At 60.3% G+C, this 57,671-nt stretch carries 48 protein-coding genes and 1 tRNA gene (1 of these 49 running past the window's edge); 18 read left to right on the top strand and 31 right to left on the bottom strand.

The features are described from left to right. The 3 genes in view from ACX80D_RS05265 to crcB are tightly spaced (each overlapping or abutting the next) and all read left to right on the top strand, a layout consistent with a single transcriptional unit that may run on beyond the window. On the top strand, nucleotides 1-778 hold the 3' portion of the coding sequence (locus ACX80D_RS05265; protein WP_459321591.1) for a hypothetical protein. The gene continues 5 nt to the left of window position 1, outside the view; the window shows 778 of its 783 coding nt (coding positions 6-783); its start codon lies off the left edge, out of view; its stop codon occupies nucleotides 776-778. Further along, nucleotides 779-1,228 (top strand): fluoride efflux transporter FluC, encoded by a 450-nt coding sequence (locus ACX80D_RS05260; RefSeq protein ID WP_459321590.1) that lies wholly within the window; start codon nucleotides 779-781, stop codon nucleotides 1,226-1,228. Beyond that, complete coding sequence (gene crcB, locus ACX80D_RS05255; protein ID WP_459321589.1) at nucleotides 1,225-1,602, top strand: fluoride efflux transporter CrcB; 378 nt, start codon at nucleotides 1,225-1,227, stop codon at nucleotides 1,600-1,602. The genes ACX80D_RS05260 and crcB overlap by 4 nt, the downstream gene beginning before the upstream one ends. A 150-nt stretch (nucleotides 1,603-1,752) precedes the next feature. On the opposite strand, the gene ACX80D_RS05250 is transcribed toward crcB, so the two are convergent. Next, on the bottom strand, nucleotides 1,753-4,371 hold the full coding sequence (locus ACX80D_RS05250; protein ID WP_459321588.1) for a helix-turn-helix transcriptional regulator: 2,619 nt from the start codon (nucleotides 4,369-4,371) through the stop codon (nucleotides 1,753-1,755). A gap of 500 nt (nucleotides 4,372-4,871) precedes the next feature. Between ACX80D_RS05250 and ACX80D_RS05245 the strand changes: the two genes are divergently transcribed. Beyond that, on the top strand, nucleotides 4,872-6,677 hold the full coding sequence (locus ACX80D_RS05245) for an acyl-CoA dehydrogenase (protein WP_459321587.1): 1,806 nt from the start codon (nucleotides 4,872-4,874) through the stop codon (nucleotides 6,675-6,677). 19 nt (nucleotides 6,678-6,696) lie between these two features. On the opposite strand, the gene ACX80D_RS05240 is transcribed toward ACX80D_RS05245, so the two are convergent. After that, nucleotides 6,697-7,398, bottom strand: coding sequence for a GyrI-like domain-containing protein (locus tag ACX80D_RS05240; protein WP_459321586.1), 702 nt, complete (start codon nucleotides 7,396-7,398; stop codon nucleotides 6,697-6,699). Nucleotides 7,399-8,146: 748 nt separating this feature from the next. Between ACX80D_RS05240 and ACX80D_RS05235 the strand changes: the two genes are divergently transcribed. Continuing rightward, the gene (locus tag ACX80D_RS05235) at nucleotides 8,147-8,827 is read left to right on the top strand and encodes an HAD-IA family hydrolase (RefSeq protein WP_459321585.1); all 681 of its coding nucleotides are present in this window, start codon (nucleotides 8,147-8,149) and stop codon (nucleotides 8,825-8,827) included. 4 nt (nucleotides 8,828-8,831) lie between these two features. Here the strand turns inward: ACX80D_RS05235 and ACX80D_RS05230 are convergent, their stop codons facing one another. The 6 genes from ACX80D_RS05230 to ACX80D_RS05205 form a co-directional block, all read right to left on the bottom strand. Next, nucleotides 8,832-9,437, bottom strand: coding sequence for a class I SAM-dependent methyltransferase (locus ACX80D_RS05230; RefSeq protein WP_459321584.1), 606 nt, complete (start codon nucleotides 9,435-9,437; stop codon nucleotides 8,832-8,834). A gap of 206 nt (nucleotides 9,438-9,643) precedes the next feature. Next, nucleotides 9,644-10,366, bottom strand: coding sequence for an acetoacetate decarboxylase family protein (locus ACX80D_RS05225; protein ID WP_459321583.1), 723 nt, complete (start codon nucleotides 10,364-10,366; stop codon nucleotides 9,644-9,646). Between the two features lie 42 nt (nucleotides 10,367-10,408). Further along, the gene (locus tag ACX80D_RS05220) at nucleotides 10,409-12,214 is read right to left on the bottom strand and encodes an AMP-dependent synthetase/ligase (RefSeq protein ID WP_459321582.1); all 1,806 of its coding nucleotides are present in this window, start codon (nucleotides 12,212-12,214) and stop codon (nucleotides 10,409-10,411) included. A gap of 29 nt (nucleotides 12,215-12,243) precedes the next feature. Then, the gene (locus tag ACX80D_RS05215; protein WP_459321581.1) at nucleotides 12,244-13,407 is read right to left on the bottom strand and encodes an acyl-CoA dehydrogenase family protein; all 1,164 of its coding nucleotides are present in this window, start codon (nucleotides 13,405-13,407) and stop codon (nucleotides 12,244-12,246) included. Further along, nucleotides 13,404-14,228 (bottom strand): alpha/beta fold hydrolase, encoded by an 825-nt coding sequence (locus ACX80D_RS05210; RefSeq protein ID WP_459321580.1) that lies wholly within the window; start codon nucleotides 14,226-14,228, stop codon nucleotides 13,404-13,406. Before ACX80D_RS05210 ends, ACX80D_RS05215 begins: the two co-directional genes overlap by 4 nt. Next, a complete protein-coding gene (locus ACX80D_RS05205) occupies nucleotides 14,225-15,937 on the bottom strand; it encodes an FAD-dependent oxidoreductase (RefSeq protein ID WP_459321579.1) in 1,713 nt (570 codons plus the stop codon). The genes ACX80D_RS05210 and ACX80D_RS05205 overlap by 4 nt, the downstream gene beginning before the upstream one ends. A gap of 55 nt (nucleotides 15,938-15,992) precedes the next feature. Between ACX80D_RS05205 and ACX80D_RS05200 the strand changes: the two genes are divergently transcribed. Beyond that, nucleotides 15,993-16,607 carry a TetR/AcrR family transcriptional regulator gene (locus ACX80D_RS05200; protein WP_459321578.1) on the top strand — a complete coding sequence of 205 codons (615 nt, stop codon included), beginning with the start codon at nucleotides 15,993-15,995 and terminating at the stop codon, nucleotides 16,605-16,607. Then, nucleotides 16,607-18,046: a flavin-containing monooxygenase gene (locus ACX80D_RS05195; protein ID WP_459321577.1), complete on the top strand. Its 1,440-nt coding sequence runs from the start codon at nucleotides 16,607-16,609 to the stop codon at nucleotides 18,044-18,046. Before ACX80D_RS05200 ends, ACX80D_RS05195 begins: the two co-directional genes overlap by 1 nt. A gap of 222 nt (nucleotides 18,047-18,268) precedes the next feature. On the opposite strand, the gene ACX80D_RS05190 is transcribed toward ACX80D_RS05195, so the two are convergent. The 9 genes from ACX80D_RS05190 to ACX80D_RS05150 form a co-directional block, all read right to left on the bottom strand. Next, a tRNA-Pro gene (locus ACX80D_RS05190) sits at nucleotides 18,269-18,342 on the bottom strand. A 159-nt stretch (nucleotides 18,343-18,501) separates the two neighbouring features. Further along, a complete protein-coding gene (gene der / locus ACX80D_RS05185) occupies nucleotides 18,502-20,058 on the bottom strand; it encodes a ribosome biogenesis GTPase Der (RefSeq protein WP_459321576.1) in 1,557 nt (518 codons plus the stop codon). Further along, a complete protein-coding gene (locus ACX80D_RS05180) occupies nucleotides 20,055-20,777 on the bottom strand; it encodes a lysophospholipid acyltransferase family protein (protein WP_459321575.1) in 723 nt (240 codons plus the stop codon). Before ACX80D_RS05180 ends, der begins: the two co-directional genes overlap by 4 nt. Beyond that, the gene (gene cmk, locus ACX80D_RS05175; protein WP_459321574.1) at nucleotides 20,774-21,493 is read right to left on the bottom strand and encodes a (d)CMP kinase; all 720 of its coding nucleotides are present in this window, start codon (nucleotides 21,491-21,493) and stop codon (nucleotides 20,774-20,776) included. Before cmk ends, ACX80D_RS05180 begins: the two co-directional genes overlap by 4 nt. After that, nucleotides 21,490-22,593, bottom strand: a complete 1,104-nt coding sequence (locus ACX80D_RS05170; protein ID WP_459321573.1) for a prephenate dehydrogenase — start codon at nucleotides 22,591-22,593, stop codon at nucleotides 21,490-21,492. The genes cmk and ACX80D_RS05170 overlap by 4 nt, the downstream gene beginning before the upstream one ends. A 7-nt stretch (nucleotides 22,594-22,600) precedes the next feature. Continuing rightward, nucleotides 22,601-23,788 carry a pseudouridine synthase gene (locus ACX80D_RS05165; protein WP_459321572.1) on the bottom strand — a complete coding sequence of 396 codons (1,188 nt, stop codon included), beginning with the start codon at nucleotides 23,786-23,788 and terminating at the stop codon, nucleotides 22,601-22,603. 36 nt (nucleotides 23,789-23,824) lie between these two features. Further along, a complete protein-coding gene (gene scpB / locus ACX80D_RS05160) occupies nucleotides 23,825-24,475 on the bottom strand; it encodes an SMC-Scp complex subunit ScpB (protein ID WP_459321571.1) in 651 nt (216 codons plus the stop codon). After that, nucleotides 24,468-25,436: a segregation and condensation protein A gene (locus ACX80D_RS05155; protein ID WP_459321570.1), complete on the bottom strand. Its 969-nt coding sequence runs from the start codon at nucleotides 25,434-25,436 to the stop codon at nucleotides 24,468-24,470. Before ACX80D_RS05155 ends, scpB begins: the two co-directional genes overlap by 8 nt. A gap of 1 nt (nucleotide 25,437) precedes the next feature. Then, nucleotides 25,438-26,319 carry a ParA family protein gene (locus ACX80D_RS05150; protein WP_459321569.1) on the bottom strand — a complete coding sequence of 294 codons (882 nt, stop codon included), beginning with the start codon at nucleotides 26,317-26,319 and terminating at the stop codon, nucleotides 25,438-25,440. Between the two features lie 159 nt (nucleotides 26,320-26,478). On the opposite strand from ACX80D_RS05150, the gene ACX80D_RS05145 reads away from it, so the two are divergent. The 3 genes from ACX80D_RS05145 to ACX80D_RS05135 all read left to right on the top strand — a co-directional run bounded on the left by ACX80D_RS05145 (nucleotide 26,479) and on the right by ACX80D_RS05135 (nucleotide 30,360). Continuing rightward, nucleotides 26,479-27,240: an ABC transporter ATP-binding protein gene (locus ACX80D_RS05145; protein ID WP_459321568.1), complete on the top strand. Its 762-nt coding sequence runs from the start codon at nucleotides 26,479-26,481 to the stop codon at nucleotides 27,238-27,240. A 3-nt stretch (nucleotides 27,241-27,243) separates the two neighbouring features. Beyond that, nucleotides 27,244-28,947 carry a DUF6297 family protein gene (locus tag ACX80D_RS05140; RefSeq protein WP_459321567.1) on the top strand — a complete coding sequence of 568 codons (1,704 nt, stop codon included), beginning with the start codon at nucleotides 27,244-27,246 and terminating at the stop codon, nucleotides 28,945-28,947. Nucleotides 28,948-29,076: 129 nt separating this feature from the next. Continuing rightward, nucleotides 29,077-30,360, top strand: coding sequence for a dicarboxylate/amino acid:cation symporter (locus ACX80D_RS05135; RefSeq protein ID WP_459321566.1), 1,284 nt, complete (start codon nucleotides 29,077-29,079; stop codon nucleotides 30,358-30,360). 86 nt (nucleotides 30,361-30,446) lie between these two features. Here ACX80D_RS05135 and ACX80D_RS05130 read toward each other — a convergent pair whose 3' ends face one another. Both ACX80D_RS05130 and ACX80D_RS05125 read right to left on the bottom strand, forming a co-directional pair. Beyond that, nucleotides 30,447-32,684, bottom strand: a complete 2,238-nt coding sequence (locus tag ACX80D_RS05130; RefSeq protein WP_459321565.1) for an HNH endonuclease signature motif containing protein — start codon at nucleotides 32,682-32,684, stop codon at nucleotides 30,447-30,449. A 186-nt stretch (nucleotides 32,685-32,870) separates the two neighbouring features. Continuing rightward, entirely contained in the window at nucleotides 32,871-34,769 is a 1,899-nt protein-coding gene (locus ACX80D_RS05125; RefSeq protein WP_459321564.1) for a propionyl-CoA synthetase, read from the bottom strand. Between the two features lie 263 nt (nucleotides 34,770-35,032). On the opposite strand from ACX80D_RS05125, the gene ACX80D_RS05120 reads away from it, so the two are divergent. The 5 genes from ACX80D_RS05120 to ACX80D_RS05100 all read left to right on the top strand — a co-directional run bounded on the left by ACX80D_RS05120 (nucleotide 35,033) and on the right by ACX80D_RS05100 (nucleotide 39,848). Continuing rightward, the gene (locus ACX80D_RS05120) at nucleotides 35,033-35,668 is read left to right on the top strand and encodes a GntR family transcriptional regulator (RefSeq protein WP_459321563.1); all 636 of its coding nucleotides are present in this window, start codon (nucleotides 35,033-35,035) and stop codon (nucleotides 35,666-35,668) included. 43 nt (nucleotides 35,669-35,711) lie between these two features. Then, nucleotides 35,712-37,232 carry an MmgE/PrpD family protein gene (locus ACX80D_RS05115; protein WP_459321562.1) on the top strand — a complete coding sequence of 507 codons (1,521 nt, stop codon included), beginning with the start codon at nucleotides 35,712-35,714 and terminating at the stop codon, nucleotides 37,230-37,232. A 1-nt stretch (nucleotide 37,233) separates the two neighbouring features. Beyond that, entirely contained in the window at nucleotides 37,234-38,163 is a 930-nt protein-coding gene (prpB, locus tag ACX80D_RS05110; protein ID WP_459321561.1) for a methylisocitrate lyase, read from the top strand. Nucleotides 38,164-38,182: 19 nt separating this feature from the next. Further along, nucleotides 38,183-39,322 carry a bifunctional 2-methylcitrate synthase/citrate synthase gene (locus tag ACX80D_RS05105; RefSeq protein WP_459321691.1) on the top strand — a complete coding sequence of 380 codons (1,140 nt, stop codon included), beginning with the start codon at nucleotides 38,183-38,185 and terminating at the stop codon, nucleotides 39,320-39,322. Nucleotides 39,323-39,518: 196 nt separating this feature from the next. Beyond that, entirely contained in the window at nucleotides 39,519-39,848 is a 330-nt protein-coding gene (locus ACX80D_RS05100; protein ID WP_459321560.1) for a cupin domain-containing protein, read from the top strand. Here ACX80D_RS05100 and ACX80D_RS05095 read toward each other — a convergent pair. Together ACX80D_RS05095 and ACX80D_RS05090 are read right to left on the bottom strand one after the other, a co-directional pair. Beyond that, on the bottom strand, nucleotides 39,845-40,417 hold the full coding sequence (locus tag ACX80D_RS05095) for an 8-oxo-dGTP diphosphatase (protein ID WP_459321559.1): 573 nt from the start codon (nucleotides 40,415-40,417) through the stop codon (nucleotides 39,845-39,847). The two genes, ACX80D_RS05100 and ACX80D_RS05095, sit on opposite strands and share 4 nt — an antisense overlap. Before the next feature lie 16 nt (nucleotides 40,418-40,433). Then, nucleotides 40,434-40,919 carry a nucleoside deaminase gene (locus ACX80D_RS05090; RefSeq protein ID WP_459321558.1) on the bottom strand — a complete coding sequence of 162 codons (486 nt, stop codon included), beginning with the start codon at nucleotides 40,917-40,919 and terminating at the stop codon, nucleotides 40,434-40,436. Between the two features lie 291 nt (nucleotides 40,920-41,210). On the opposite strand from ACX80D_RS05090, the gene ACX80D_RS05085 reads away from it, so the two are divergent. From ACX80D_RS05085 to xdhC, 3 genes are read left to right on the top strand one after another with little or no spacing between them, the layout of a single operon-like run. Beyond that, on the top strand, nucleotides 41,211-42,713 hold the full coding sequence (locus tag ACX80D_RS05085) for a xanthine dehydrogenase small subunit (RefSeq protein WP_459321557.1): 1,503 nt from the start codon (nucleotides 41,211-41,213) through the stop codon (nucleotides 42,711-42,713). Beyond that, nucleotides 42,710-45,130, top strand: a complete 2,421-nt coding sequence (gene xdhB, locus ACX80D_RS05080) for a xanthine dehydrogenase molybdopterin binding subunit (RefSeq protein WP_459321556.1) — start codon at nucleotides 42,710-42,712, stop codon at nucleotides 45,128-45,130. Before ACX80D_RS05085 ends, xdhB begins: the two co-directional genes overlap by 4 nt. 8 nt (nucleotides 45,131-45,138) lie before the next feature. Beyond that, nucleotides 45,139-45,939: a xanthine dehydrogenase accessory protein XdhC gene (gene xdhC, locus ACX80D_RS05075; protein ID WP_459321555.1), complete on the top strand. Its 801-nt coding sequence runs from the start codon at nucleotides 45,139-45,141 to the stop codon at nucleotides 45,937-45,939. A 30-nt stretch (nucleotides 45,940-45,969) separates the two neighbouring features. Here the strand turns inward: xdhC and xerD are convergent, their stop codons facing one another. From xerD to ACX80D_RS05025, 10 genes are all read right to left on the bottom strand, one after another. Further along, nucleotides 45,970-46,950, bottom strand: a complete 981-nt coding sequence (gene xerD / locus ACX80D_RS05070) for a site-specific tyrosine recombinase XerD (protein ID WP_459321554.1) — start codon at nucleotides 46,948-46,950, stop codon at nucleotides 45,970-45,972. Then, a complete protein-coding gene (locus ACX80D_RS05065) occupies nucleotides 46,947-47,612 on the bottom strand; it encodes an NUDIX domain-containing protein (protein WP_459321553.1) in 666 nt (221 codons plus the stop codon). The genes xerD and ACX80D_RS05065 overlap by 4 nt, the downstream gene beginning before the upstream one ends. Next, a complete protein-coding gene (locus ACX80D_RS05060; RefSeq protein ID WP_459321552.1) occupies nucleotides 47,613-49,319 on the bottom strand; it encodes a CTP synthase in 1,707 nt (568 codons plus the stop codon). A 60-nt stretch (nucleotides 49,320-49,379) separates the two neighbouring features. Further along, entirely contained in the window at nucleotides 49,380-51,107 is a 1,728-nt protein-coding gene (gene recN, locus ACX80D_RS05055) for a DNA repair protein RecN (protein WP_459321551.1), read from the bottom strand. Between the two features lie 3 nt (nucleotides 51,108-51,110). Beyond that, on the bottom strand, nucleotides 51,111-52,181 hold the full coding sequence (locus ACX80D_RS05050; protein ID WP_459321550.1) for an NAD kinase: 1,071 nt from the start codon (nucleotides 52,179-52,181) through the stop codon (nucleotides 51,111-51,113). A gap of 45 nt (nucleotides 52,182-52,226) precedes the next feature. Beyond that, complete coding sequence (locus ACX80D_RS05045) at nucleotides 52,227-53,057, bottom strand: TlyA family RNA methyltransferase (protein ID WP_459321549.1); 831 nt, start codon at nucleotides 53,055-53,057, stop codon at nucleotides 52,227-52,229. Next, entirely contained in the window at nucleotides 53,054-53,245 is a 192-nt protein-coding gene (locus ACX80D_RS05040) for a hypothetical protein (protein ID WP_459321548.1), read from the bottom strand. The genes ACX80D_RS05045 and ACX80D_RS05040 overlap by 4 nt, the downstream gene beginning before the upstream one ends. Further along, nucleotides 53,242-54,252: an HAD-IIA family hydrolase gene (locus ACX80D_RS05035; RefSeq protein WP_459321547.1), complete on the bottom strand. Its 1,011-nt coding sequence runs from the start codon at nucleotides 54,250-54,252 to the stop codon at nucleotides 53,242-53,244. The genes ACX80D_RS05040 and ACX80D_RS05035 overlap by 4 nt, the downstream gene beginning before the upstream one ends. Then, complete coding sequence (locus ACX80D_RS05030) at nucleotides 54,242-56,659, bottom strand: tetratricopeptide repeat protein (protein ID WP_459321546.1); 2,418 nt, start codon at nucleotides 56,657-56,659, stop codon at nucleotides 54,242-54,244. Before ACX80D_RS05030 ends, ACX80D_RS05035 begins: the two co-directional genes overlap by 11 nt. 105 nt (nucleotides 56,660-56,764) lie before the next feature. Beyond that, nucleotides 56,765-57,253 carry an SRPBCC domain-containing protein gene (locus tag ACX80D_RS05025; protein WP_459321545.1) on the bottom strand — a complete coding sequence of 163 codons (489 nt, stop codon included), beginning with the start codon at nucleotides 57,251-57,253 and terminating at the stop codon, nucleotides 56,765-56,767. Between the last annotated feature and the right edge of the window lie 418 nt (nucleotides 57,254-57,671).

Here is a 57,671-nt window from a genome sequence, read left to right as displayed (position 1 = left end):
TGAATCTGTGACGCCCCCTGCAAACGGCGGCCCCGAGACCACCAGAACTGTGGCAGGAGCCAAAACGAAAATGCCAACCTGGCTTTCACGAACCGTCGTAGGCGCCGTGACCGCCGTCGTTCTTATTGTTGGTTATTTGATTGCCTCGGTGACGGTGCCCCTGATGTGGGCCACCTCCATCCGGGACCAGATTGGCGGCCAGCTGGGCAACAGCATCCCGCTGGGCATGTTCTACGGTTTCGTCTTCTCCTTTGTCCCGGTCTTGATCGCCTGGCAAGCGCACCGCAGAAAGCTGAACAAGTGGGTTCGGATTTTCCTGCTGGCTCTGGGCGTGGTGCTGCTCATCCCGAACCTGCTGACTTTGGGTGTCATTTATGGCAATTCTGGCTCGGCCGCCGACGCCCGCAATATCTGGGCCAACAGTGCCAACTGGTTTGGTACGTGGAGCCAGGTCTTCATGTTGGTGGGCGTGGTGTGCGCCGTGGCCTTGATCGTCTTGGTGCGGATGTGGATGCGCCGCAGCAAGAAACTCCGTGAACTCAACGCCGCCGAAAAGCTCGTCAAAAAGGATCAGCAGGCCCGTGAACGGGTAGCTGCCGAAGAAATCAAGGAAGCTGAGAAGGCTGCTGCCCGGGCCCGCCGGAAGGCCCCCAAAACACCCATCGCCGCGGAAAGTGCTGAGCCGGCACCGTCGAGTCCCCCGCAGCCCCATCCCGCGGTTCCTTCAGCTGCTAATCCCGCGGCGTCAACCCAAGATCCTACCCACCCGCAGGCCTAGATGAGTCATCCCCGGAGCCTGGTCCTCGTGGCCCTGGGCGGTACCTGTGGTGTGGCCAGCCGTGAGGCGCTGGGGCTAGCCATGGCCCCGTTGGCCGGACCGTCCGACGGCGCATCGCTCCCCTGGGCCGTTATTCTCGCCAACATTGTGGGCGCGTTCCTGCTGGGGGTGCTGTATGGAGCCTTGGCCCACCGACGCTTGGTGCACCACACAACCCGGCTAGGACAGACGATGAGGCTGCTGCTGGGCATTGGCTTCTGCGGCGGTTTCACCACGTACAGCACTTTTGCGGTGGGCCTGGGACTCATGGCAGAAACTGCAGATCCGGGGGTGGCTGTGCTGTGGGGGCTGGGCATCGTCACCGCAGGTGCCGTGGCCTCGTGGCTGGGCTTGGTAGTGGGCGGGGGCCGCGCGAGTGAACCTCAGTTGAAGAGCGGGAGCCTGCCATGAACGCCCTCCTCTTTTGGTCCGTAGCCGCGTGTGGAGGGCTGGGAGCGGCCACCCGCTTCGCTATTGACAGCGCCATCCTGAACCGGATGCGCATGAGCTTCCCTTGGGTAACGTTCGCCATCAATATCAGCGGATCCTTCGCCTTGGGCCTACTGACGGCATGGCTGAGCGGCGCCCTGGAGGCACCTGCCTGGGTGCTGCTGCTGGGCGCCGGATTCCTCGGTGGCTACACCACTTTCAGCACCACCAGTTATGACACGGTCAGGCTTCTCAAGGAACGCCGTTTTGTTGCTTCATTTTTGAATTTGTTCGGGACACTGATGGCGGGTGTGGGCGCCGCCGCGTTTGGGCTCTATTGCGGTTCACTCCTCTAAAAGGACCGTCCGCCACTTCAGTTTCGCAGCCTAGCGGTTTCGGAGCCTTCGGTTTCGCAGCCCAGCGAAGCCCCCTACGCAGACCGACACTCCCAGGCGGCGCGCCTGCGAGCGATAGCCGTCACGGAGCACTTAACTGGTGATGACTTCTCACTCGATGGTTACCGTGAGCACCCGCGTCAGCTCTGCGCGGGTGTTGACGCCCACACGAGTAAAGATGTGCCCCACATGCGTGTCCACTGTGCGCACCGAAATGTTCAGCTTCTCGCCGATAGATTTGCTGGACATACCCGCCGCCACCATGGCCGCGATCTCCTGCTGGCGGGGCGTCAGGGACAATACTTTCGCGGGTGCGGGCAACCAGATACCTACCTGAGCTAATCCGGCGGCAGCGGCACTTACCGCACCGGCATCGCCGTCGTTCAATGCCTGCGCATGGGCCAGCAGGGCCCCGGGAAGCCGCCCCTGTACCTGTTCCGCCGTCGCTGCCAGGGCAGGCAGCAACGCTCCGCGCCGGCTTGATGCCGCCGTCACCACCTGCAGGTGCCGGCCCAGCAGGACGCCGAGCAGCAGCCCCTGACCCTGGGCAAACGTAACGTACGAGCTGATCTCTTGCTCGAGTCCCTCCAGACCCAGGGCCAGCTTCGCCAGGAGGACCCGGTACCGGCTATCTACTTCCACGCTGCGGTCCATAGCAGGGAGCAAGGACTCAAACTGCTGACAAGCATGAAGAGCCTCTGCCCGCTCCCCACGCATGGCATGAGCTTGCGCCAGCCCTGCCCAGACCATTGCTTCCAGCCCTGTCGGAGCCAACAGTCCCATGCGCGAGAGCCCGCCATGCAAATCGGATACAGCTTGCTCCCACGCCCCGAAGAGTAAACAAATGTACCCGGCACCGGCCTGGTACAGCGCAGAATCGTGCCGCTGAATACCATCTTCAACGTAGTCTGGAAGCGCCATTGTGAGATCCGGCCGCCCCGCCAACACTGCTGACCAGAACCGTGCCGACATGAGGTTTGCGCGCAGCAGAGGGAAATCTGCATGCTCTGTCCCCACCAATTTGATGTTGCGTTCAGCCAGCTCTAGAGCTTCCAATGGCCGTCCGGCTTGCGCCAAGGCATAGACGTACGACGGCGCTAAGCTCACGTTGGCGGGGTGGTTGGCAGAAGCCAGCTGGGGTCCGTAGCCTGCCAATAGCTGCGCATGCCGCCCGCCGAATCCCAAACGACCCAACAGCTCAACGGCAAGTTCGGTAGCGGCAGCTGCGCCGGGTTCCACGTCTTGGGCCGCCTCGGCCAGAATCTCCAGAGCGCCGTCTAGGTCGCCACCATGGCGCTGGCGAATATCAGCAAGAATCCTTGCCCTAGCAACAATGACCACATCAGCAATAGCCAGTCCGTCGTTCTCCAAGCCGCCTAGAAGCGCAAGGTCCGCTTCGGCAGCTGCTGAGCGTCCGGCGTCGCGGTTTGCCCTGGCACTCAGCAAGATGGCTGTGAGACGTTCCTGAGGCTGGAGCTGCTCATGGTCCAGGGCCAGCACGGCTAGAGCTGCCGCACGCTCTGGCTCCGAGAGGCGCTCCCGGGCCGTCCCTGCCGCCAACAGCACAGTAGGACTGGGCATGAGTCCGCATTCCAGCGCCCAGTCGACCCACCTACAGAGTTCTTGGGGCGAACCTCGCTCTGGATTCGGTTCAGGAAGCAGAGTCAAGAGCTCCCGTTTCCGGCGTGGATACAGCAGGGACCGCAACGTTTCCGCGTAGAGGGGGTGGCCGATTCGAACCGTTGGTTCGCCGCGTGCAGTAGTGACCAGAACTAATCCATGATCCACCAACGTACTCAATACCGCGTCCGTGGCGGTTGGTGCGAGCAGGCTCAAGGGGATGCTTTCCGCTAGCGACACCAAATCCACCACGTCCCGTTCGGTTCCGCTCAAGGCGCTGATATCGGAGGCGAGCAGATCTATTAATCTGCGATTGGTGCGCAGCGGAGCCGTCCACACCCAAGCGTGTTCGGCGTAGCTCACGTCCCCAGCTTCAACAATGGAATACAGCAGCTCACGGACATGTAGCGGGTTACCTGCAGTGGCTTCCCAAAGCCTGTAGGCCATGTCGTTGGAAGACGGTCCGGGCAGCGCAGCACCCAGAATCAGACGGATGGAATCATAGCTCAGCGGCACCAAATCCACCCTGTCGATCCGGCCACCGCGCCACAACGAATTCAGTGCTGGCGGCAGACCGGGCTCCTCGCGGGCAGTGCCGACTAGCTTAATCTGGCCGTCTGTGACGAGCCGGGCAAGGACTCCGGCACTGAAATTATCCACGAGGTGCAAGTCATCGAGGACAAGGATGGGGATGGGCGCTGCGGGCGGGGGTGGGCCTGTTGCTGCGCCGGAGCCTGTTCCCGTTCCTGTGGCGGCAGCGCCAGCGATCACAAGGGCCAGGATCTGTTCAGCCACAGCCTCAAGGGTGGCCGGCGAAGCCGCTCTGACCCCCAGCCATTGCTCCACGTACCGGACCGCCCCCGCCTGTTCTTGGGGTGCGTGCAATAGCAGCACATGCTGGTGATTGTCCTGCCCCTTGTCATGACGGAGTTGAGTCACTGCGGAGGTAACTACCGTGGACTTTCCCATTCCAGGGGAGCCCATGACCACCACTCCCCCGCTGCCTGAGCTCAGCTGCTGGAGCAACAACGCCACATCGTCGTCCCGGCCCACGATGGGCCAGCCGACCCGCGACGGCAAGGCGCGTTTTAGAAAATCTTGCGAGACCATGGGTAACTTCCCCTGAGTACGGGCCGTGGCCGCGGTCCAGCTGAGCTCGGCGGCTCTAACAGGTTCGGCCCTGTGAATGCTTTGCTTGTGATTGTATAGGTACAACTCAGCGGGCAGCAGGGCTAGTGGTGGGTGGCCGTAATGTGGTCGGGAACTGGATTCGAAATCGCAGCTGATGCGAGAAAAATGCCGGGAAAGTCGCTTCTTCTGCAGTCTCGAGCTCGCTAACCCAGATGCCGCCTTAAAATAAGACGACCCGCAGAGCATCGGCGAGATACTCGTACGGGCCTAACCGCCGCTAACTCTGAGAAGAGCGCCTTGGCTACTAAGAACACTACCTGCCACCCATGAGAAGGCTGGCATTGATAGAACCCATTGAGCCGCATGTCACATAGATAGCAGCTGTCTGCGAGCGCCTTTTTTCCTGTGATCCACGCAATATTACTGGTTAGTAACCAATTTCCTCCACAAACCACCCCGCCCACGGTACGCTGGCGATTATGAGCCAATACCAGCCTCCCATTGCAGATATAGCCTTCGCCCTCGAGCACGTTGTGGGCTACCCGGACATCGCCACATTGCCAGGTTACGAACACGCCGATCTGGACACCGCCGTCGAGCTTCTTGAACAGTGCGGAGAGTTTATGGCCCAGGTGGTGGCGCCCCTGAACAGGCAGGGCGATCTCCAAGGATCCACGCTCCAAGCTGATGGAACCGTGGTCACCCCGGACGGCTTCAAGGAGGCCTACCAGCAGTACGTGGACGCCGGCTGGGGCTCGGTGCCGCTACCAGAGGAGTTCGGTGGAGGCGGGTTTCCGCGCACCATAGGCCTCGCCATCCAAGAAATCTTCACCAGCGCCAACATGGCATTCTCTCTCTGCCCTCTGCTGACTCAAGGTGCCATCGATGCGGTGCTGCACTATGGCGATGAGGAACTCAAAAACCGTTACCTACCTAAAATGGTGAGCGGGGAGTGGACCGGCACCATGAACCTCACCGAACCGCAGGCCGGCTCTGACGTGGGCGCTTTGACCACGCGGGCAGTCAAGAACGACGACGGCAGTTACGCGATCACGGGACAGAAGATCTTCATAACCTATGGCGATCACGACATGGCCGAACAGATTGTCCATCTGGTACTGGCCCGCACCCCAGGAGCTCCCGAAGGCACGCGCGGAATTTCCTGCTTCATTGTGCCCAAGTATCTTGTCAATGACGACGAGTCACTAGGCGAACGCAATACCGTTCAGACGCTCTCACTGGAACACAAGATGGGCATCCACGCCTCCCCCACGTGCGTGCTGTCCTACGAGAACGCCACCGGGTATTTGATAGGCGAAGAGAACAAGGGCATGCGGATCATGTTTGTCATGATGAATGCCGCTCGCCTTGGTGTGGGCGCGCAGGGCCTGGCCCTCGCCGAGCGCGCCTACCAGCAGTCACTGGAGTACGCCCAGCAGCGTCAACAAGGCCGGGCCATCGGCGCCACAGATGCCAGCTCCGCCATCATTGAGTTCCCCGACGTACGGCGCATGCTCCTGACCCAGCGGGCCAGTATTGCAGCCCTGCGCTACTTGATGCTCTTGGATGCCAGCTACGTGGACAAGAGCTCCAACGATCCAGATCCGGCCGTGCGGGCCAGAGCAGATGAGATCGTGGGCATCCTGACGCCCATCTGCAAATCCTTCGGCACCGACATGGGCAACGAACTCTCCTCGCTAGCCCTGCAAATCCACGGAGGCATGGGCTTCATCGAGGAGACCGGCGCAGCTCAGCATGTGCGCGATATTCGCATTGCGGCTATTTATGAGGGTACCAATGGCATTCAGGCCGCCGATCTGGTGGGACGCAAGCTAGGAATCCGCGGCGGAGCCTCGATCCTTGAGTTCCTAGCCACCATGCGCGAAGTGGAAACGGATTTGGCCGCGGCCGGTTCTGACTTTGACGGTATCCGCGAGGAGCTCGAGCGCCAGTTCACCGCTTTGGAAACTGCCACACACTGGATGCTCCGCACGGGCCAGGGTGACCCCAACGCTGTTTTAGCAGGCTCCACACCGTACCTGCGGATGTGGGGCTTGTGCACGAGCGCCTGGATGCTGGCACGAGCAGCCGTTGCAGCGGCAAAAACCAGCAATGCCGAGCTGGCTAACAATCAGTTGGTGCTGGCTCGCTTCTACGCCCAGCAGTTGCTGCCGCAGTGCGCGAGCCTGCTAGGCGCTGCAACCGCCGGTTCCGAGGACCTATTCGCTTTGGACGCTCATCAGCTCGCTGGTAATGCCAGCAAGTCCAGCAAGGTCAGCGGCTAACCTCACCTGCTCTGATCTCTCACTTGCTCTCATCGGCAAAGTGCTCGCAGCCAGCGGTGTCCCTGCTGGCTGCGAGCGCAGCAGTGGATCTCACCGGGGATCCAGCGCGAGGCCGCACAGGCTGGCGAAGGATGGTTTTCAACTTCTCCGGAACAGTGCGGCGCGGGTCACTCAAGTAGATTTCATGGTGCTTGCCGTTGAATTCCAGATTGTCCTCCGGCAAATACTGCTCATGGAGACGCTTGAGGACAGGGCCTTCATCGTCATAGGAGCCATAGTGCAGAATCTGCACACACGATCCTTCGAACATACTTTCGAATTGAAGTTTTTTTAGACCCGGCAATTCTTTCTTCTCAGCTGCTTTCTCCACTGCGACAGCCACCATTGCAGCGGTAATCCAGTCTGGCTGATTGATCATCATGGTCCAGGACCAAGCATCCTTATCCCGGGCGATGAAGACATCCATATCCTTGGCCCACCAAAGTCCTTCCAAGGGCGCCACAACATAATCGCGGCCCAGCGTGTTCTTACTATGGAATTTCAAGGCATAGGAGACGGCGTACAGGGCCTCGAGCGCTTGACTATATGCTGCGGCAGTGCCGGGGTTCCCCTGGCCCTCGATGCAAAGGTACTGAAACTCCGGCACGTCAACCCGAGAGAATTCCCGGGCGGTGGGCGCGTACAGCTGCCTATGCGCTTTCTTCAGATCGTATTTATCCACGGTTCGCTCCCCTTGTCACGGCCCCCATAATCTGATGCCAGTCTAGGATGAGCAGACAACAAAATCTCCCCCGAAGAATCATGCACGCTGCATCAGGAACTCCACTCACCGGCTCTCTCGTGTAACGCGCTAAGCGGCTATGGTTGGGGTTCGTTCCCTATACCGTCATCTCCTGGGTCCACGTTGCCCTATTGTCCCTCGGTGGCTCTGCCGCAGCACAGCCAAGCAAACTGCTGCTCATGCCAGCCTTAGCCCTCGCCCTACTCTGGGGTGCTTTCGGCTCTATCGACCGGAGAGGCTTCGCACTACTCCTTGTGGACTAGCCCATCTTTGCTACCTGAGAGCGTTTTGGCGCCACTTCATCCTGAGGCCACTCTCCCTCTGGGCTCTTGTCTATGCCCTCGGTGGATTGTCCTGCTCCTTGTCCTAGCTCCTCGGGCTGGCGGCATAGCCGTGGCCGTGGCAGTGGCAATGGCCGTGGCAATCTACGGAGTAACTCTTGGTTACACGGCGGTCCTAGCCTCACGCTGCCATCGGCTCATTCTGATTGGTGGTGCCTTCCTCCTTTCCTCCTTTCCTCGGACACCATCTTGGCCTTCCGTCTCTTTGTCACCGATCTCATGCCGGATTGGACCAGCCCCTTGGTGATGGTGACATGCACGCTGGGCCAGGGCTTGATCATTGCCGGGTTACTCATCACGCTACGTAGCCGAGGCATCCCAACCGGCCACACAGCTAAGGTGGTTCCATGAGAGATCACGATGCTTTCCCCGGCCCAAATAGTTCACCGCGACGTTTCATAGTTGATGCCGTGCTGTTCGATCTGGACGGGACACTCATTGACTCAACCCCTGCCACAGAACGTGCTTGGCGCCTGTGGGGCGAAACGATGGGCCTGGAGAACTTCAGCTACGGCACTCATGGGGTTCCGGCACAGGCACTCGTCGAACAGGTTATTGATGCACAGAGGCAAGCAGAAGCCTTCGAACTGATCAAGGCCTTGGAGATGGCCGATACCGACGGCGTGGTGCGTAAGGAAGGCGCCGGGGAACTACTGGCGTCACTGCCGGCCCGGGCGTGGACCATCGTGACCTCCTGCACGCAGGGGTTGGCTACGACGCGCATGAATGCGGCAGGCATCGCTGAGCCAGCACTGATGGTCACTGCTGATCACGTCACCCACGGCAAACCTCACCCTGAGCCATTTTTACTAGGTGCCAGCCGGCTCGGAGTGGACATCAATCGCTGCCTCGTGGTGGAAGATGCCCCAGCCGGGCTGGCCTCAGGACGTGCCGCCGGTGCATTGACCTTGGCTGTGGCGGGAACAAGCGCCGCATCCGAGCTCGACGCCGATCACATCGTGGCGAGTTTGTCCGCGGTCAACGCCGTGGTTCTTGGCGATGGCCGGATTCAAATCACCCTGAATTAGAGGGCTATAGAGCGTACCGCATCAGGTAGAACTGTGGGGAGGTCCGGTCCATGGGCCAACCCAGTCCTGCCGTGGGCGCTGGCCAGACCTTGAGCATCTCCCAGCCAGGGAAGCCCTCTTCGATCTCTGCCTGGGATACTCCTTCGATCATGGCTCGGAAACGCGTCCACCCAAACGCGAACATCAACAAGCTGGCGCCGGGGTTAGCCAGCGCCGATACTCCCTCCCCCATATCGCGACGCTGGTTGCGGTTCAGACCTTGGAAGCATCCCATATCTACAAATAGATCAAAGCTACCCAGCTCCGCGAAGGAAAGCTGCGTTACATCGCCCACCACATAACGCACCGATGAATCGCCCCGAGCTTGGGCCGCTTCAATGGCCAACGGAGAGGCATCGATTCCAGTAACGTCCCACCCCAGCTGAGCCAACCCGGTGCTGTAGGTGCCACGCCCACACCCGAGATCCAAGGCCCGACCCAAAGGCTCGACCCGCCCCTGACTCTCCTGCTCGAACACCTCAGTGATGTGCTCCCCGGAAGCCTTGGCGTAGAGTTCCCAGGGTGTATCTCGTTTGCCGTAGCGACGATAAGCCCGAATGTAATTCACCATGGCACTTCTCCTCGGCGTGAAAGCTCCAGTCACTATGTGGGAACCATGTAGAGCTTGTGCTGAACAAGTATGTCGCTCCGCCAAACGCCTCGCTAGAGCAAAACCAGCCTCGAGCTTGCAGTTGTTGCTGCTTTGCCGCACTCTATCCAGGCACACCAGCGCCTTCACGGCGAGGGCTGCGCCGACTCAACGTGGCTCACCTCAGCTCAACGCTCCACGCGAGCACCAAAAATTACAGAAGCACGGGTAATAGCGGCGCCCAGTACAGGACTGCGGCCTTGGAGCCAGGACAACGAGGATCCGAACATCCAGTGTGTGTGCGCCAGATGCAGCCTGCCCCGCACTGAGTTCGAGGACCGGATGAACGTGGCGGGATGGCCGAAGGATTCCCCCGCGCGCTGCACCGTGGGGAGCGGAAGGTTCCAGATACCGGGGATACTCCTGCGAACTCTCGCGCTCGTTTCCGCGAGGATGGTGCGGTCCTCAGCACGGTAGAGCGCCTGCACCAGGCGTCCGGTACTGCGGCGCTGTGTATCCATGAGCTCCTTAGGGATTCCCCACAGCGCTCTCCCACCAGCGCGCGACGCCGGAGAGCTCACCCAAATCTGTGGGATAGTTACCGCGAGGCGAGCTTGGTGCACCACTGGTAGCGCCACGAGCAGCTCGTCGTAGGCGAGTACTCCCCCAGGCGTATAGCGCACTGCGCTCACGCCAACCACAGCGCGGCCAGCCACGGCCAGGGGGCGAGAGCCTTCCGGTAGCTGTGCCATCACCTCGGTAGGAATCTCGCGGACCGGCACCAGAAATACCGCTACAGCAAAGTCGCCGCCGAGCAACCACGGCTCAGGCGGGTAGGCAACACCCTCACGATCGTGGTGCCACCTGCCCGCCTTCATGTTCTGGAACGACGGCTGGGACGACGGCGTCATGGGTGCGGCGCGCTCCGCTCAGTTCTGGCTGCGAGCGCTCCGTTAACTCGCATACATGGCCTCGATCCGTTGGGACTGTTCAAGCTCCACAAGACCGCGCTTAACCTTCATGGACGGTGTCAGCTCTCCACCTTCAATGGAAAGGTCAGTGTCCAGGATGTTCCAGTGCTTGATGGTCTCCCACTTGTTGAGACGTTCATTGAGTTGCCCGATGTAGCCTTCCACCAGCGCGTGCACTTCGGGGGACGCAACTTGCTCGGCATAGCTCGTTGCGCTCACTCCGTTCTCTTTGCACCATGCCGCAATGGAGTCGGGGTCTAGGGTGATCAGTGCAACGCAGTACGGGTGGGTGTCACCGAAAACCAAGATCTGGCTGACATAGGGGCACAGTGCCTTGAACGTGGCCTCTACCGCGCCCGGGACCACGATCTTGCCGCCGGATGTTTTGATGAGGTCCTTGATGCGCCCCGTGATGGTGAGAAAGCCCTCGGAGTCCAGTGAACCTTGGTCACCTGTGCGCAGCCAGCCGTCGTCGGTGAAGGCCGCTGCGCTCTCGTTGGGGAGCTTGTTGTAGCCGGACATGATGTGGGGTCCGCGCAGCTGGATCTCACCTTCTGCACCGATGCGCACCTCAGATCCAGGCAAGGCCCGCCCCACTGTGCCAAATTTGTTGTCCACGGGCCGTCCACAGAAGGCGCCGGCGGTGGTTTCGGTGAGTCCGTACCCCTCGATGATGAGGATCCCGGCGGAATTGAACCATTCTGCAATCTCGCGGTTCAGTGGCGCGGAGCCGGAGATGAAGAACCTCACACGACCTCCGAAGCGTTCACGCACTTTGGCAAAGACCAGCTTGTCAAAGAGCCGGTGGCGTAGCGCTAAACCAGTGCCGATGCGTTCCCCCGTCGCCTTGCGGCGCTCGTACTCCGCCCCTGCTTCGAAAGCGCTGTTGAAGATCTTCTCCTTGAGGCCGCCCTCTGCCGCCTGGGTGGAAAGAATTTTGCCGTAGGCCTTCTCAAAGATTCGCGGAGCAGCACCCATGAAAGTGGGCTTGATGACAGCCAAGTTCTCGATGATCTTATCGACCCTGCCATCGATCGCCGTCGTGAAGCCAACGGCGAGCTGGGCCGAAAGGATCACCTTGCCGAAGGAGTGGGACATGGGCAGCCAGAGGAAATTGACGTCGTCGGTTCGCAGGAAACCTAGCGCCTTGAGCGCCTCACCCTCGTACACCCAGCAATGATGCGTGAGCCGCACGCCCTTAGGGCGGCCCGTAGTGCCCGAGGTGTAGATGAGCGTGGCAAGGTCATCTTGAGCTATGGCGTCCGTCGCTACCGTCACCGCGTCTGGAACCTCGGCGAGGTGTTCGCGGCCCAGGGCACGCACTTGGGCAAGGGACATAGTGCCGGGAACATCATCCATCGAGATGATCGTTTCCAGGTTGCCCGAATGGGAGGTGATCTTCTCAAACTGTTCGGCGTCCTCGACGATCGCGAACCGACACCCAGCGTCGGCCAGGATATACGCGGCGTCCTGCGCCGACGTCGTCGGATAGATCGTGGTGGTGGCACCGCCGGCGCACATCACTCCAAGATCGGACATGAGCCAGTCGTAACGGGTGTTCGCGACGATCGCGACCCGGTCCTCCTTAGCCAGCCCCAGGGCGAGCAGGCCCGCGGCCACCTCATAGACCTCGGTGGCGGCCTCAGCCCACGTCACCGACACCCAGTTGGTTCCTTGAAGGTAGCGGTAGGCCTCGTGATGCGGTGTGCTCTCCACTCGTCGTCGTAACACCACCCCCAACGACGGCGCGAGGTGCTGCAGGAATTGGGTGTCAATTATCTCGGTCATTCTCACTCCTAGGTGGGGCCGGGCAGGAACTACTTGGTGGCGTAGCGGGCGGCTTGTTCGCGGCCGATGATCTCCTTCATAATTTCGGTGGTGCCGCCGTAAATGGTCTGGATGCGCGCGTCCCTGTAGGCGCGCGCGATGGGGTATTCGAGCATGTAGCCGAATCCGCCAAACAATTGGAGACAGCGGCTGGTGGCGCGCACCTGCAGTTCACTAGCCCACCACTTGGCCTTGGACGCTTCAACGGCCGTGAGCTCTCCCTCATTCAGGGCCAGGACGGCCTTCTCCACATAGGCCCGAGTCACGTCAGTCTCCGTCTCGAGTTCGGCAAGAACAAACCGGGTGTTTTGGAAATCACCAATCTTTTGGCCGAAGGCTGTGCGCTCATGGACGTACTCCAGTGTCCACCGCAGAGCTGCTTCGGATGCCGCCACCCCTGCCACGGCGATGGAGAGCCGCTCTCGGGGCAAGCGTTCCATCAAGTACCGCATGCCGCCACCGAGTTTTCCGAGGAGGCGATCTTCTCCCACCCGGACATCCGTGAAGAAGAGTTCGGCGGTGTCTTGGGCGCTCAGCCCGATCTTCTCGAGCTGGCGCCCGCGGGAGAATCCTGGATCGCCGGTTTCCACAACGAACAGGCTAAAACCCCGTGAGCCTGCTTCCGGATCGGTTTTGGCTACCACGATCACGAGATCTGCGTGGATGCCGCTGGTGATGAAGGTTTTGGCACCGTTGAGCACCCATTCTTCGCCGTCGCGCACGGCCGTGGTGCGGATGCCTTGCAGATCGCTGCCCGTGCCAGGTTCGGTCATGGCGATGGCACCGATAATGCTGCCATCGACCATGCCCGGGAGCCAGCGCTTTTTCTGTTCCTCAGTGGCCAGATCCAACATGTAAGGGATCAGGATATCCTCTTGCAGACCAATCCCAACGCCGAACGAGGTCACCGCCGTGCGTGCTACCTCTTCGGCAAAGATGAATCTATAACGGTAATCAGGTTCCCCACCTCCGCCGAATTCCTCGGGCACAGCGAGCCCGATCATGCCGTGACTTCCCGCACGCAGCCATACATCGCGAGGAATGAGGTGCTCTTCCTCCCACGTTGCGTAGTGCGGTTCCACTTCCCTGCGCAGGAACTCGCGCACGCTCTCTCTGAACGCCTCGTGGTCTTCGGTGTAAAAAGTGCTCTTCATCTGGTGTCCTTGTCTGGAGAAGGGGTGCCCGTGGCGGAAACAGTGCGAGGAAGCTGCTCAAGGATCAGGGCCACGCAACGCTCCGGGTCATCGGAGAAGGGGAGGTGACCGCAGCCCTGAAGGAGCACATGGTGAGCCCTCCTCCACGTCCGGCGTGCCCGGCGCGACTGGGAACGGGCGGGGAGCACCATGTCACGGCGCCCCCACACGATGGTGGTGGGAACGCCGTCGGCCTCGGCAATGGTGTGCTGCGTACGGAATGCGGCACGGGCAGGGCCAAAACCATCGCAGGATGCCAGCGCTTTGAGATCAGCCATGGCCGCCTGCGGGTCAACGCGAGTGGGCCGTCCGAACAACGGGAACAGCAGCAGAGCACGGCCGGCCCGGGTACGCAGCGCAGCCCCGAGTGGTCGCGGCAACGCCCGTGCCGCTGTGCGCAGCACGCTCAAGAGTCCCACGCACCACCGGCACTCGGCGGCGTTCCAGAACCCTATGGGCGCGAATGCGGTAACGCGTCCGGCGATGCCGCGGTGAGCCAGTTCCAACGCGATTCCGGCTCCCATAGAGCTGCCAACTATGTGCGGCGCGAGGATGCCGCGGGCTTGGAGTTGCTCGCTGACCCAGTCGGCAAGACCAGCCGTCCCGGCACGCAGCGAGGAATCGTAGGGTTGCGCCCCGAACCCTGGGAGATCGAAGGCGTGTACGCGGTGTTGCTGTTCGAGAGCACCCATGATGGGTTCAAAAATCTGCCAGCGGGAACCTAGGCCATGCAAGAGGACAACGTCCTCACCCGCACCGCCTACGTGCACCGCGGCGTTCATGAGGTGCCGGGTTCTGGTCGGACAACGGGCACTGGGAGCCGCACGGGTAGACGTAGTGCGCCGGGAGCGGTCTCGGGCACTACGGGATGGGCCGGCGCGACGGCGTCGATGCGTTGATACGTTTCGCCAAGGCGTGGACGCGGATCGGCGTCGCCCTTATTAGGCCAGAAGGACATGGCCCGCTCAGCTTGCGCCGTGATGGTCAGCGACGGGTTCACCCCGAGGTTAGCCGTGACCGCGGAGCCATCGGCAATATGTAGCCCGTCGTAGCCAAAAACGCGCTGGTACGGATCAATTACGCCCTCGGTGATGGAGGCGCCAATGACACAACCTCCAATGAAGTGAGCGGTCATCGGGATGCCGATCAGATCAGCCGATGAGCCGCCCGCAAGTCCATCGACGCGCTGTGCGAGGTCACGAGCCACTCGGTGCGCGGTAGGGATCCACTCGGGATTTGGTTCGCCCCGACCTTGCCGTGTGGTCATACGCCGGCCGAACAGTCCACGCTTCAGATACGTGCTCAGCGAGTTATCCAGCGACTGCATGCCCAACACAATGACCGATTGCTCGGCCCATCCGGACACCGAGTGCATCCGCAGCGCGGCACGCCACCCGAGTTTGCGGTACGTCTGCACCGCCGCCCGCCAGCGCTCAATCCCCTCCACCGGATCTACAAGATGCGCGTTCAACAGCGCCAGCAGACTCGAACCACGGCCGTACCTGACTGGTTCAACGTGCGTCTGGGGATCCGGATAGAACGACGACGTAATTGCAGTTCCGCGGGTCATGTCGGCATCCGCGGCACTCGAGCGTGCTGACAAGACAGCCTCGGAGTTAGTCCGGCTGAGCTCCCCCAAGCGCGGCGAGAGCCTCGGGAGTGAGCGTTCCTTGAGTCGGTGCAAGAGACGCTGAGTATTCAGGGCGTTACCAGCGAAAACCACCTGCTCTGCGGTGTAGCTGCGCCGCTTGAGCGGGTTGCCCGTAACGTGTCCACTGACGCGATAGCGACCACCGGCAATGGGCTGAACATCAGTCACCGTTGTCATCGCATGGATGTTGGCGCCCGCCCTTTGAGCGAGCGGCAAATAGTTTTTCACGATGGTGTTCTTTGCCCCAACGCGGCAGCCAGTCATGCACGCACCGCACTCGGTGCACCCGTTCCGCGCAGGCCCCATGCCTCCAAAAAAGGGGTCAGCGGCGGCAACGCCGGGGCCGTCGCCGAAAAAGACACCGACTTCGGCGGGGTGCAACGTCTCGCTCACACCGTACTCCGCAGCAAGCTCGCGCATCAGGTCGTCGGCAGCCGTTGTATCGCGAGCAGTTGTGACGCCCAGCATCCGCTTGGCCTGGTCATAATGGGACGCAAGCTCAGACTTCCAGTCGGTGATGTGCGCCCATTGCGGGTCACGGTAGAAGTCATCCAAAGGCTCGTACAGCGTATTCGCATAAACCAACGATCCGCCGCCTACGCCCGTGCCGCTGACAATCAACACGTTGCGCAGCAACGTCATCCGCATGATGCCAAAGCAACGCGCAGCCGGAAGCCACAGATAGCGACGCAGGCGCCAAGACGTTTGCGGGAGTTCATCATCTTTGAACCACCGGCCGGCTTCAAGGACGCCAACACGATAGCCCTTCTCACTCAAGCGCAGGGCTGCCGCACTCCCGCCGAAACCGGAGCCGATCACCACGACGTCATAGTCGTTCATGCGGCCAAACTATCCTATTGTTGACAGTTTGCCAATAGCCAATCAGACTGACGCTATGGACCACACCCCGAGGACTCGACTGAGCCCGGATGCACGGCGTCAACAAATACTTGATGCCGCCAGCAAGCTCTACCGCGAACGCCGGTACGACGATGTCTCCCTTGAAGAATTGGCCGCCGCGGCCGGCGTCGCCCGGGGTTTGCTGCACCACTACTTCGGTTCCAAACGCGAGCTCTTTCTCGCGGTCATGACCCGCTCTACACGGCTACCACTGGAACAGCTTCCCGACCTCGAAGGGCGGCCCATCACCGAGCGAGCCACGCTGACCATGTCATGGATCCTTGATGGCGCGCAGGCGTACGGCCAGAGCTGGGTCAATACTTCCGGTGCGCAGCAGTGGAACCTCAGTAACCCCGACCACACCGAGAACCCCGAGAACCCCGAGAACGATGTACAGGCACTCGTTGACGCAGCCGATGACCGTGCCGCCCGCTTCATGCTCGATGCACTGGGACTTCCCGACGATGCCGGGTTGCGTCCGCGGCTTCGCCCGGTGGCAGCTTTCACGAAAGCGCTTTGCCGAGAGTGGTTGCAGCGAAAGTCCCTGACTCGCGATGAGGTGTTGGATCTCAGCACAGCGGCGGTCTTGCGCGCCGTGCGGGTGAACTGATGCCACGCATTGGAATCATCGGTTCCGGTTTTGGTGCAATTGCGGTCGCTGCCGAATTCCTCCGGCACGGTTATTCCGATGTGCGTCTCTGGGAACGCTCCACCGCAATGGGCGGCGTCTGGCGTGACAATATTTACCCCGGTGCCGCGTGCGATGTCCCCTCGCCGTTCTACTCCTTCTCCTTCGCTCCATCAACGCAGTGGCCGCGACGCTATGCCGAACAACCTGATATCTTGTCCTACCTACGCACTGTTGCCCAGCGAGAAGGCGTTACCACCCGTACACGCTTTAGCGCCGAGGTGCGCGGCGCGCAGTGGAGCGGCGGCGCATGGTCGGTATCCTTCGCTGACGGCTCTCACGAGGAAGTTGATGTTCTGGTCAGTGCCGTGGGTCAACTATCCAACCCCCTTATCCCGGCAATTCCGGGAGCTGCTAGCTTTCTGGGACCTGCTTTCCATACGGCGCAATGGCCCGCGAACCTTGACCTTGCTGGACAGCGCGAGCTCACGGGACAGCGGGTGGCGGTCATCGGAGCCGCAGCGACGGCCGTGCAGCTGGTGCCGCAGCTCGCCACCAGCGCAGAACGGGTCATGCTCTATCAGCGAACGCCCAACTACATTTGGCCCAAGCCCGACGGCCGCTATCCTCGCTGGTACCGGCCGTTCGCCGCACGAGCCGAACGCCCATTCTTCCAGTGGCTGGGAGAACAATTCTCCCGGGCCATGAAAGACGGCTCTCTTGCCGCCCGCGTGAGCCGGGCCGTGACGCGATTCCACTTGCGGCGCCAGGTCCGCGATCCTGAACTGCGCGCAGCCCTCACCCCCAATTACCCCATCGGGTGCCGGCGCATCCTATTCTCAAACAACTTTTACCCAGCACTGTGCCGAGAGAATGTAGACCTTGTCACCGAGGGCATCGCCCGCATCCGGCCTGACGGCATTGAAACCCTCGACGGCGGATTCCGTCACGCAGGTGCCATTGTCTACGCGACCGGATTCGACGCGCAGAGCTTCCTGCGCGGCCTGCGCATCACAGGTACGGACGGGGTGGACTTGCACGAGCGTTGGTCCAAGGGAGCACGAGCGCATCTAGGAATCTACGTCCCAGGATTCCCGAACCTGCTGCTGTCCTACGGCCCCAACACGAACCTGGGCGGCAGCTCCATCCTCCGAATGCTGGAGGCCCAGGCTTCTCACATGCGCCAAAGCGTGGATTACATGGTGGCAGCCGGGGCGAAAACCCTCGAGGCGACCGTGTCCGCGGAACAGGCTTGGGATGATGCGGTGCAGGGCGAACTGTCCACCTCCGCTTGGGTGCGCTGCAATAGCTGGTACCGGGACCCGGGGACGGGGCGCATCACCTCGAACTGGCCCGGCGGCACCACGAGCTACGTGAAGCACACCCGTGTGCTCGAACCGGCGGAGTTCTTATTTCGCTGAGCGGCTGACCCGACTTTCGCTGAGCGAGATGAGAAGACTGTCCTAGATTCCAGCCTGTCAGAGAATCCAGACTGCAGCTGATGCGACGTTCAGCCCACTTTTGCCGCATAAGCTGCTGTTTCAACTCGAGAATTCGCATCTACTGCCGTCTCAAATCCTTGGGGCAACAAAAAACCGTTCAAACTCTGAGTTCCCTCAGGGTTTGAACGGTTTTTGTATCGGTCGGGCTGACAGGATTTGAACCTGCGACCCCTTGACCCCCAGTCAAGTGCGCTACCAAGCTGCGCTACAGCCCGATTGGTATCTGCCAGGAAAAATTATCCTCCGTGGCTGAACCATCGGGAAAAAGTTTACCCCATATTTTGAGGCACTCTAACCACTTTGCCTGTGATTGGCATCTCACTCCCCGGCCGGCATGAAATCCGGCCGGGGAACTCACAGTCTTTTACTGCTTTTTACTTCTTTTTGCTGCGCTTTTCGCGCACGCGCATGCTGACTTCGATAGGAGTTCCCTCGAAGCCGAACGTTTCACGCAGGCGGCGGGTAATGAAGCGGCGGTAGCCTGCGTCCAAGAAGCCGGTGGTGAACAGTACGAACTTCGGCGGGCGGCTGGAAGCCTGAGTGCCGAAGAGGATGCGGGGCTGCTTGCCACCACGCACGGGGTGCGGGTGTTCGGAGACCAGTTCACCCAAGAACGCGTTCAAGCGTCCCGTGGGGATGCGGCGGTCCCAGTTTTCCAAGGCCAGGTCCAGTGCGGGCACCAGCTTGTCCTTGTGCCAGCCGGTCTTGGCCGAGATGTTCACGCGCGGCGCCCAGGCGACGTGCGCCAGATCCTGGTCAATTTCGCGTTCCAGGTACTTGCGACGCTCGTCGTCCATCAAGTCCCACTTGTTGAACGCCAGCACCAGGGCGCGGCCTGATTCAATGGCCAGCTGCAAGATGCGTACATCCTGCTCGCTGAGGATTTCATCAACAGCCAAGAGCACCACAGCAACTTCAGCCTTTTCCAAGGCTGTCTGGGTACGCAATGACGCGTAGAAGTCAGCACCTTGCTGCATGTGGACGCGGCGGCGGATACCAGCGGTGTCCACGAAGCGCCAGGTGCGCCCGCCGAGCTCAATCATTTCATCGACAGGGTCACGCGTGGTGCCGGCAACGTTGTCAACCACTACGCGCTCGGAACCGGCCAGCTTGTTCAACAGCGAGGACTTGCCCACATTGGGGCGGCCAATCATGGCTACGCGGCGCGGGCCACCGGAACGCTCAAGGCCGGCGACGGCGGAGAACTCAGGGAGGGTGTCCATGACATGGTCAAGCATGTCGGCGACACCGCGGCCGTGCACGGCCGAAACGGGGAGCGGTTCGCCCAAGCCAAGGCCCCACAACATGGCGTTGTCGGCTTCCTGGACCAGGTCATCAATCTTGTTACCGACCAAGATGACCGGCTTCTTGGACTTGCGCAGCATCCGCACAATGGCCTCATCGGAGGCGGTGATGCCCACAATCGCGTCAACCACCAGGAGCACGGCGTCAGCCATTTCCACGGCAATTTCAGCCTGCTCGGCAACACGCAGGTCCAGGCCGCGAGCATCGCGTTCCCAACCACCGGTGTCTACCAATGTGAAGTTGCGGCCATTCCAGGTGGCGTCGTACTGAACACGGTCACGGGTTACCCCGGGGGTGTCCTCAACAACTGCCTCACGGCGGCCCAAGATGCGGTTAACCAGGGTGGACTTGCCCACGTTGGGGCGTCCAACAATGGCCAGCACCGGGTTCTGGCGGTAGGGGTCGTAGCTCTCGCCGCCGTCGAACTCTCCTGAAAGCAGAGCGGCGTCTGCTTCGTCGAGTTCGTAGCTTGCCAGGCCAGCGAGCAGGCCAGCCGCGCGGGCGTCAGCGTCCTCGTCAGAGATGGCCGCCAACTTCTCGGCGATTTGGTCGGTACCCGTGGGTATAAATTCCGGGTGACCAAACTCACCGTCACCGTAGGGTGCGGATGACTTGGGGTCGCTCATGGTTGCTGTCCTTTATGCTTTGAAGATAGGTGATCATCCGCAGGCAAATCCTGCCCTGTTGCGGCTTGCGATGCGGCAATGTGTGCCGCCAGCCGCAGGCGGATTTGTTCGGTTGCTCTGTCCATTGAAACACGGCCGGAAACTCCGGGTTCACGCGTGATTGTCAATGGTTCCCCAAACACTACGTGCAGTGTGCGCCGTGGTGCTGGAATTTTATCGCGATGTTCCCCGCTGTGTCGTGTTCCCAAGACTGCAACAGGTACGACGGCGGCAGCTGAGTTAAGAGCTAGCCATGCCACCCCGTTGTTCATACTGGCGGCGTCTCCGGTCCCCCGGGTGCCTTCTGGCAGTATCCCAATACAATCGCCGCGGTCCAAGACGGCTTTGGCGTGCTGCAAGGCTGCCCGGTCGCCACTGCGGTTCACGGGGATCTGCCCCGACGCGTACAACACCGCACCAAGGAAACCCTTAAACATGTTATGCCGGACCAAAACGTGCATGTATCTGCTGCTGGCACCCACCATGACCGGTCCGTCAAGATAGCTCATGTGGTTTGCGGCAAAGACTACAGGCCCGGATACGGGAATGTTCTCCCGTCCTTGAACTTTGGTTTTGTACACCACGTGGTCCACGAAGCGCCCCACCGGGCGACTCCACAAAGTTTTCCACCGCGGCGGCGGTTCGGTCAATACCCGCAGCGGCGTCTCGCCGCGGCTCATGCAGCGGGACCGGCGTTGACTGCTTGGCGGACCACGGCGATGACAGCTTGGATGGTCTCTTCGAAATCTAGTTCCGAGGAGTCAACCGTGAAGACACCGTCAGCGGCACGCTGGAAATCAACCACGGTTGAATCCTTCGCATCCCGTGCCAAGACCTGCTCTTGAAGTTGCTCGGCCGTCTGTGTGCCACCGAGCTGCAGGCCCCTACGGCGCAGACGAGCTTCCTCGCTGGCCGTCAGAATCAGGCGCACCTCGGCCTGGGGGGCCACCACTGTGGTGATGTCCCGCCCTTCCACCACAATGCGGTGCCCGTGTTCGGCGATGAGGTCCTGTTGGCGGCGCACCAATGCTGCGCGAGCACCCAAGTTGATAGCCACAGCGCTGACCGAAGAGGAGATCTTTGGCTCGCGGATAGCGTCGGTGACGTTGATGCCGTTGACTTTGAAAAATTCGGTGTCCGGAAGCATGCTCTGTTCCATCGCGATGGTGTTCGCAGCCGCTTCAACGGCACCGGCGTCTTCGAAGCTGATACGCGCGTTCAAGCAGTGCCAGGCCACGCTGCGGTACATGGCGCCGGTGTCCAAGAACGCCAAGCCCAAACGCTGAGCGACGGCCTTGCTGACACTTGACTTGCCCGAACCGGAGGGTCCGTCAACAGCAATCACCAAGGGCTTGCCGATGCGAATCTGCTGCACCGTTACATCTGTGTTGCTCATTGAATTACCTTCCAACCGCGTGCCGTCAATTCATCCACCAGAGCCACCCTGCGTGCCGGGAGCACTGAAATCTCCACCATGCCAACTTGCAGACCGGCCGAATGGTCCAGCCGCAAATCTTCGAGGTTGACCCCGATCTCACCGATTTCGGTCAGTAGCTTGGCAATCTGGCCCGGCTTGTCATCGACCAAAACTGTCAGCCAGGAGTACTGCTGGGGCGGCCCACCGTGTTTGCCGGGAATCCGGCTCTGCCCCGCGTTACCTTCGGAGATGAGCTGAGCCAAGTCCAATCGCGCCCCGGGCGCCGTGGGCGCGCTAAGTGTGTTGATCAGTCGGTCCAAATCGGTCCGCACACCCTGCATGATCTCCAACACCTTGGGGGCGTTGGCGCCAAGAATCTGAACCCACAAGGCAGGGTCACTGGCGGCGATCCGGGTCACGTCACGCAAGCCATTGCCCGCAAGAGACAAGGCGTGCTGCGGTGTTTCCGCCAACCTACTTGCCACCAAAGACGCCATGACCTGCGGCAGATGCGAAACGAGAGCGACGGCGCCGTCGTGCTCCTCAGGGGTAAACCGGAACACCACCGCATCCAGATCAATGGCCAACGAATGCGCCACCTTGATGGCCCCCGCGCTGCTCACCTCCGACGGGCACAGCACCCACGGCATCGAGTTGAACAGCTCGCCGCGAGCCGCAACCGGTCCTGAGCGTTCGCGCCCGGCCATGGGGTGCGTGCCAACGTACCGTTCTAGCATTGCCGGTTCCAGAGCCTCCATGGCTTGGAGTTCGGCCAGCACAGCACCCTTCACACTGGCAATGTCAACCACGACGGCGGAGGGGTACTTTGAGAGCGCACCCGCCACAACGTGGGCGGTGACATCAGGAGGCGCGGCCACAACAACCAGCTGTGGACTCAGGTTTTCAGCAGGGTCAAGGGCGCGCCCGGCACCAATGTCCACAGCCACAGCCTGGGCCGACGGCGAGGGGTCACTCAAGACCACGTCAATGCCGCGGGCCCGCAGCCCCAAACCAATACTGGCCCCTAGCAGCCCGCTGCCAAGGACCAGCACGGCTCCGCTCAAGTGCGAAGGATTCATGCGTTAATTACATCCCCACGTCGGAAAGGAGGAAGCCAATCTCATGGCGGCCCAAGACGCGGACGCTGCCTTGACGCTGATCGCCCAGTGCGATCGGTCCGAATTTCACACGCACCAGACGCTCCACCGGGTAACCGACGGCGTCGAACATACGGCGGACAATGCGGTTCTTACCGGAGTGCAGAACAACCTCGGCCAAGACGTGGCCCGGAGTGGAGTCAACCAAGCGGAAGGAGTCAACCTTCTGCCAGCCATCCTCAAGCTCCACGCCGTCCTTGAGCTGGGCGCCAACGCCATGAGCCATAGGGCCCTTGACCTGAACCAGGTAGGTCTTGGGGATCTCGTACTTGGGGTGGGTCAAGCGGTTGGCAAGTTCGCCGTCGTTGGTCAAGAGCAGTAGGCCCTCAGTTCCGGTATCCAACCGGCCAACGTGGAAGAGACGCTCTGCGGTCTGGCGCTTCTTCAGGAAGTCACTGATGCAGGGTCGGCCTTCGGGGTCATCCATGGTGGAAACAACGCCCTTGGGCTTGTTGAAGACCATGTAGACCAAGGAATCGTTGGTCTGGATGGTCATGCCATCCACAGCGATTTCCACCAAGGCAGCGTCGACGCGCAGGCCCAGCTGGTTAACTGTGACGCCGTCAACCTGAACGCGACCTTCAAGGATCATGTCTTCGCACAGGCGGCGAGATGCCACCCCTGCCATTGCCATGACCTTCTGCAGGCGAACGCCCTCGGCATTGTGAATATCAATGTCATCTGTGGTGCGTGACGGGCGACGATTCTGCTCCGTGGGGCGGTTCTTCGACGGTCCCACCGTGCGGCCGTACTGCTCGTTCTTGAACGGGCGGGCACCGGTCTGGCTGGGCTTGCGAGCACCAGGCTTTTTGGCACCAGCCTTGGGGCCGCCCAACTTGGGGGCACCGGACTTGTAGCCGCCTGCGTTGGCAGCATTGGCTGCCCTATCAGCGTTATAGCCTGCGGCGCGCAAGGCGCCCGGCTTCAGCTGGTTGTCATTCGAGCCTGACTTGGAGCCGGACATGTAGCCTTCAGACCTGTTGCCCTCAGACTTGTAACCGCCGGACTTGGGTGCGCCGGATTTGAAACCGCCGGACTTAGGTGCACCAAAACGGGGCTTGCCTCCACGCGGCTGGTTCTGTCCGGAAGAATTCCCGGAGCGGGGTGACGGTGTCATTATGTAATCCTTAAAGTGCTAAGTGTTGTGGTCATGCTAAAAGTGTGAATCATCGAAATCCTGAAGGTTTTCCAGACCGGGCAGGTGCGGTGCAATTTGCGGCAACTCGTCCACGCTCCCCATCCCAAGCCGTTCTAAAAAGTACGCCGTGGTGCGGTACAGGAAAGCCCCGGACACCGGATCGGTGCCCACTTCCTCAATCAACCCGCGCTGCGCAAGCGTCCTGACAACCGAGTCCACGTTCACGCCACGAATGGCGGAGACACGGGCTCGGGAGACCGGTTGGCGGTAAGCAATCACCGCCAATGTCTCCAAGGCTGCCTGCGTGAGCCGGGCCGTTTGGCCGTCCACAACAAACTGGGACACGATCTCGGAGTAAGCGGGACGTGAGTAAATACGCCAACCACCAGCAAGATGCCGGAGTTCAAAGCCGCGAACCGGTACGGTGTCACCCTGTCCAGTATAACCGTCGTACTCCCTTGCGAGTTCGTGTAATAGCTCACGTATGGTAGCGGCAGGCAATCCCACTACGGAAGCCAGCTGCTCCTCCGAAACGGGCTCATCCACCACCATCAGCACAGCTTCCAGGGCTGCGCGGACACTGTCGCGAGATTCCGTCAACTCGGAGGCATCACTCAGAGATTGCTCGAGCACGGGATCTACAGGCACTGTGGGTTCCTCAGACATGACTGACCTCACTTTCAGCAGCGGGATCCTTGGTGGGCGTCCCGTTGCTCTCTTCGGGGAGCTCATCATCAAAATCACTCACACCAGCACCAGCACCAGCAGAGCCCACACCGGCACTCCACTGCACCAGCAACTCCCCCAGTGGATTCGGCTGATCAAAGGTGACCAGCTGATCCCGGAAGAGTTCCAGTAGCGCTAAGAACCTGGCAATAACCATCATGGAGGAATCCGCATCGGCACTCAGCGCGGCGAACGTCAAAGGCGCTCCGACCCAGTCCACCGCGGCAGGATCACTGGATTTAGGCATGCCCGCAGTGAGCATGGCGGTGATAATCGCTGCCTGATCCATGACACTGACAGATGTCACATGTAAGTGAGTTAGACCCACCACTGTGCTTGGCGGTTCCTTTGTTTCCATGGCACGAGCAGCCAAGTCGGCAAATTGTTGGGGCGTGTGACGCCACACCAGCTCAGGTAGGAGCGCTGCGAACTGTGGCTCGAGCCCAACTTGGCGGGGGAAGCGCCGGGCTTCTCGCTCCAATTCGGCACCCATAAGGGTAGCCACTTCTTTGAAGGCCTTGTATTGCAAAAGCCGTGCGAACAAGAGGTCACGGGCCTCAAGAAGAGCCAGGTCGTCGTCGTTCTCCACCTCACCCGCTGGCAAAAGCCGGGCTGCTTTGAGGTCCAGCAGGGTGGCAGCCAGAACGAGAAATTCGCTGGCTTCATCCAATGCCCAGTCCTGGCCGAGGTCCTGAAGAGCCTTCAAATAGCTGATGAATTCATCCGTGACAGTGGCAATTGCCACATCAGTGATGTCCATCTCATGTTTGGAAATTAGTCCCAAAAGCAGGTCAAAAGGTCCCGTGAAGTTTTCTAGGCGGACTTCGAAACGAGTCTTGCCCGGGGCTGCTTCCGGTGGTATTTCTGCCGCGATCCCCGCGACGTTCTGTGGTGAGATCAAGTTAGGGCGAGCCGCCTCGGGCGATCAATTCTTTGGCCAGCCTGCGGTATGACTCGGCGCCCTGATGGTTGCTCGCGTAAGAGGTAATGGGTACAGCGGCCACTGAGGCGTCGGCGAACTTGATGGTGCGCTTGATGACGGTTTCGAAAACCTTGTCACCAAAGGCTTCTACTAGGCGGGCTAGGACTTCACGACCGTGCAGGGTGCGGGCGTCATACATGGTGGCCAGCACGCCGTCGACCTGCAGACCCGGGTTCAAACGGTCCTGCACCTTATCGATGGTCTCCACCAAGAGTGCCACGGCTCGCAGGGCAAAGAATTCGCAGATCAGCGGAATGATCACGCCGTGGGCTGCGGTCAATGCGTTGACGGTCAGCAAGCCCAAGGACGGCTGGCAGTCGATGAGGACAACGTCATAGTCGTCCTCCACCTTGCGCAGCGCACTGGCCAGTACCTGCTCGCGAGCTACCTCGTTGACGAGCTGAACTTCGGCTGCCGAGAGGTCAATGTTTGCGGGAAGAATGTCAATGTTCTCAACATCGGTGTGGATGATGGCATCACGTATATCCACCTTGCGGTCCATCAGCACGTTGTACACGGTGACGTCCAGCTCGTGAGGATTGGTACCGAAACCAGCGGAGAGAGCACCCTGCGGATCAAAGTCCACCAGCAGCACCTTGCGCCCGGCTTCTGCCAGCGCAGCACCTAGGTTGATGGTGGAAGTGGTCTTGCCGACGCCACCTTTTTGATTCACCATGGCGATAATGCGTGCGGGGCCGTGGGAGGAAAGGGCTGGAGGCTCGGGGAATTCCGTCACGGGACGCCCCGTAGGGCCCAGTACGTCTTCGCCGGCAAGTGCCGTTGCACCCTGCTCGTTGCTCACCTGTCAGTCCACACTTTCGCCGCTAATTTAACTCACCACTGCCACCCTCTACGTTACCGGGTGCTGGGGGCATGTTTTGAACATTTGGCCCCGATGGGTTTTGAGCCTTGACTCTCAAGCTGAAGTTGAATGTTGTTACGCGCCTATACTTCGAAGGTGATGAGCAAAAGAACCAATCCCACCAACAACACCCCCGCCGGGCCACCAGCCGCTTCGCAACCAGCCCACCGCAAAGAGGTAGTGCGCGTCGAGAAAATGCAGGCCGGTTACGGCGGCAAGGCCGTCTGTGGTGTTGTCAGCTTCAGCCTCCATTCAGCTCAGGCCTTGGCTCTTGTGGGGCCCAACGGCGCCGGCAAATCTACGGTAGTAAAGACAGTGGTGGGCCAACTGGAGGCCGTCTCCGGCACAACCTTGATCAACAGCTCTGTAGTGGATGACCGAACACTGGATTTTCGACGCGAAGTCGCTGTTGTTTTCGATGATGACGCTTTCTTCCCTTCGTTAACGGTGGAAGAGCACCTAGCGATTGTCTGCGCCGGGCACGGCGTTGATGACGTGGAAGAGATCATTAGCGCTGAACTGGAATTCTTCGGCTTGAAAGAACAAGCAAGCTCGCGGCCGTACAACCTCTCCTCGGGACAACGGCGCCGGATGCTATTGGCCGCAGCCTTTGTGCGGCCCCGCTCGCTGCTGGTGTTGGACGAGCCAGAACAGCGTCTTGACACGGCCATGCGACACAAACTTGCCGCCCGCTTGCGTGCTGAAGTTGACGCCGGTCTGTCACTTCTGGTGGTGACCCATGATCCCGATTTCCTCATGACGGTGGCCACCAAGGCCGTTTTCATCGCTGATACCACCCACGCCATGACACCGACGCAAGCCGCAGCGGCGATCGCTTCCGAAAACCCGCACGCGGGCTGAGTCATGGCCATCACTACAAGCGAGCGCTTCAGCGCCAAACAAATCCGCCAGTACACCTTCAAGGCCGGGCTTAGCCGCACTCAGGGCGGGCTCATGGAACTCATCTCCGAGGTGTACACCTCCATTCTTGGGGCATTAACATTGCTGACTATGGCCGGGGCCCTCATCATGGCCTTGCGCCATAGTTTGGGTGTTGGTGATGAGTCGGCGCTCTTGGCCTCTGCCGTTGCGCCAGGTTTCCACTCGGTAACACTGCTGCAGGCCAGCACGACGGTACTACTGACGCTGGCCGCGGCACTCCTAGCCACAGAAATGACCATGGGGCCAGTTGCCATGACGCTGCCGCAAACCGCCTGGTGGCTGGGACTACCAGTGCGCCGCAAAGGTTTCATCCAGCCCGGGTTCTTGAAATCGATCCTCTGGCCAACCCTCGCGGCCGTGTTAGTAGTTCTGCCACTGTCGCTGGGTATGGCGGCGAACCCCACCCCCGGGAACTTAGCGCTGGCCGTGCTGTGCGGCGCTGGCTTGGCCTGGCTGCTGTACGGCATTGCCTCGTGGTGCCAGATCACGGGATCCGGTGCGTGGCTGAAAAAGATTATGGGGGCCATCACTTTCCTTGCCCCATTGAGCTTGGTGGCGACGGCCCTGTACAACAACGTGGCCGGATCCAGCGCTATCACCGCCGCGCAAACCTCTTGGCTGAAATTCCTTCCCACGAGCTGGCCCCTCTTAGTGGCCGACGGCGCCACGTGGCCCCTCTTAGTGGCCGACGGCGCCACGTGGCCCCTGCTGATCGTGGCTCTTGCACTGGGGCTCCTTGCGCTGGTCTATGCAAACCTTGAACGCATCACCACAGCAGCACTCAAGAAAAGTGCGGCCGCTGGCGCTTATGCGGCCAGCTCATTGCTGTCCATGGATGCTACCGAGCTCTCCCGTTCGCTGAGCACTGGGCCCTCAGCGGGGACCAGCAGGGTCAAGCTACCCATGATTTTCAAGAAAGGCACTGTCCACGCCCGCAGCATCAAAACACTGGCCAGCACGCATGCCACCATGGCGCTACGCTCGCCCAGCACGCTGCTGCGGGTGCTGGTGCTCGCCGCCGTACCCGCATCATTGGCATCGGTGGAGTTCCTCGGCAATGCCATTTTGATCGCCGTGGTCCTATACTTTTGCGCCCATTTCGCCGTCACTGCTTTGGGTGCCACTGCACGGTTTGCCAATGGCAACCCGGCAGTAGATACGCTCATGCCGCTGCCAGCAACAACGGTCCGCCGAGTGCATTATGTGGTTCCCGCCGTGGTCATGACACTGTGGGCACCGGTCTGTTTTGGACTCTTGCTCGCCTTGGGTGTTGGCTCAGCTCCCTTGCTGATTCTTGCCATTTTTGCTGGTCCGGGACTTGGCGCCGCCACATTGCGCGCTGGTTTCCGGGCCGCGCCGGACTGGAATATGCCCGCCGTGGCAGGCCCTGCCGGACCCATCCCTACTGGAGCCATTAGAGCGTTCATCGTTGGCCCGGACCTGAGCCTGATTGTGCTGTTGCCGGTGCTCATCTGTCTGATCTCAGGCGGAGTGCCCTCCATTGCCTTCCCGGTTCAGCTGACACTGACATGGCTGGCTTTCTTGTGGGGCACCCATGTGCGGAAGCCAAAATCCGCCAAGGACGGTGGCTTATTCGGCATCCCCCCTGCAGTCGCCAGCAAGTAGTAGCGCACGAAGAGGGGCCTCGTTTATGTGTCCGCTCCCACACCGTTTACAATTGCTGAGGCGTTCCTAGCGCCGCCAGAGTGTCACGCAGCGTCGCGCGGCACCGCTCCAGACAAATAGAGGACCACCATGAAGCTGCTGAAATCGATCCCACTACTTGGCTGGATTGTTATAGCCATTATTTTGGGTATCCTTACCGGTCCCCTCATGCCAACCTGGCTTGGCGGGTTGTTCCTGACCTATAACTCGATCTTCTCTGGCTTCCTGAGCTTCATTGTGCCGCTCATTATTTTGGGCCTGGTCATGCCCGCAATCGCCGAATTGGGTAAGGGTGCAGGTAAGTGGCTCGGGGTCACAGCTCTGATCGCCTATGGTTCCACCATCCTCGCTGGTTTGCTGGCATACTTTGTGAGCCGGTGGCTCTTCACTGCTTCTTTGTCCGGCGGTGGACTCGAAGCGATTGGTGCCGACTCCGGTTCCGGTTTCACCCCTTTCTTGACGGTGGTCAGCAGTGCCGGAGATTCTGCTACTGAAATTGTGCTTCCGCCAGTGATTGGCGTCATGAGCGCCCTAGTGCTCGCGTTTGTGATCGGCATTGGTCTGACCGCATTCAAGTCCAAGGTGCTCTTCCGCGGTGCTATTGAGTTCCGCACCATTATTGAATCCGTGATTCGCCGCATCATCGTGCCGGCTCTGCCGCTGTTCATCTTCGGTATCTTCATGGACCTCTCTGCCAGCGGATCAGCTATCACTGTCGTCACAAAGTTCTTGCTGGTAGCAGTTGTCTCCTTCGCCCTGACGTTCGTTGTTCTGATCGCCCAGTACTCGATTGCTGGCGCCATGAACGGCCTGAACCCGTTCAAGGCACTATGGAACATGCGCGACGCGTACTTCACCGCACTGGGAACCTCTTCATCTGCTGCGACTATTCCGGTAACCCTTGCTTCAACGAAGAAGAACGGCGTCTCAGATTCAGTCGCCGGATTCGTGATTCCACTATGCGCAACCATTCACTTGTCCGGTTCAATGGTGAAGATCACCTGTTTCTCCATTGCAGTCTTGCTGCTCACCGGCGGCGATATCTCCTTCGGCGCCTACTTCCCCTTCATCTTGATGCTCGGCGTCATGATGATTGCCGCCCCTGGCGTTCCCGGTGGCGCTATTGCCGCAGCCGCCGGTCTGCTCGTTCAGATGCTCGGCTTTGGCGAAATTGAGGTTGGACTCATGTTCGCGGCTTACATCGCCCTGGACAGCTTCGGTACAGCCACCAACGTAACCGGTGACGGCGCCTTGGCACTGATCATGAACAAACTCACCCGTGGCCACCTCGGCACGCAAGCTCAGGATCCCAGCGATGAGAATGTTGTAGCCGCACCGGGCAGCGAAGCTGCGACGCACACTCTGGCTCAGTAACAACGCCACTGGGCAGCGATTAGCCGGCCGGTAAGAGGAGAACCACAAAGTTTTCCTCTTACCGGCCGGCTGCTTTTAAGCACTACTCAGGTGCTGTTCGGAGCGTCGGGACTGCAAGGAACGTCAGGGCTGCCAAGGGTGCTAGAAAGGTCGGGACTGTCCGGATTTTCAGAGGTGACCCCCTTGCCCCTCAGGCCGGGTGTCTTGTCTGACGTCAGGCCGGGTGTCTTGCCGGGTGCCAGTGACTTGGCGATGCATTTCTTCAGCCATTTGGGATAGGCAGGCCATTGGGGTTGGGTATATTCTGGTTTGTGGTATTTCCCTGAGGGCGACGTCCAACCGACCCTGCCATCAGCCTTGAGTCGAGGGGTCCAACCACGGAGGCGGATGGTGGTCCGCAACGGCTCATCCCATCGGCGATACCGTCCATGACGGTCTTTGTCATCCTTGAAGTGTTTGAAACCGTGATGACGTTTACACGCTGGCCTGAGATTAGTGAAGTCAGTCTTCCCGCCGTATTCAAAACTCTGCACATGGTCCATATCCGTTTCCATCACCGGTTCAGTGCAATTCGGGAAGTAGCAGCCGCCAGCTAGCGCCTGCAACACGGACCGTTCGGTGTCCCGAAGTGTGTAGCGATCTGGGCTCAGCGGCAGCGTCTCCCCGGTCACCGGATCAGTGAACACCCGCAAGAACGTTGGCGAGCCAGCCAACAAGCGTCGAGCAATATTTTCCGGAACGGGCCCAGCATCCCGATCGACCAACTCAGCAGGTTCATCTGTAATCCCCAACAACCCCAACAGTGGAACTTTCAACAACACCAACGCCTTGGGCATGGGTGGATTCGTCACCAATGGATGCTGTGCCAGCCCCGCCAGCTCCTGGACGTAGAGCTCCTGAGGGTCTTCTATGACCCCATCGACCACACCCTCGACAAAGCCCGACCCATCACCAACCAGCACCCCGACAATCCCACCATCTTGGGCAGCTTCTGGGCCATTAGCGGGCACATCCGCCGATTTAGGATCGGGCACAGGGCTGGCATCCGCGCTGACAGGTGGATCCGGTTGAGCGTTACGTTGCCTGTCCCACGGAGCTGTCTCATCAAGCAAAGTCACCCCGAACGCTGAGCTCTCCCCAAAAGGAACCATAGTTTCGTCCCCATGGGAGGAATCGCCAAAGATGCCCTCGGCCGAACATGTTCCGCTCGTGGCCGGAGGCTTGTCAGGGAAGAACGCACTACCACTGCCGGTGCGCCAAGATCCTCCGTTGTTGCCTTTGCCATAGCTAGTGCTGTTACTGCTGCGTTGACCGAACCCATTGGCGCCGTTCTTGCCGCCCTGGCCGTTAGTCGTTGGGGATGGTGCATAATTCGCGGTGCTCGGGAGTTCTTGGCCCATGAGGAGTATCGCGGCAATATCAGCCCTCAGTTGATCCATGGTCCGAGGCTCCCGGCAATCTTCACCGGTCCCAGCCGCGGCAGCCGCCCGATGGGCTTCCGCTGCTGCCGCCTTGATGGCCCGCGCCGCGCGGGTGCAGTGCACCATGATCGCGTTCGCGGCAATGGTGGGAACGTGCAACGTCACCCACGACATCCCATCCTTACCGGGATCTACACTCAAGGACCGTCCTCGAAAAGCCTGCTTGGTCCGCACTTCACAAGACTCGGGGAACAACAGTTCCCGCGCCCGCCGCGCCTTCGAGGCAAACCTCCCCGGAGTGGTATTGACCGCCAGTAACAACAATTGCGCCTCAAATTCTGCTCGAATCTGTTCACTAACCCCGGCCGTCTCATTCAACGTGCCGAACTCATCCAGAATGGTGCATACATGCCGCCACGACAGTTTCCCCGCCATCAGAGCTTCCCGGGTTGCCGGGTACTCCTGCAAGTATTGTGCCTGGACCACCAACCGCGATGCGCTTGATTCAGCAATCCCCAAGGAAGCAGCGATATCGGCGATATGCCCCTTCTCAGCCACCCGACTCTGGCAGCTATCCAATTCCGTAGCCGCGGATTCCACCGCTACCGCCCCCATCATCCGATCCACCAGCGACGCCTTACACGCCGCCGAATTATCCTCTATCCACTTCATAAGGCGCAGACCCTGCTGACTGGAATCAATGACACTCCGAGCAACACTGAGCCGGGAAGCCGGCTCAGGATTCGGAACAGGATAAGGAGTCCGGGCGGGCAATCCAGCCAACACCTCAGTGTCAGACCCAAAGGGTTCAATTAAGGGAAAGGCAATAGACGCGAGAAGTGCCACCACATCCTGTGTGGCGAAATCGCCCGGACCTCCGGGGACCTTCTCCCGCGTACTCATACATCAAGTTTACGCTCACCGTAATCAACCTGCAATACTTATACGAAATAATATTCTAATAAAGTGGAAGCTCACTCACCCACTTAACGCAAGAGCCGCCGTCGCCCATTCACAGGCGACAGCGGCTTAGGGGAAAAATTCAGGAGAAAACATAGAGACGAACAAGAGAAATACTGGCCCAAGGATCTAGCTGGGGCGCAGCACCGGGACGAGCGTCTCAATCACCGAGGAGTCCTCAATAGTTGAAGGCACCACATAGTCTTCGCCATCGGCGATCTGGCGCATGGTCTTGCGCAGGATCTTTCCGGAGCGAGTTTTGGGCAGCGCGTCCACTACTACTGCGGACTTGAAATCTGCCACGGGCCCAATCTCGCGCCGGACCAGCGCAACGAGCTCCTTTTGCAGGTCCTCGTCGGACAGTGTCACCCCCGATTTCAGGACCACATAGCCCACAGCCTTTTGCCCCTTGAGGGCATCAGCAACACCAATGACAGCGCATTCCGCTACGGCCTGATGGGTGCCGATGACCTGCTCAATGGCACCGGTGGAGAGCCGGTGGCCGGCAACATTGATGACATCGTCGGTGCGGCCCATGACAAAGACATAGCCGTCTTCGTCTTGGTAGCCGGAATCGCCCGTGACGTAAAAGCCCTCAAAAGCACTGAGGTAAGAATCAACAAATCGTTGATCATCGTTCCATAGGGTGGGCAGCGTGCCAGGAGGCAGCGGCAAGCCAAGAACTATGTTGCCTTCCTCCCCCGTGGCCACATCCACTCCCATACCGTCTACGATCCGCAAATCGAACCCGGGCATGGGCACAGTTGGTGAGCCCGGCTTCAAGGCCAGAGGTTCCAGCCCGCGCGGGTTTCCCACAATGGCCCAGCCGGTCTCGGTCTGCCACCAATGATCAACCACAGGTACCCCAAGGACCTTGCCAGCCCAATGATAGGTATCGGTATCCAGCCGCTCACCCGCGGTGAACAGCGTTTCCAGAGTGCCGACGTCGTACTTCTCCAGCAGGGCGGCCTCCGGATCCATCTTGCGAATGGCCCGCAATGCGGTGGGTGCGGTGAACAACGCCTTGACCTTGTGCTGCTCAATGACGCGCCAGAACGCGCCGGCGTCAGGGGTGCCCACAGGTTTTCCCTCGTACATCACAGTGGTGGCCCCGGCCAGGAGCGGCCCGTAGACAATGTAGGAATGCCCCACCACCCAGCCAACATCGGAGGCCGTCCACCAGATATCACCCTGGGCAATGTTGTAGTGATTTTTCATGGTCCACAAAAGTGCGACGGCGTGACCACCATTGTCTCGCACCACACCTTTGGGTGCCCCGGTAGTACCTGATGTGTAGAGGATGTAGAGCGGTTCACTCGCTTTCACAGGCACGGGTGCGGCGGGCTGGGCGTCTGAGAGCGCAGCCTCCCAATCCACGGCATTCAAGCCCAGGGCTGCGGGATCTGCGCTAAAGCCGTCGCGGTGCTTGATGATCACGGGCAGTTCCGGGGAACCTGCCTTGGTCAACGCTTCATGAACTGTGGGCAGGTACTCCACCACACGATTGGGCTCCAGTCCGCCGGAGGTGGTGACAACAACTTTGGGTGTGGCATCCTGAACGCGCACAGCCAGTTCACTGGCAGCAAATCCGCCGAAGACCACGGAATGGATGGCGCCCAGACGCGCGGTGGCCAGCATGGCGATGGCGGCCTCGGGGATCATGGGCATGTAGATCAGTACCCTATCCCCCTTGCCTACACCTTGGGCGCGGAGCACTCCGGCGAAGCGAGCAACCTGATCGGTGAGCTCCGCGTAGGTGTAGACACGTTGGGTTCCTGTCATGGCGGAATCGTGGATCAGGGCGGGCTGATCCCCACGCCCGGCGGCTACATGCCTGTCGAGAGCGTTGTAACAGGTATTGAGCTCGCCATCAGCAAACCAGCGGCCATGTGGCGATTGCTCTCCGTTGTGCGCTTGCGTGGGCGCCACATCCCAATCGACAGCTTTGGCCGCTTCGAGCCAGAACCCCTCGGGGTCATTGATGCTGCGCTGGTATTCGTCCCGGTAGCTAACGGTTTTCAATGCCATAGTGCTTCTCCATCCACCTTGATGTGATGTGTGCCATGCTACCGCGCAAGTTTGGGCCCTGACAACCACCAATGTATACATTATTTGAATTATTTGGCAGAAATTTAGGAAAAACACCCCATTACACTGTTGCTTGTATACACAGAACGGGTAGTGTGTTCTGTAGGCCACAGCTAATAGGCCACGCAATATCAGGGCGAACCGCCTCAGAACAGCCACAGAATCACCACAGAACCACCACGCGACCACGTCAGGGAGGGATCATGCGAGCTAGCGAACGAGCATATGTGGCACTGCGCGCCGACATCATCGACTGGCAATTGACTCCTGGCACAGTACTGGGAGAGGTTGAACTCTCCGCACGGCTGGGGGTATCCCGAACTCCCATTCGTGAAGCGCTGGCCAAACTCACAGCCGAGGGCCTGACTGAACCACAGAGCGGGCGCGGAGTGGTGGTCAGTGAAATCTCACTGGACCATCTGGATGAATTGTTTGAACTCCGCACAGCCTTGGAATGCCGGGCCGCCGAACTGGCAGCCCAGCGCTGCGATCCGGAGATCTTCTTCAACCTCCACCGTCAGCTTGTCAATGCAGGAGAACTTATCACCGCCGATGATCCGTCCCGCGCTGACTACTACCAGCTGGCGGGTGACTTGGACGCGGCGGTGGATTTCGCCGTCGGCAATCATTACCTCACCCAGGCGCTGAAGAACTTGCGGGTTCACTTGGTGAGGGTCAGGCGGTTAGGTAAAGACAATCCCGCTAGGCTCCGCGACGCTGCGAGGGAACACGCAGCGATTGCTCTTGCTATCGCCAACCGCAGCCCCACCGTGGCCAGCGCAGCAACCACGGTCCATCTGGATAACAGCCTGCGCCATCTTTTGAGCACCACTCATTAATACTTCCCCAAATATTTTTGTATCACCCTGCGAAAGGAACACCATGACAGTCGATCACAATGTCCGCGTTTACAAGAGCGAAGAGAACCTGGCCCGTGAGGACCAGTTGGCCCACAAGATTGCCACCGTGGCTGCTGACCCCGTGGCCGTGACCGCTGAGGTCACCGATATGATCATCAACCGCGTCATCGACAACGCTTCCGTTGCCATCGCATCCTTGAACCGTGGCCCCATTGTTGCGGCCCGCGCCCAGGCACTGACCCACGCCCCGTCCACTGGTGGCGCTGGCGCCTCCGTTTTCGGTATCACCGAGAAGGTTTCCCCCGAGTGGGCTGCTTGGGCCAACGGCGTGGCCGTTCGCGAACTGGATTACCACGACACGTTCCTTGCTGCCGAGTACTCTCACCCGGGAGATAACATTCCGCCGATCCTGGCCGTTGCCCAGCACACCGGTGCATCAGGTGCAGATTTGATCCGCGGCCTCGCCACCGGTTACGAGATTCAGGTTGACCTGGTCAAGGCCATCTGCCTGCACAAGCACAAGATTGACCATGTTGCCCACCTGGGCCCCTCCGCCGCTGCTGGCATTGGCACCTTGCTTAACCTTGAAGTGGAGACCATCTTCCAGGCCGTGGGCCAGGGTCTGCACACCACCACCGCCACCCGCCAGTCCCGCAAGGGTGAGATCTCCACGTGGAAGGCTCACGCTCCCGCATTTGCCGGCAAGATGGCCGTTGAGGCTGCCGACCGTGCCATGCGCGGCCAGACCTCACCGGTTCCGATCTATGAAGGTGAAGATGGTGTGATCGCGTGGATGCTCGACGGCGCCGACGCTCAGTACACCGTGCCCCTGCCCGCCGCCGGTGAGGCCAAGCGCGCCATCATGGATACCTACACCAAGGAACACTCTGCTGAATACCAGGCACAGGCGTGGATTGACTTGGCCCGCAGGCTGCACGGCGAGCACCCCGAGGCAACCGACCCCGCCAACGTAGCCAGCGTGCTGATCAAGACCAGCCACCACACGCACTACGTGATTGGTTCCGGCGCCAACGATCCCCAGAAGTACGATCCCACCGCATCACGGGAAACCCTGGATCACTCCATCCCGTTCATCTTCACGGTGGCCCTGCAGGATGGTGCATGGCACCACGTTGACTCGTACTCCCCCGAGCGTGCCGGCCGCCCCGACACCGTGGAGCTGTGGCACAAGGTCACCACGGAAGAAGATGCCGAGTGGACGCGCCGCTACCACTCCTTGGACATCGCCGAAAAGGCCTTCGGTGGCACAGTAGTCATCACGCTCAACGATGGCACCGTCATTGAGGACTCCATCGCCGTCGCCGACGCTCACCCGCTGGGCGCCCGCCCGTTTGCCCGCGAGCAGTACATCAACAAGTTCCGTACCCTGGCCACCGGCTTGGTCGAGGAAGCCGAGATCGACCGCTTCATCGCGGCAGCAGAAAATTTGCCCAACCTGGCCGCCGGCGAACTGGACCAGCTGAACATTCTGGCAGCTCCCGGCGTCGTGGATCTGGCAGCCGCACCCAAGGGACTCTTCTAAGATGTTGTACTCCAAGAAAACCGCTGAACAGAAGCGCGCTGACTTCCGGGCCATGCTGGTTCCGGGCGCAGCCGTCCAGTTTCCGGGCTCCTTCAACCCGCTCTCGGCTCGCCTCATTGAGGAAAAGAAGTTCGACGGCGTCTACATCTCCGGCGCCGTCCTTGCCAACGATCTGGGCTTGCCGGATATTGGCATGACGACCCTGACCGAGGTGGCCGCGCGCGGTGGACAGATTGCCCGCATGACGGACCTGCCATGTCTCATTGATGCCGATACTGGCTTCGGTGAGCCCATGAACGTGGCCCGCACCATCCAGGAGCTGGAGAACGCTGGGCTGGCCGGCTGCCACATTGAGGACCAGTTCAACCCCAAGCGGTGCGGACACCTCGATGGCAAGAACATGGTGGATCTAGACACGGCAGTCAAGCGTATTGCTGCCGCCGCCGATGCCCGCCGCGATCCGAACTTCTTGATCATGGCCCGCACCGACATCCGCGCCGTAGAAGGTTTGGATGCCGCCATTGACAGGGCCAAGGCCTTGGTCGACGCCGGTGCTGACGCGATCTTCCCCGAAGCCATGAAGTCCGTGGCAGAGTTCGAAGCCGTGTGCAAGGCTGTGAACGTACCGGTACTGGCAAACATGACCGAATTTGGTAAGAGTGAGCTGTTCACCCGCGACGCTTTGGCTGCTGCCGGCGTGGCTATGATCATCTACCCCGTGACGTTGTTACGAAGTGCGATGGGTGCAGCAGAACGCGTCCTAGACGCCATTGCCGCTGATGGCACGCAAGAAGCCGCCGTGGAAGACATGCTGACCCGCTCACGCCTGTACGAGCTGGTTGACTATGAGGCGTACAACCAGTTTGATACAGGTATCTTCAACTTCCAGGTCCCAGGCCTGGACATCTCTACCAACAACTCGAATCTCTAAGGACGAGGAAGTGCCAACAGTGACTGAAGAAGAAGTACGCAAAGGCCTAGCCGGCGTCGTCGCCGACTACACCGCCGTTTCAAAGGTCAATCCCGAGTCCAACTCGCTGCTGTACCGCGGTTATCCGGTCCAGGAGCTGGCCGCCAGCAAGTCTTTCGAAGAAGTGGCTCTGCTGCTCTGGACAGGAGAATTGCCGTCCGCAGCTGAACTGGCCAGCTTTGAAACATTTGAGCGTGCCAACCGCGCCCTCGATGCTCGCGTCAAGGCAGCCATTGATCTCTTGCCGCTGGATTGCCACCCCATGGATGTGGGACGCACGGCAGTATCGGTCCTCGGCGCAGCTCATCCGTTGGCCGAGGACTCCTCTCCCGAGGCGGAATTGGAAAAGGCCAAGTCCCTGTTTGCGCAGTTCCCGGCAGTGGTCGCTTACGATCAGCGCCGCCGTCGTGGTTTGGAATTGGTGGAACCCCGCACGGACTTGCCCTACCCGGACAATTTCTTGTGGATGACCTTTGGCGAAGAAGCAGCCCCGGAGGTTGTGGACGCTTTCCGCGTCTCCATGGTGTTGTACGCGGAGCACTCCTTCAACGCCTCCACGTTCACGGCGCGCGTGATTACCTCCACACTCTCGGATCTGCACTCGGCAGTCACCGGCGCCATTGGCGCGTTGAAGGGTCCGCTGCACGGCGGTGCCAACGAGGCCGTCATGCATACTTTCAATGAGATCGGCATCCGCAGCGATGAGACGCGTGAGGAAGCAGCCACCCGCGCCAAGGCATGGATGGAAGACGCCCTGGCGCAGAAGAAGAAGGTCATGGGCTTTGGGCACCGCGTGTACAAGCACGGCGACTCACGCGTTCCCACCATGAAGGGCGCGCTGGATAAGATGATCGCGCATTTTGATCGTCCGGAAATGTTGGGCCTGTATGACGGGCTCGAGCAGGCCATGGATGAGGCCAAGGCCATCAAGCCCAACCTCGATTACCCAGCCGGGCCCACGTACCACCTGATGGGTTTTGACACGGACATGTTCACGCCCATCTTCATCGCCGCCCGTATCACCGGTTGGACGGCGCACATCATGGAACAGCGTGCAGCCAACTCGCTGATCCGCCCGTTGAGCGCTTACAACGGAGTTGACGAACGCCACGTGAGCTAACACTCGCCTCTGGTCTTTGAGTATGGGCCCACGGCTGCGAAGGTCCCGCTGCGAGCTTTCGAGCAGTGGGAGCGGCTGGGGTACGACGGCGCCGCCGCTCACCTCCCGTTGTGGGGGTGGGCGGCGGCTTTGTTGTGCGGGTACTGTGAAGGAAAGCAGTTCCGAAGTTGTGCCTAAGCAATAGATACGGAGCATCGTGGAAAAATCATCCCTGACAGCATTGGCCCGGGAACTTATGGTTTCGGCCAAGTCCAAATCCAGTGGCCGCGGAGCCAAGACAGTCTATGGCGGGCACGAACGTGTGCTGCGGCAAACCGTTGTTGCCCTCACAGCGGGAAGCTTGCTGGATGAACACGAGAATCCCGGCGAAGCCACAGTACAGGTCCTCAGCGGCCGCATCGTCCTGAAGGCTGGCGAGGTTTCATGGGAGGGCTCTCCGGGCGATCACTTAGTGGTGCCGCAGGCTCGCCATTCCGTGGAGGCGCTGGTGGATTCGACGTTCTTGCTGACAGTGGTCAAACCCTAGCTGCCCAGATCCTCCTCTGGAACCAGTGCCCTCTCCCTCAGCGGAGTATGCACGCTGGAGGCTACGGTTTCGTTGTCATCGTTGAGGACAACTCGCCAGTGTCCGCGCTCTCCGGTGAGGAATGCTGGTAACCAGTGAATGGCGTCGGCCCACATCTGGGCATGCGGCAAATTTGCCACTGGATACCAGCGTGGGGCGATCTCGCTACTTTCTTGCGGCTCGCCGTCGAACTTCCGGCATAAGAACACCGTGGTGAACATATCCCAGGCGGGTTTGGCCGGGAACACGAATTCCACGGTCCCCGCCGGAATCAGATCCTTCGCCTGGATGGTCATGGAGGTTTCCTCAGACACTTCGCGGCAAATGGCGGCGACAACGCTTTCGCCTGGTTCCACATGCCCGCCAATCCCCACGACTTTTCCGGTACCCACGCCCGTCTTTTTCAGACCTAGCAGCACTTCTTCAAAGGCCCTACTGTCACGGTTGCTGACACGGTTGCCTTCAAGGCCGCCGTCAAGGTTGCTCCCGTCACGGAGCAGAAAACACAGGGTCACATCGGCGGCTGTCATGAATCCAGCCTAGCCGTCAGTAGTCGGTCCGGTTTTCATTCTGGCGCCACTGCTCGAACGGATCCACGGCAGTGCCCGTGGCAGGTACCGCCCGCGCCACCGGCATCAGCGCTCCGTCATTTCCGGCGTCGAAGTATTCGTAGAAAAGGGCATCGTCGAAGCCGGCCGCCGCCGCATCGTGGCGGTCTGCTGCGAAGTACACGCGGCCAATGCGGGCCCATAAGGCGGAGGCCAAACACATGGGGCAGGGTTCGCAACTGGTGTAAAGGGTTGCCCCGGAAAGATCAAAGCTGCCCACGCCTTGGCAGGCATTACGGATGGCGGTCACTTCGGCATGGGCCGTGGGATCCAGGTTCGCCGTGACACGGTTCAGTCCCGAGAATTCTTGGCCATCGGCCGTCACCACAATCGCGCCGAAGGGTCCGCCCTGATTGCGGACGTTCTCCGTGGCTAAGGCGACAGCTCTCGCCAAATACTGTTCTACTTCTTGCATGTCATCCATGGGAGGGTTCCTTGTGCCGCGGGACCCGAAGCAGTGCTGATTCGGGGTGTTGCCACTGCCTACCTTTGCTGGCGGGAGCTTTTTCAGCGATGCGCGGCGGCGGCGTGAGTTGAGACTAACAAGGCCGTAGGCCCTGACCAAGTATGCACCCAATTTCACCTTGAGTGTCGGTGAATCGCTACGCCAAAACGCACTGTCCGTTACATGGGACCGGGCGGGCTGTACGCTCGGTGGTAGAAGAACCACTTGCTGCACCCTTGCCTGCTACGACAATGAAGTTGGAGCATCACCATGAGCAACCTCGAAGCTTTGCCCGATCCTTTGGCGGACACGGAACCGGCCTTCACCGTCAATGGCACCGTGCGGCCTTTTGGCTTAGCCCCCGCGCATACTACGGCGCTCGACTGGCTGCGATCCAACGGTCTCACCGGCGCCAAAGAAGGCTGCGCCGAAGGAGAATGCGGGGCCTGCGCCATTCTGGTACTCCGCGCTGACACACAGCGCGAAGCCCGTTGGAGTGCCGTCAATTCTTGCCTGGTGCCCATGGCTTCTCTCGATGGACAGGAGCTGCTCACGGCCGAAGGGCTGGGCATACCGGATAACTTGCACCCGGTCCAGGCAGCCATGGCCGCGGCAGGCGGTTCGCAGTGCGGCTACTGCACGCCGGGATTTGTGTGCGCCATGGCCGCGGAGTTCTACCGCAGTGACCGCCAACCGCGTCCTGACCCGGAGTCCGCAACTGAGCCCGCCTGCGTCCATCCCGAAACCGGCCCCAACGGCTTCGAGCTGCATGCCCTGAGCGGCAATCTCTGCCGCTGCACCGGCTACCGTCCCATCAGAGATGCAGCCTATTCACTCCCAAGAGCGGACGACGACGACAGCAACTCACGCCGTCGTCGCACCCCCGCACCAGAGTTTCACCCAACGTTTTTGGAACGGGACGACGGGATCTTCACCCGGGCCACAACCCTGACTCAGGCAGTGACGCTACTGGCCGAGAATCCTACCGCCATGCTCATCGCGGGCAGTACTGACTGGGGCGTTGAGGTCACCATCCGGGCCCGGCGGGCGCCGCTGGTCATTGCGATCGAAAGCATCCCCGAACTCTGCGCCATCGAGATCGGAGACGCTGAGATTGAGATCGGCGCCGCCGTGCCTTTCTCGGAGATTGACCGTGTATTGGGTCAACGGGTTCCGTTGCTTCGACAGCTCATCCCCCGGTTCGCTTCCACGCTGATTCGCAACCGTGCAACCATCGGCGGAAACCTTGGCACGGCCTCCCCTATTGGTGACAGCCCACCGGCCTTACTCGCTTTGGATGCGCAGATCGTTTTGCTTTCAGTGTCCGGCGAGCGGGTCCTACCCCTCGCGGACTACTTCACTGGCTACCGCGCCACGGTCAAGCACCCGGAAGAGCTAATCAAGTCGGTTCGGATCCCGTTGCCGAGCTCTAACGTCACTGCTTTTCACAAGATCGCAAAACGCCGCTTTGATGATATTTCCAGTGTTGCCATCGCCTTCAGCCTGCAAATTGATGAGGGAGTCATCACCAAAGCACTGATTGGTTTAGGTGGTGTTGCGGCGACTCCACTGCGAGCACGCGCCACCGAAGCCGCCCTTGAAGGCGCCCCATGGAACCAACAAACGGTGGACCGTGCTGCAGTCATCCTGGAAACCGAGGGAACCCCCATGGACGATCACCGTGCTAGCTCGGCGTACCGCACCCGCATGCTCTCCCAATCTCTGCTCAAACTGTACTCACAGAACAGTACGTCTTCGGAGGCCTCCTCATGAGTCAACTCTCGCAACGTCCCAGCTCTGCCATCGTGGGCCTACCCGTTCCCCATGAGAGCGCCCGGCTGCATGTAACCGGCCAGGCTATTTATACCGATGACATCGCTGCCCGCACCCCCAATGCACTCACGGCGTGGCCCGTGCAATCGCCCCACGCGCATGCACTGGTGCGCTCCCTCGATACAGCAGCCGCACTTGGCATTCCGGGAGTAGTGCGAGTTCTCACCGCAACGGATGTGCCCGGGATCAATGACTGCGGCGTGAAATCAGATGAGCCGCTCTTTCCCTCCGAGGCCATGTTCTTCGGTCATGCAGTGGCGTGGGTACTGGCGGAGGATCAGGAATCGGCTCGGGCTGGCGCTGCTGCTGTGGCCGTTGACTACGAAGTTCTGCCCTCATTCATCTCTGTCACAGACGCCATCGCCGCGGGATCTTTCCAAGGTCTGCCGAAAACCGTCTGCCGCGGAAATGCTGATGCAGCTCTTGCTACCGCACACCAGGTGGTGACGGGCGTGACCGAATTTTCCGGGCAAGAGCACTTCTATCTGGAGACGCAGGCGGCGTTCGCCACGGTGGACGAGGCCGGTCAACTGTTCATTCAGAGCAGCACCCAGCATCCCTCAGAAACTCAGGAAATCTTGGCTCATGTGCTGAATCTCCGGCATCATGAGATCACGGTGCAGAGCTTGCGTATGGGCGGCGGCTTCGGCGGCAAGGAAATGCAATCCCATGGCTTTGCCGCCATTGCGGCTCTAGGCACGCTGCTGACTGGCCGCCCCGTGCGGGTGCGGCTGAACCGCACTTTGGATATGACCATGACCGGCAAACGGCACGGATTCCACACCACGTGGGAGGCAGGCTTTTCTGAGGATGGGAAGCTGCTGGCGTTGAAGGCCCAGCTCACCTCCGACGGCGGCTGGTGCCTTGATCTCTCCGAGGCAGTGTTGGCCCGTGCTCTCTGCCATGTAGACAATGCCTACTTCATTCCTCATGTGGAGGTGCGGGGCCGGGTGGCCCGGACCAATAAGACCTCGCAAACAGCTTTCCGTGGTTTTGGCGGACCTCAGGGCATGCTGCTGATCGAGGACATTCTGGGCCGTAGCGCCCCACTGGTGGGTTTAGCTCCGGAACACTTACGCCGAAAGAACTTCTACAAGGATGGCCAGAGCACCCCCTATGGAATGCCTGTCCGCCATGCTTCGCGGATCAGCACAGTGTGGGATCAAGTACTAGAGCGCAGCGACTTCACCGCACGCCGCATCGAGATTGATGAGTTCAACGCCACGCATCCTGATCACAAACGTGGTTTGGCCATCACACCCGTGAAGTTTGGGATCTCCTTCAACTTGGTGGCGTTTAATCAGGCTGGCGCTTTGGTCAACATCTATAAAGATGGCTCGGTTCTTATCAACCACGGCGGTACGGAGATGGGCCAGGGGCTGCACACCAAAATGCTGCAGGTTGCGGCAACAGCATTGGGTGTTCCGCTGTCGGCCGTTCGGCTTGCTCCTACGCGCACGGACAAGGTGCCCAATACCTCGGCCACTGCGGCCAGTTCAGGCTCAGACCTCAATGGCGGGGCGGTAAAAAATGCCTGCGAACAACTTGCGGATCGGCTCGCTGTGGTGGCCGGTGGAATGCTGGGCGCATCAGCTCACGATGTCCGGTTCTCGAACGGGCACGTGACAGCATTGGGGGTAACTGGGACGAGTCTGGTATTTTCCGAAGTGGTCATGGCTGCGTACCTGCAACGGGTGCAGCTGTCAGCGGCAGGCTTTTACCGCACCGATGGCCTGCACTGGAATCCGGATACGATGCAGGGCGAGCCTTTCAAGTACTTCGCCTGCGGTGCCGCAGTGACTGAAGTTGACGTTGACCGGTTCACTGGCGCCTATCTCCAACGCAGAGTAGACATTGTCCACGACGCCGGCGACTCCCTCTCCCCCATCGTGGACATCGGCCAGATCGAAGGGGGCTATGTTCAAGGTGCAGGGTGGTTGACGCTCGAGGACCTTCGGTGGGACGAAAGCACCGGAGCAAACCGCGGCAGACTCCTGACCCAATCGGCCAGCACCTACAAGCTGCCAAGTTTCTCGGAAATGCCGCAAGTGTTCAACGTCCATTTACTGGAGCACTCCGAAGAAGAGGGCGCCATCTACGGTTCCAAGGCCGTGGGAGAACCACCGTTCATGCTGGCCTTCAGCGTGCGTGAGGCACTTCGTGACGCTGTGGCAGCCTTTGGTCCAGCGGGGCGTAGCGTCGTTTTGGCATCCCCGGCAACACCGGAAGCGGTGTTCTGGGCTGTCCAGGATTCCCTTCAAGCGTCTGTCGATACTGATGAGGTGGCCGGCCCTCTGTCAGCTGGGCCAGCTGGGCCAGCCACGGCTTCTCTCATGCCTTTGTCTATGGAACCGTAGCTGGCGCCGTGGACTGGTTGGCAGCGCTAGCTCTGCTGCGAGACCGCAATGAAACGGCCGTGCTCGCAACCTTGGCGCACGTGCGCGGGCATTCGCCCCGTGATGCTGGGGCCAAGTTGGTCATTTCAGCCACTGGATCGTGGGGAACTGTAGGTGGTGGCAACTTTGAAGCGGACGTTATTGACCGAGCGCGGGAACTCATTTCCGCTGGCTCCGCCACCACCGAGCTCATGGCGTTCTCACTCTCGGACAAGAGTGTTACCCGCCATGGTGTTCAGTGTTGCGGAGGGGAGGTGAGCGTTTTACTTGAGGTTTTGGCAGCCCGGCGGACCGTAGCTATCTTCGGCATGGGCCATGTGGGCTACGAGATCGCTCATATTCTGAGCAGGCTGCCACTGAATCTGGTGCTTGTAGATTCTCGTCAGGATGCACTAGCTCCAGGACGGATGCAGCCACTGCGGCAGGGTCAGGCAACCCTCAGCGTCCATCATGCCCCAGCGCCCGAGGCAGTTCTGCAAGAATTGCCGCAGGGAGCTGACATTCTGGTCCTGACCCATGACCACGGCGAGGACCTGATTCTTTGCGAAGCGGCGCTGCGTTCTCAACCGTCCTACATTGGGTTGATTGGTTCTCGCAGTAAGTGGCAGCGTTTTCGCAAAAGGCTTGGCAATGAGGGATACAGCGACGAACAGATCAGCCGCATCACCTGCCCCATAGGTCTAGCGGCCATTAGCAGCAAAGACCCGGCGAGTATAGCCATCGCCGTAGCGGCCGATCTGGCCATCCGTTGGGAAGACGCTGGTGGCTAAAGTTCTCCCGGCCTTCGCCCGAAGCGTTACCTACCCTAAAGCCCGCGGGTGGGCTGCGGCGTACACCTCACGCAGCGTCTCGGCCGTGACCAGTGTGTAAACCTGCGTGGTGGTCACCGAGGCGTGTCCCAGAAGTTCCTGGACCACACGCACATCGGCGCCGCCTTCTAGCAAGTGCGTGGCAAATGAATGGCGCAGTGTGTGCGGTGAGACTTCCACATCCACCTGCGCTTTTTCTGCCACCGTTTTCAGGATGGTCCACACGCTTTGGCGGCTGATTCTCCCGCCGCGAGCGTTTAGAAAGAGAGCTGGCGTGCCTTTACCTTTGGTAACCAGCGACGGTCTTCCCCGGACCAGATAGGCTTCCAAAGCGCGCAACGCATAGGATCCGATCGGTACGATCCGTTCCTTGGAACCCTTGCCGAAGAGGCGCACCAGTGAGGGGCCGTCGTCGGATTCGGCCGGCAGCACCAGATCATCTACATCCAAGCCCACAACCTCGCTGATGCGCGCCCCGGTTGAGTAGAGGAACTCCAACATGGCCGCGTCGCGCAACCCGGCAGGGGTCTCCGAGCCGGCAGCTTCAAGGATGCGCGTGACATCGTGAACACTGATCGCCTTGGGAAGCCGTTGGCCAGCCTGAGGTGGGTGGATATCGGCGGCCGGGTCGGCGATGCTGATGCCTTCGAGCGCCCAAAATTTATGCAGACCACGCACCGAAACCACTGTGCGGGCCACCGATCGAATCCCCAGCGCCGATCCTCCATCGGCACCGTCAGAGAGGCCTTGGGAAAACTCGCTGATGTGGTGACGGGTGATCTGCTCCACCTCGGTAATCCCAGCGGAGGCCAGAAAACTGCCATAACGGCGCAGATCCCGCTCATACGCTTGGAGAGTGTTGGGTGCCAAGCCTCGCTCCACTCTAACGTGTAGCAAATAGTCCCGAATATGCCGGTCCACCGCGCTTGGATCCGTTGGAGTCAACTGATCCGACGGTGCAGGTGGGTTCACTGCCCGCGCTGGGCGGGGTGTTCGGGCCACGGTGCGTTGGCGTCGCGCAGTTGGCTGAAGCCACTGACGGAAGCCTGCGCGGCCGCCAAAATACCGACGACGGCGGACGGGTTGTGGATGCGCCCCGACAGTACCGCCTCGGCAGCGTCAGCCAAGTCAACCCAAGCGAAGGTGATTTCGGCTTCCTCGTCGGTGCGCACGTGACGTTCCTCTTCGGGCACCTCGGAGAGCCCGCGGGCCAGGTAAATCCTGATGGCCTCGCTGGATGATCCGGGGCTGGTGAAGTAGTCGGTGAGGACATGCCATTGGGCTGCTACAAGATCTGCCTCTTCGGCGAGTTCTCGAGCAGCGCCAACAACAAAGTTCTCGCCTTCTACATCAAGCAGTCCGGCGGGAATCTCCCAGAGGTTCATTTGCACCGGATGCCGGTACTGGTTCAGCAGCAGTACCTGGTTTTCTTCGTTGAGCACCACCACGGCTACAGCCCCGGGATGGGCCATGTAATCTCGGGTGATCGGCGCAGCCTCAGGAGTGAGACTGAAGGTATCCGAGACAATGTCCCAGATACGGCCCTGGTACACCGTCGCGGATTTTTGCAAGGTGCGGTGACTGAATGAATCCGCCACTGCGGTGGCAGCCGACGGTGTACCAAGGTTTGTCACTTAGACCTCCAGCAACCGGGTTGCGTTCTGACGGACCAAAGCGGCGGCAATCAGGCCGGCAAACAAGGCGTGCGGCCGGGTGGGGCGCGAGCTCAGTTCCGGGTGGGCCTGGGTGGAGACGTAGTACGGGTGAACGTCAGCGGGGAGCTCCACAAATTCAACCAGTTTGCCGTCGGGTGAGGTTCCGGAGAACACCAATCCTGCGGCAGCGATCTGATCGCGGTACTTGTTGTTGACTTCGTAGCGGTGACGGTGACGTTCGGAGACGTCCGTGGTGCCGTACGTTGTTGCAACAACGGAGCCCTCGGTGAGAACGGCCGGGTAGAGGCCCAGGCGCATGGTGCCGCCCAGATCGCCCTTGCCATCCACAATGTCCAGCTGCTCTTCCATGGTCGCGATGACGGGGTAGGTGGGGTTCTCGTCAAACTCCGAGGAGGATGCCCCTTCCAAACCAACCACGTTGCGTGCGTATTCAATGACCATTGACTGCAGACCCAAGCAGAGACCCAGTGTGGGAATCTGGTTTTCGCGGGCAAACTTCAACGCGCCCAGCTTGCCTTCGAGTCCACGGATGCCGAAGCCGCCGGGTACGCAGATAGCGTCAACGTCGGCCAAAGCATTCTTGGCACCTGCTTCTGTAGCGCAATCATCGGAGGGAACCCAGCGGATCTTGACCCGTGCAGCGTTGGCGAAACCGCCGGCGCGCAGAGCTTCAGTCACTGAGAGGTAAGCATCCGGCAGGTCGATGTACTTGCCCACCAAGGCAACTTCAACGTGGTGAGCCGGGTTGTGCACAACCTCAAGGAGCTTGTCCCACTTGGTCCAGTCAACATCCTTGAAGGACAAGCCCAAGGCCCGCACAATGTAGGAATCCAGGCCCTGCGAGTGGAGGGTCTTAGGGATGTCGTAAATGCTGGGAGCATCGGGGCAACCGATGACGGCTTCAACATCAACGTCGCAGGCTCGGCCAATCTTGACGTGCATGGCCTCGGGCAGAACCCGGTCCGAGCGCAAGATCAGTGCGTCAGGCTGAATACCCAAAGAGCGCAGCGCAGCAACGGAGTGCTGTGTGGGCTTGGTCTTCAGCTCGTGGGACGGGCCAATGTAAGGAACCAAGGAAACGTGTGCGAAGAACACGTTGTAGCGGCCCACGTCCTGACGTACCTGGCGTGCTGATTCCATGAAGGGCTGGGATTCGATGTCGCCTACCGTGCCACCAATTTCGGTGATGATGACATCGGGAGGGTTGGAGCCCTCAGCAGGCAAGCGCATGCGGCGCTTGATTTCATCGGTGATGTGCGGGATGACCTGGACGGTATCGCCTAAGTACTCGCCGCGGCGTTCCTTCGCGATGACGGTGGAGTAGACCTGGCCAGTTGTGACGTTGGCAGATCCTTCCAAGTTTTCATCGAGGAAGCGCTCGTAATGGCCAATGTCCAAGTCAGTTTCGGCGCCATCGTCAGTAACGAAGACTTCACCGTGCTGGAAGGGATTCATTGTGCCTGGATCCACATTAAGATAGGGATCGAGTTTCTGCATTGTGACTGACAGGCCACGTGCACGCAGCAGATGGCCGAGGCTTGAAGCCGTCAGCCCTTTGCCGAGCGAGGACGCGACTCCGCCAGTGACGAAGATGTGTTTGGTCGTCTTGGACTGACCACTGAACCGGGAATTTGATCGTTGCACCACGGAATTCGAGCCTATCATCTAATGAGCCAATATACGTTCGCGAACGGCACACATTTTCTGCGCAACCACCCCTTGTTCCTACCCTGCTACACGCGCTCCCTGAGCCAAAAGCTCCTTGGCATGGGCCTGAGCTGTCGCTGAATCCTCCTGTCCTGCAAGCATTCGCGCCAATTCCACTACCCGCTCCTCATAGTTCAAAAGACGGACATTGCTGGTGGTAATTCCTGTTGAGTTTTTGCTCACAGAACTCTTGGTGACGAGAATATGTTGGTCGGCAAATGCTGCCACTTGAGGCAGGTGTGTAACGACCAATACCTGCACGTGCTCGGCCAACATGGCGAGCCTGCGGCCAATTTCCACAGCGGCCTTGCCACCCACGCCGGAATCAACCTCGTCAAAGACAAACGTTGGCACAGGATCCACTGCGGCCAGCACCACTTCCAGAGCCAGCATCACCCGGGAGAGCTCACCACCGGAGGCTCCCTTACCCAAAGGACGCGGCAGAGCTCCCGCATGGGGCGCCAGCAAGAAGGCAATGTCATCCTCACCATGGATGCTGCGCTCGGTAGCTGAAATCTCAATGACTAGCTTGGCGTCTGGCATGGCCAGGGCTTTCAGCTCAGCACTGACGGCTTTGGAGAGCTTCTCGGCAGCCTTGCGCCGGAGTGCGGTGACCTCCCCCGCCAACGAGCCGAGCTCAGTCAGTGCCGAGACTTCTTCGGCCTCGAGGGATTCGATCCGCCCGGAGTCATCACTCAATTCATTTAAGCGCAGCCGTGCGGCGTCAGCCCATTCGATGACTTCATCAATGCTCGGGGCATACTTGCGGACCAAGACAGCCAGTTCCCCGCGCCGGTCCTCCACCTCAGCCAACCGTCCGGGGCCCTCAGTGTCTAGAGACGTGGCGTAGCTGGCTAAATCCCGGGCAATATCTGCCAGCAGGTAGCCAACTTCGGAGAGCCGTTTGGTGGTTTGCGCCAGTTCTTCGTCACTGTCAGAGACGGTCTCCACGAGCCGTTTGGCATTGTCCACGAGAGTCACCGCGTCCAAACCATCACCGTAATCGGCTGCGCTCAGAGCCTCGTGGGCGCCGAGGGTGGCCTTGCGTAGCTCTTCTACATTGCCCAGTTTCACGGCTTGCGCTTTGAGAAGTTCGTCCTCAGCCGCGAGAGGTTCGACGGCGTCAATCTCAGCCAGCGCTGCAGTCAACGATTCGGCTTCACGCAGGCGTTCCCGGCTGGCCGAACGCAATTCCTGCAGCTCGCTCTGGATGGCTCGCCAACGCTCGAAAACATTCTTGTAGCTGCGGATCTTCGCAGCGAAACCTTTGTTGGCCTCGGCCGCGAACTTATCCAGAGCCACACGCTGGGCCGACGGGTTTTTCAGACGGATTTGATCCGATTGCCCATGCACAGCAACCAGAGCATCACCAATCTCGTTCAGTACGCCAATGGGTGCGCTGCGGCCGCCCACATGGGCACGGCTACGTCCGTCCGCATTGACGGTGCGGGCCAGAATGAGCTGCGCACCGCCGTCGAACTCGTCAATTTGGGCCCCGGCTTCCAGCGCCCGCAACAGCACCGGGTGGCCGGTTGGCAAGGTCACGGTGGCTTCCGCTGAGGCCGTCTTGGCGCCGTTGCGCACTGCACCGGCGTCTGCCCGATTGCCGAGCAGAAGTCCGACGGCGGTCACCACCATGGTCTTTCCGGCACCCGTCTCACCGCTGACCACACTCAAACCGGGTCCTAGCGGAAGGACGGATTCGGAGATGACGCCTAAGTCCCGGATACGAATTTCTTCAATCATGCTTTAGTCCTGCCCATAAAATCCCGTGGTGCCCGAATAGCTGTCCTCATGGTGCGGGATGGTCAAGTCCGGAACCTGAGGAATTTGGCCCATGTGTGGCCCTTCCAGGGGCATCTTGGGCTTGGGCGGCTTGATAATGGGCAATTGAGTGGTGGGTGTTGATGATTCTTCCGCGGAAGGACCGCGCCAGCCTTGGACAGGAAGTTCAAACTTACGCACCAGACGTTCGGAGAAGGTGTACTGTTGAGTCCGGGCCAGCCGGACCGGCTTGGGTGAGCGCGTGACCTCAATGCGCGCACCGGGCAGCAACTCCACAGTGCGCCGGCCATCGCACCAAATGACACCGTGGGCGCCATTGCGGGTCAGGACTTCTACGGCGAGCGTGGAAGTAGGCGCAACAACCAAGGGTTTGGCGAAGAGGGCGTGTGCGCTAATGGGCACCATTAGTAGCGCTTCAACACCGGGCCACACCACCGGTCCCCCGGCAGAAAAAGCGTAAGCGGTGGATCCGGTGGGGGTGGCCATGACAACACCATCACAACCGTAGGAAGTGAGCGGACGGCCATCTACTTCAGTGACCACCTCGATCATGCGTTCGCGGTTGCCCTTTTCTAAGGCCACCTCGTTCAGCGCCCAGGTATGCGCCACCACTTTGCCAGCAACTCGGACAATGACGTCCAAACACATGCGTTCCTCCACCACATACCGGCGCTGAACAACAGCGGACACGGTCTGGATGAGCTCCTCGCGTTCGCTCTCGGCCAGGAAGCCCACATGCCCCAAATTCACTCCGAGCAGGGGAACATCATAGTCACGCACTAGCTCGGCAGCGCGCAGAATGGTTCCGTCACCACCGAGCACCATGACCAGTTCAATATCGGCGAGAGTGACATCTCGATCCAAGATCTCCATGTTGACGCTGGAAACGCCCAAGTATCCCGTCATGTCTGCGAGTTCCTCGCCATACATGACAGGGATGATGTTGTTTGCATGGAGCTCAACGCACGCTTCAAGAGCTGCAAGCATCGACTCTTCGCGGCCGGTGTGAGCCAGAATCAAGACGCGCCGTGTCATGTGCTTTTTCCTCATCACGTTGTAGCAGGAGAACTTAGAACTGAACTACTTGCTGCCAGCCCCTTGAGCAGCGGGCCACTGTTGGGCCAGCAGCGTCTGAACTGCAAGCTCTTGTTCTTCGATCTTAGGCGCCGGCCCTGACACTTCACGGCTAGCCAGGAGAAAATACTCAACATTTCCCTCTTGGCCGGGCAGGGAACTGGTGCCAATGCCGTGCAGACGAAGTCCGTTCGCGACGGCGGACTGGGCAACCAAGGCGACTGCACGGCGTCGTTCATTCTCACTGCTGACAACACCCGTGCGGGCCAAGTTGTCCTTGCCCACCTCGAACTGGGGTTTGACCATGAGCAGCAGTTCGCCACCCTCCTTGGTGGCCAAGGTCAAGGGGCCCATGACCTTCGTCAGGGAGATGAAGGACAGGTCACAAACTGTGAGGTCTGCGGCACCACCCATGTCCTCGGGGTGCATATAGCGGATGTTGAGGCCCTCGTAGACTTCCACACGAGGATCGTTGCGCAGGGACTCAACTAGCTGCCCGTGCCCCACGTCCACGGCGGCGACCTTGGCCGCACCGTTGCGCAGCAAAACGTCAGTGAAGCCACCTGTTGAGGCTCCTGCGTCAAAGCAGCGCTTGCCGGCAATGTTGACCTGAGGGAAATGCGCTAGGGCACCAGCCAGTTTGTGGCCGGCGCGGGAGACGTAGTCCTCTTCAGTCCCGGGGGCCAGCTCCAGCAGCATCAGCTCCGTGACAGCGTGCGCTGCCTTGACTGAGGTGGCGCCATCAACGCTGACCCGGCCAGCCTTGATGAACGTGGCGGCCATGGTCCGTGACTGGGCTAGGCCGCGGTTGACCAGTTCTTGGTCTAATCGGGTCATGGAAATACTCCTTTGAGTGCGGCGGAGGGGTCGGCGTTGAGTTCGCTTTCCAGCCCCACTAAGACGGTGGCGTACAGCTCTTTGTGGTCCCCCACCGGGAGCTGGCCGGCCGCAGCGGCCAGCTCCACCATCGCGTCAACGCCGGGATCGCCGGTGGGCTGGGACGCTGCGATTATTGCTTCGTTCATGGGAGGGTGCTGTGCCAGGTGATGACTGGAGTGGTTACCGCATCCACCTGGGGCACTGCAGCCCACCACGCAGCACAAGCGGCACGCCAGGCGTTTAGATCGTCGGCGCTGCCGTTGATCAGCACGCTCTGGTTGCCCTGTTCATTCGCGACGACGCGGGCAGTAGCCCCGCCACAGGTGACGGATCCGGCGTCGAACGTTATCTCCGGGTAGGGGGCATAGAGCCCACCCAAATCCGCGATGATGAACTGCGGGCGCTCGGCGGTGCGGGCCCGCAGCGCCGACTCGCAGGAGTCAACACCGGTCAGGACCAACGCGGTGGCCATACCAGCATTGTTCCCGCCGAGAATGTCCGTATCCAGGCGATCCCCCACCACTAACGGCGATTGGACGCCCAAACGGTTCGCGGCGGTGTGGAACAGCGGCGCTTCAGGCTTTCCGGCAACCATCGGATCAAATCCGACGGCGGAACGCACCGCCGCGACGAGGGTCCCGTTACCGGGCGCAATACCGCGGTCACGGGGAATCGTCATGTCGGTGTTAGTGGCAATCCAGGCCGCGCCGCCCTTGATGGCGAAAGTCGCTTCAGCAAGATCTGCCCAGCCGAGAGTCGGATCAAATCCTTGAATGACCACATCTGGAGCGTCATCGGCACTGGCAACAATTTGCATGCCCAAGGCTTGGACTTCCCAAGCCAGCGCTGCACTGCCCGTGACAAGAACCTTGGAGCCGGCAGGAAACTTCAGAGCCAAGAGGGCGGCACCCGCTTGAGCGGAACTCACCACTTGATCATCCTCGGCCGGGGCACCCAAATCGCGCAAATGTGCTGCGACCTGCGCTGGCGTACGTGAGGCGTTATTCGTCACGTACGCCAGCTTGACGTTTCTGGCGGCAAGGCCGTTCAGGGCATCAATGGCGCCGGGGATAGCGGCTGGACCGGCATAAACTACGCCATCCAGATCCGCCAGCACCGCGTCATATGCAGTGAGCAAAGTATCAGCTGTCACTGCTGCGCTCTTCGGAATCCTCGCCCTCAGCGGCGTTGAATTCGTCTTCCTCTGCACTGTCGGCATCTGACTCAGCATCATCGGATTCGAAGTAGGAAGACTCAGCATCATCCACATTCGGCTCATCCTGCTGCTCAACGTCTGCATCGCCTTCGGTGAGCTCCGCGCTCTGTGCCTTAGCAGCGTCGTCCATGACGGGCGGCGTGGCCGGGGCCATGACGTCAGCGACACGAACACGGGGACGAGGCGAATCCAGTGCGATTTCCTCATCGTCACCGAGATCCATGATGATCTGGTCGAATCCATCGTCCATACCGAGTGCTTCTTCAGCGACGAGAGCCTGACGCTCCCACGTCTTAGCTTCGTCCTTGCGGCCTGCTGCACGCAGCACCATGCCGTAGGCACGGAACAGGCGGGGGCTGAAGGAGAAGGCACGATTCAGATCCAGCTGCGGGATTTCCAGTGCGGACAAGGCCGCTTCCATCTCACCGAGGTCACCGCGAGCACCGGACTCAACAATCGCCAGTTCCACCTTGCCTGCGGTGTCCAGAGTTTCCGCATCCTCTGACTTGATCAAGTCAATGGCGCGGTCGGGGCGACCCAAACCGCGTTCGCAATCTGCCATGAGCGGCAGGTGAACATTGGAACCACTAATGCGGCGGAAGGTGCGCAGTTCGCGCAGCGCTTCTCCGTACTTACCTGCTGCGTAAGCAGTCATGGCAACAGCTTCGCGGACGCAGGCCAAACGGCCACCGCGACGGCTTGCTGCAAGAGCGTGCTCGAAGGCCAGCTCAGGAACAATGTCAATCAAACGACCGGCCATGACCAGGTGCTTTGAAACCCATTCGTTGTTGCGCGAATCCAAGATGCGCAGCTGGGCACGAGTTACCTTGTCCAGCTCTTCTCCGGTCACATCAGCGTCAATGTGCGGTGAACGGTCGCGATCGGGGCGGTTTGAACTGCGCAGATCTGCTGCATTGCGTTCCGGAGCTACGCGCGGGCCCCGGTCTTCACGGTCACCGAATGACGGGCGGTCGTTGCTGCGTGCCGGGCGGTCACCGTAGGGACGGTCTCCGTCTGAACGTGCCGGGCGGTCGTCGCGGTTTCCGTATGAGGGGCGTGAGTCGCGGTCGCCGCTGGGGCGTCCACCCTGGCCACCGCGGCTGTCGCGGTCACCGAATGAGGGACGGTCGTTGCTACGCGCGGGACGATCACCGTAAGACGGGCGGTCGTTGCTGCGTGCGGGACGGTCACCGTAGGGACGGTCTCCGCCTGAACGTGCCGGACGGTCGTCGCGGTTTCCGTATGAGGGGCGTGAGTCGCGGTCGCCACTGGGGCGTCCACCCTGGCCACCGCGGCTGTCGCGGTCACCGAATGAGGGACGGTCGTTGCTACGCGCGGGACGATCACCGTAAGACGGGCGATCGTTGCTGCGTGCGGGACGGTCACCGTAAGACGGGCGATCGTTACTACGTGCGGGGCGGTCACCGTAGGGACGGTCTCCGCCTGAACGTGCCGGACGATCATCGCGGTTTCCGTATGAAGGACGTGAGTCGCGGTCGCCGCTGGGGCGTCCACCCTGGCCACCGCGGCTGTCGCGGTCACCGAATGAGGGACGATCGTTGCTACGTGCGGGACGATCACCGTAAGACGGGCGATCGTTACTACGTGCGGGGCGGTCACCGTAGGGACGGTCTCCGCCTGAACGTGCCGGACGGTCGTCGCGGTTTCCGTATGAGGGGCGGTCGTTGCTACGTGCGGGACGATCACCGTAAGACGGGCGGTCGGTACTACGTGCCGGGCGGTCACCGTAGGGACGGTCTCCGCCTGAACGTGCCGGACGATCATCGCGGTTTCCGTATGAAGGACGTGAGTCGCGGTCGCCACTGGGGCGTCCGCCCTGGCCACCGCGGCTGTCACGGTCACCGAATGACGGGCGGTCGTTGCTACGTGCCGGGCGGTCACCGTAGGGACGGTCTCCGCCCGAACGTGCCGGACGATCATCGCGGTTTCCGTATGAAGGACGTGAGTCGCGGTCGCCACTGGGGCGTCCACCCTGGCCACCGCGGTTATCGCGATCCCCAAATGAAGGACGGTCGTTGCTACGTGCGGGACGATCTTCGCGGTTACCGTATGAAGGGCGTGAGTCGCGATCACCAAAAGGCTTGCGGTCTTCGCGGCGTCCGTTAACCATGGGGCGGTCGGCGCCACGATTATCACGGTCACCGTAGGATGGACGGTCGTTGCTACGGGCGGGACGGCCACCTTGTCCACCGCGCTCATTGTAAGGTCGTGCCGGCTGGCGATCGTTCGTAGCCGGACGCTCGGAGTAGGGTCGACCCCCGGTGCTCTTGTTGTCGTTTCCGCGGGTATTGTCCTCGCGCTTACCTTCGTACTGCTCAGCCATGTCGACTCCTAAACCTTCGAGCGCACTAACTGGCACAGTAACAGCCGCTCTTCACTATTGATATCATCCAAAAAAATCCATGAACCCATTGGTCCGTCTTCTAGTCTAGTCGAGCTGAACGGCTCCACCCATGAATCTGGCGTATCTGGACAAGATGAGTGGCCAATCACAGCTAAATTCCGATTCATTCAAGTCTTCGCCGGCACTTGACTGATGGAAAGTGATCTTCACCCTAGTCATTCCCTGGTTGGCAGCCTCGAAGACCACGTCGACTTCACGTTCGGACTCAGGATCATTTCCAAATACCCACAATAGATTCAGATGCTCCGGGGCCTCCCATTCGACAATATCTGCCCAAATAATCTCCTCACCGTCAATGGACTCCTCCACCAGGTGGTTCCGCAAGAGGGCAATATGGCTCCCATCGCCAAAAACACTCTGCTCAGACACCGGCCACCAAAGATGAATGCCATCCGTGAACCCGTCGAAGGCTTGGTCCACGGGCACGTCGATGAGGACACCGTCCTCGAGCTGCTGCGTCGCCTGCGGAGCCACATAGTCCGGCTCATGTACATGGGAAAAAAGATTATGCATCAGGCCACACTACCCCGCTAGCCAGACAATTGCCTGACCTAGTTGCCTATGAACCCTTGAAGCCAACCAGTTCCATTCGAGCAACTGCAACGAGTTCGTCAGACTCTGAATCGTCGCACAAAAGCTGCATGGCAATCACTGAGATCCTGCCCCTCCAAGACGGCGGCGAAATGGCAGGAATGACCCATTCGAGCGCCGGCAATACCAACTAGGAGTACATCACGATAAAAAGCAACCTTGCCCATTTGGCGTTTAAACAATAGTGGCCACCCTTGGGGTGGCCGTTACTTGTTTGTTAATGTGGGGAGGCCCCGCACTGTGTGCGGGGCCTCTCCCCTTCCTGGTTGTCCGGCGGTGTCCTCCTCTCCCCCATCCCCCCGAATGTAGTACCATCAGCGCTGTGGGGCTTCGCTTCCCG

The organism is Arthrobacter sp. Sr24 (assembly GCF_054511175.1).
The sequence above is the reverse complement of the archived record's forward strand: the minus strand, read 5'-3'. Positions and strand labels throughout refer to the sequence as shown.

Excerpts from the sequence above, each read along its gene's own strand:
- ACX80D_RS05260 (WP_459321590.1), top strand. The coding sequence starts at position 779 with ATGAGTCATCCCCGGAGCCTGGTCCTCGTGGCCCTGGGCGGTACCTGT.
- crcB (WP_459321589.1), top strand. The coding sequence starts at position 1,225 with ATGAACGCCCTCCTCTTTTGGTCCGTAGCCGCGTGTGGAGGGCTGGGA.
- ACX80D_RS05250 (WP_459321588.1), bottom strand. The coding sequence starts at position 4,371 with ATGGTCTCGCAAGATTTTCTAAAACGCGCCTTGCCGTCGCGGGTCGGC.
- ACX80D_RS05245 (WP_459321587.1), top strand. The coding sequence starts at position 4,872 with ATGAGCCAATACCAGCCTCCCATTGCAGATATAGCCTTCGCCCTCGAG.
- ACX80D_RS05235 (WP_459321585.1), top strand. The coding sequence starts at position 8,147 with ATGAGAGATCACGATGCTTTCCCCGGCCCAAATAGTTCACCGCGACGT.
- ACX80D_RS05230 (WP_459321584.1), bottom strand. The coding sequence starts at position 9,437 with ATGGTGAATTACATTCGGGCTTATCGTCGCTACGGCAAACGAGATACA.
- ACX80D_RS05225 (WP_459321583.1), bottom strand. The coding sequence starts at position 10,366 with ATGACGCCGTCGTCCCAGCCGTCGTTCCAGAACATGAAGGCGGGCAGG.
- ACX80D_RS05220 (WP_459321582.1), bottom strand. The coding sequence starts at position 12,214 with ATGACCGAGATAATTGACACCCAATTCCTGCAGCACCTCGCGCCGTCG.
- ACX80D_RS05215 (WP_459321581.1), bottom strand. The coding sequence starts at position 13,407 with ATGAAGAGCACTTTTTACACCGAAGACCACGAGGCGTTCAGAGAGAGC.
- ACX80D_RS05210 (WP_459321580.1), bottom strand. The coding sequence starts at position 14,228 with ATGAACGCCGCGGTGCACGTAGGCGGTGCGGGTGAGGACGTTGTCCTC.
- ACX80D_RS05205 (WP_459321579.1), bottom strand. The coding sequence starts at position 15,937 with ATGAACGACTATGACGTCGTGGTGATCGGCTCCGGTTTCGGCGGGAGT.
- ACX80D_RS05200 (WP_459321578.1), top strand. The coding sequence starts at position 15,993 with ATGGACCACACCCCGAGGACTCGACTGAGCCCGGATGCACGGCGTCAA.
- ACX80D_RS05195 (WP_459321577.1), top strand. The coding sequence starts at position 16,607 with ATGCCACGCATTGGAATCATCGGTTCCGGTTTTGGTGCAATTGCGGTC.
- der (WP_459321576.1), bottom strand. The coding sequence starts at position 20,058 with ATGAGCGACCCCAAGTCATCCGCACCCTACGGTGACGGTGAGTTTGGT.
- ACX80D_RS05180 (WP_459321575.1), bottom strand. The coding sequence starts at position 20,777 with ATGAGCCGCGGCGAGACGCCGCTGCGGGTATTGACCGAACCGCCGCCG.
- cmk (WP_459321574.1), bottom strand. The coding sequence starts at position 21,493 with ATGAGCAACACAGATGTAACGGTGCAGCAGATTCGCATCGGCAAGCCC.
- ACX80D_RS05170 (WP_459321573.1), bottom strand. The coding sequence starts at position 22,593 with ATGAATCCTTCGCACTTGAGCGGAGCCGTGCTGGTCCTTGGCAGCGGG.
- ACX80D_RS05165 (WP_459321572.1), bottom strand. The coding sequence starts at position 23,788 with ATGACACCGTCACCCCGCTCCGGGAATTCTTCCGGACAGAACCAGCCG.
- scpB (WP_459321571.1), bottom strand. The coding sequence starts at position 24,475 with ATGTCTGAGGAACCCACAGTGCCTGTAGATCCCGTGCTCGAGCAATCT.
- ACX80D_RS05145 (WP_459321568.1), top strand. The coding sequence starts at position 26,479 with ATGAGCAAAAGAACCAATCCCACCAACAACACCCCCGCCGGGCCACCA.
- ACX80D_RS05140 (WP_459321567.1), top strand. The coding sequence starts at position 27,244 with ATGGCCATCACTACAAGCGAGCGCTTCAGCGCCAAACAAATCCGCCAG.
- ACX80D_RS05135 (WP_459321566.1), top strand. The coding sequence starts at position 29,077 with ATGAAGCTGCTGAAATCGATCCCACTACTTGGCTGGATTGTTATAGCC.
- ACX80D_RS05130 (WP_459321565.1), bottom strand. The coding sequence starts at position 32,684 with ATGAGTACGCGGGAGAAGGTCCCCGGAGGTCCGGGCGATTTCGCCACA.
- ACX80D_RS05125 (WP_459321564.1), bottom strand. The coding sequence starts at position 34,769 with ATGGCATTGAAAACCGTTAGCTACCGGGACGAATACCAGCGCAGCATC.
- ACX80D_RS05120 (WP_459321563.1), top strand. The coding sequence starts at position 35,033 with ATGCGAGCTAGCGAACGAGCATATGTGGCACTGCGCGCCGACATCATC.
- ACX80D_RS05115 (WP_459321562.1), top strand. The coding sequence starts at position 35,712 with ATGACAGTCGATCACAATGTCCGCGTTTACAAGAGCGAAGAGAACCTG.
- prpB (WP_459321561.1), top strand. The coding sequence starts at position 37,234 with ATGTTGTACTCCAAGAAAACCGCTGAACAGAAGCGCGCTGACTTCCGG.
- ACX80D_RS05095 (WP_459321559.1), bottom strand. The coding sequence starts at position 40,417 with ATGACAGCCGCCGATGTGACCCTGTGTTTTCTGCTCCGTGACGGGAGC.
- ACX80D_RS05090 (WP_459321558.1), bottom strand. The coding sequence starts at position 40,919 with ATGGATGACATGCAAGAAGTAGAACAGTATTTGGCGAGAGCTGTCGCC.
- ACX80D_RS05085 (WP_459321557.1), top strand. The coding sequence starts at position 41,211 with ATGAGCAACCTCGAAGCTTTGCCCGATCCTTTGGCGGACACGGAACCG.
- xdhB (WP_459321556.1), top strand. The coding sequence starts at position 42,710 with ATGAGTCAACTCTCGCAACGTCCCAGCTCTGCCATCGTGGGCCTACCC.
- ACX80D_RS05060 (WP_459321552.1), bottom strand. The coding sequence starts at position 49,319 with ATGATAGGCTCGAATTCCGTGGTGCAACGATCAAATTCCCGGTTCAGT.
- recN (WP_459321551.1), bottom strand. The coding sequence starts at position 51,107 with ATGATTGAAGAAATTCGTATCCGGGACTTAGGCGTCATCTCCGAATCC.
- ACX80D_RS05050 (WP_459321550.1), bottom strand. The coding sequence starts at position 52,181 with ATGACACGGCGCGTCTTGATTCTGGCTCACACCGGCCGCGAAGAGTCG.
- ACX80D_RS05045 (WP_459321549.1), bottom strand. The coding sequence starts at position 53,057 with ATGACCCGATTAGACCAAGAACTGGTCAACCGCGGCCTAGCCCAGTCA.
- ACX80D_RS05040 (WP_459321548.1), bottom strand. The coding sequence starts at position 53,245 with ATGAACGAAGCAATAATCGCAGCGTCCCAGCCCACCGGCGATCCCGGC.
- ACX80D_RS05030 (WP_459321546.1), bottom strand. The coding sequence starts at position 56,659 with ATGGCTGAGCAGTACGAAGGTAAGCGCGAGGACAATACCCGCGGAAAC.
- ACX80D_RS05025 (WP_459321545.1), bottom strand. The coding sequence starts at position 57,253 with ATGCATAATCTTTTTTCCCATGTACATGAGCCGGACTATGTGGCTCCG.